Annotated in this window: 39 protein-coding genes and 1 pseudogene; 17 read left to right on the plus strand and 23 right to left on the minus strand. The window is 30.3% G+C overall.

What is annotated here, in order from left to right; translation table 4 throughout:
* The 8 genes from P690_RS04560 to hprK all read right to left on the minus strand — a co-directional run.
* Positions 1–1313, minus strand: a 1313-nt coding sequence (locus P690_RS04560) for a putative immunoglobulin-blocking virulence protein (protein WP_036459646.1), incomplete at its 3' end; no start/stop codon positions are given.
* 352 nt (positions 1314–1665) lie between these two features.
* Positions 1666–3774, minus strand: a complete 2109-nt coding sequence (locus P690_RS04465) for a putative immunoglobulin-blocking virulence protein (RefSeq protein ID WP_027122255.1) — start codon at positions 3772–3774, stop codon at positions 1666–1668.
* A gap of 151 nt (positions 3775–3925) precedes the next feature.
* Positions 3926–5287 carry an aldehyde dehydrogenase family protein gene (locus P690_RS0102845; RefSeq protein ID WP_036459649.1) on the minus strand — a complete coding sequence of 454 codons (1362 nt, stop codon included), beginning with the start codon at positions 5285–5287 and terminating at the stop codon, positions 3926–3928.
* Between the two features lie 157 nt (positions 5288–5444).
* A complete protein-coding gene (locus P690_RS0102850) occupies positions 5445–6788 on the minus strand; it encodes an HD domain-containing protein (RefSeq protein WP_027122257.1) in 1344 nt (447 codons plus the stop codon).
* The gene (gene gltX / locus P690_RS0102855) at positions 6778–8274 is read right to left on the minus strand and encodes a glutamate--tRNA ligase (protein ID WP_027122258.1); all 1497 of its coding nucleotides are present in this window, start codon (positions 8272–8274) and stop codon (positions 6778–6780) included. The genes P690_RS0102850 and gltX overlap by 11 nt, the downstream gene beginning before the upstream one ends.
* A 22-nt stretch (positions 8275–8296) precedes the next feature.
* Entirely contained in the window at positions 8297–9157 is an 861-nt protein-coding gene (locus tag P690_RS0102860) for a bifunctional methylenetetrahydrofolate dehydrogenase/methenyltetrahydrofolate cyclohydrolase (RefSeq protein ID WP_027122259.1), read from the minus strand.
* A gap of 1 nt (position 9158) precedes the next feature.
* Positions 9159–10268 (minus strand): prolipoprotein diacylglyceryl transferase, encoded by a 1110-nt coding sequence (lgt, locus tag P690_RS0102865; protein ID WP_027122260.1) that lies wholly within the window; start codon positions 10266–10268, stop codon positions 9159–9161.
* Positions 10269–10275: 7 nt separating this feature from the next.
* A complete protein-coding gene (gene hprK / locus P690_RS0102870; RefSeq protein ID WP_027122261.1) occupies positions 10276–11208 on the minus strand; it encodes an HPr(Ser) kinase/phosphatase in 933 nt (310 codons plus the stop codon).
* A gap of 301 nt (positions 11209–11509) precedes the next feature.
* Between hprK and P690_RS0102875 the strand changes: the two genes are divergently transcribed.
* Both P690_RS0102875 and P690_RS0102880 read left to right on the plus strand, forming a co-directional pair.
* The gene (locus P690_RS0102875; RefSeq protein ID WP_027122262.1) at positions 11510–13432 is read left to right on the plus strand and encodes a 3'-5' exonuclease; all 1923 of its coding nucleotides are present in this window, start codon (positions 11510–11512) and stop codon (positions 13430–13432) included.
* 224 nt (positions 13433–13656) lie between these two features.
* Positions 13657–14541, plus strand: coding sequence for a hypothetical protein (locus P690_RS0102880; RefSeq protein WP_036459652.1), 885 nt, complete (start codon positions 13657–13659; stop codon positions 14539–14541).
* Between the two features lie 8 nt (positions 14542–14549).
* Here P690_RS0102880 and P690_RS0102885 read toward each other — a convergent pair whose 3' ends face one another.
* From P690_RS0102885 to P690_RS0102925, 9 genes are all read right to left on the minus strand, one after another.
* Positions 14550–15347 (minus strand): TatD family hydrolase, encoded by a 798-nt coding sequence (locus P690_RS0102885; protein ID WP_027122264.1) that lies wholly within the window; start codon positions 15345–15347, stop codon positions 14550–14552.
* A 3-nt stretch (positions 15348–15350) separates the two neighbouring features.
* Complete coding sequence (gene mnmE / locus P690_RS04470; protein WP_027122265.1) at positions 15351–16697, minus strand: tRNA uridine-5-carboxymethylaminomethyl(34) synthesis GTPase MnmE; 1347 nt, start codon at positions 16695–16697, stop codon at positions 15351–15353.
* A 6-nt stretch (positions 16698–16703) separates the two neighbouring features.
* Entirely contained in the window at positions 16704–17486 is a 783-nt protein-coding gene (locus P690_RS04475) for a DNA polymerase III subunit delta' (RefSeq protein ID WP_027122266.1), read from the minus strand.
* Positions 17473–18105 (minus strand): dTMP kinase, encoded by a 633-nt coding sequence (gene tmk / locus P690_RS0102900; protein WP_027122267.1) that lies wholly within the window; start codon positions 18103–18105, stop codon positions 17473–17475. The genes P690_RS04475 and tmk overlap by 14 nt, the downstream gene beginning before the upstream one ends.
* Before the next feature lie 7 nt (positions 18106–18112).
* On the minus strand, positions 18113–19375 hold the full coding sequence (gene serS, locus P690_RS0102905) for a serine--tRNA ligase (protein ID WP_027122268.1): 1263 nt from the start codon (positions 19373–19375) through the stop codon (positions 18113–18115).
* 41 nt (positions 19376–19416) lie between these two features.
* Positions 19417–21978: a DNA topoisomerase (ATP-hydrolyzing) subunit A gene (gene gyrA, locus P690_RS0102910; RefSeq protein WP_027122269.1), complete on the minus strand. Its 2562-nt coding sequence runs from the start codon at positions 21976–21978 to the stop codon at positions 19417–19419.
* Between the two features lie 19 nt (positions 21979–21997).
* Positions 21998–23944 carry a DNA topoisomerase (ATP-hydrolyzing) subunit B gene (gene gyrB / locus P690_RS0102915; RefSeq protein WP_027122270.1) on the minus strand — a complete coding sequence of 649 codons (1947 nt, stop codon included), beginning with the start codon at positions 23942–23944 and terminating at the stop codon, positions 21998–22000.
* 195 nt (positions 23945–24139) lie between these two features.
* Positions 24140–25108 (minus strand): J domain-containing protein, encoded by a 969-nt coding sequence (locus P690_RS0102920; RefSeq protein ID WP_027122271.1) that lies wholly within the window; start codon positions 25106–25108, stop codon positions 24140–24142.
* 2 nt (positions 25109–25110) lie between these two features.
* A complete protein-coding gene (locus P690_RS0102925; RefSeq protein ID WP_027122272.1) occupies positions 25111–26286 on the minus strand; it encodes a DNA polymerase III subunit beta in 1176 nt (391 codons plus the stop codon).
* 2201 nt (positions 26287–28487) lie between these two features.
* Between P690_RS0102925 and P690_RS0102930 the strand changes: the two genes are divergently transcribed.
* The 12 genes from P690_RS0102930 to P690_RS04105 all read left to right on the plus strand — a co-directional run bounded on the left by P690_RS0102930 (position 28488) and on the right by P690_RS04105 (position 41089).
* Positions 28488–29276 carry a ParA family protein gene (locus P690_RS0102930; RefSeq protein WP_027122273.1) on the plus strand — a complete coding sequence of 263 codons (789 nt, stop codon included), beginning with the start codon at positions 28488–28490 and terminating at the stop codon, positions 29274–29276.
* Entirely contained in the window at positions 29266–29739 is a 474-nt protein-coding gene (locus tag P690_RS0102935) for a hypothetical protein (protein ID WP_027122274.1), read from the plus strand. The genes P690_RS0102930 and P690_RS0102935 overlap by 11 nt, the downstream gene beginning before the upstream one ends.
* Positions 29740–29754: 15 nt before the next feature.
* Complete coding sequence (locus tag P690_RS0102940) at positions 29755–31140, plus strand: DnaA ATPase domain-containing protein (RefSeq protein WP_027122275.1); 1386 nt, start codon at positions 29755–29757, stop codon at positions 31138–31140.
* A gap of 231 nt (positions 31141–31371) precedes the next feature.
* On the plus strand, positions 31372–32988 hold the full coding sequence (locus P690_RS04565; RefSeq protein WP_245576691.1) for an ABC transporter ATP-binding protein: 1617 nt from the start codon (positions 31372–31374) through the stop codon (positions 32986–32988).
* Between the two features lie 5 nt (positions 32989–32993).
* On the plus strand, positions 32994–34895 hold the full coding sequence (locus P690_RS0102950; protein WP_027122277.1) for an ABC transporter ATP-binding protein: 1902 nt from the start codon (positions 32994–32996) through the stop codon (positions 34893–34895).
* A 92-nt stretch (positions 34896–34987) separates the two neighbouring features.
* On the plus strand, positions 34988–35137 hold the full coding sequence (gene rpmH / locus P690_RS0102955; protein ID WP_027122278.1) for a 50S ribosomal protein L34: 150 nt from the start codon (positions 34988–34990) through the stop codon (positions 35135–35137).
* Between the two features lie 10 nt (positions 35138–35147).
* Positions 35148–35501 carry a ribonuclease P protein component gene (gene rnpA / locus P690_RS0102960; protein ID WP_027122279.1) on the plus strand — a complete coding sequence of 118 codons (354 nt, stop codon included), beginning with the start codon at positions 35148–35150 and terminating at the stop codon, positions 35499–35501.
* A complete protein-coding gene (gene yidC, locus P690_RS0102965) occupies positions 35501–36652 on the plus strand; it encodes a membrane protein insertase YidC (RefSeq protein WP_027122280.1) in 1152 nt (383 codons plus the stop codon). Before rnpA ends, yidC begins: the two co-directional genes overlap by 1 nt.
* Complete coding sequence (gene rsmA / locus P690_RS0102970) at positions 36652–37464, plus strand: 16S rRNA (adenine(1518)-N(6)/adenine(1519)-N(6))-dimethyltransferase RsmA (protein ID WP_027122281.1); 813 nt, start codon at positions 36652–36654, stop codon at positions 37462–37464. Before yidC ends, rsmA begins: the two co-directional genes overlap by 1 nt.
* On the plus strand, positions 37433–38158 hold the full coding sequence (locus tag P690_RS0102975) for a GHMP family kinase ATP-binding protein (protein WP_051420968.1): 726 nt from the start codon (positions 37433–37435) through the stop codon (positions 38156–38158). The genes rsmA and P690_RS0102975 overlap by 32 nt, the downstream gene beginning before the upstream one ends.
* An 18-nt stretch (positions 38159–38176) precedes the next feature.
* Complete coding sequence (gene argS / locus P690_RS0102980; RefSeq protein ID WP_027122283.1) at positions 38177–39826, plus strand: arginine--tRNA ligase; 1650 nt, start codon at positions 38177–38179, stop codon at positions 39824–39826.
* A 6-nt stretch (positions 39827–39832) separates the two neighbouring features.
* On the plus strand, positions 39833–41089 hold the full coding sequence (locus P690_RS04105) for an MnuA family membrane nuclease (RefSeq protein WP_245576692.1): 1257 nt from the start codon (positions 39833–39835) through the stop codon (positions 41087–41089).
* 71 nt (positions 41090–41160) lie between these two features.
* On the opposite strand, the gene P690_RS0102990 is transcribed toward P690_RS04105, so the two are convergent.
* The 5 genes and pseudogenes from P690_RS0102990 to P690_RS0103010 form a co-directional block, all read right to left on the minus strand.
* Positions 41161–41892: an MIP/aquaporin family protein gene (locus P690_RS0102990; protein ID WP_027122284.1), complete on the minus strand. Its 732-nt coding sequence runs from the start codon at positions 41890–41892 to the stop codon at positions 41161–41163.
* A pseudogene (gene glpK, locus P690_RS04110) lies at positions 41892–43416 on the minus strand (glycerol kinase GlpK). Before glpK ends, P690_RS0102990 begins: the two are co-directional and overlap by 1 nt.
* Positions 43417–43453: 37 nt before the next feature.
* Positions 43454–44644, minus strand: coding sequence for a type 2 glycerol-3-phosphate oxidase (glpO, locus tag P690_RS0103000; protein WP_027122285.1), 1191 nt, complete (start codon positions 44642–44644; stop codon positions 43454–43456).
* Positions 44645–44894: 250 nt separating this feature from the next.
* On the minus strand, positions 44895–47156 hold the full coding sequence (locus tag P690_RS0103005) for an MIP family Ig-specific serine endopeptidase (protein ID WP_027122286.1): 2262 nt from the start codon (positions 47154–47156) through the stop codon (positions 44895–44897).
* 529 nt (positions 47157–47685) lie between these two features.
* Positions 47686–48198: a ferritin-like domain-containing protein gene (locus P690_RS0103010; RefSeq protein ID WP_027122287.1), complete on the minus strand. Its 513-nt coding sequence runs from the start codon at positions 48196–48198 to the stop codon at positions 47686–47688.
* A 114-nt stretch (positions 48199–48312) separates the two neighbouring features.
* Here P690_RS0103010 and P690_RS0103015 point away from each other — a divergent pair, with 114 nt between their 5' ends.
* Positions 48313–49140 carry a GMP synthase gene (locus P690_RS0103015; protein ID WP_027122288.1) on the plus strand — a complete coding sequence of 276 codons (828 nt, stop codon included), beginning with the start codon at positions 48313–48315 and terminating at the stop codon, positions 49138–49140.
* On the opposite strand, the gene P690_RS0103020 is transcribed toward P690_RS0103015, so the two are convergent.
* Positions 49137–50837: a ribonuclease J gene (locus tag P690_RS0103020; protein WP_027122289.1), complete on the minus strand. Its 1701-nt coding sequence runs from the start codon at positions 50835–50837 to the stop codon at positions 49137–49139. The two genes, P690_RS0103015 and P690_RS0103020, sit on opposite strands and share 4 nt — an antisense overlap.
* 244 nt (positions 50838–51081) lie before the next feature.
* Here P690_RS0103020 and P690_RS0103025 point away from each other — a divergent pair, with 244 nt between their 5' ends.
* Positions 51082–55167 carry an ABC transporter permease gene (locus tag P690_RS0103025; protein ID WP_027122290.1) on the plus strand — a complete coding sequence of 1362 codons (4086 nt, stop codon included), beginning with the start codon at positions 51082–51084 and terminating at the stop codon, positions 55165–55167.
* Positions 55168–55176: 9 nt separating this feature from the next.
* Positions 55177–56670, plus strand: coding sequence for an ABC transporter ATP-binding protein (locus P690_RS0103030; protein ID WP_245576694.1), 1494 nt, complete (start codon positions 55177–55179; stop codon positions 56668–56670).
* The last annotated feature ends 1001 nt before the right edge of the window (positions 56671–57671 follow it).

A 57671-nucleotide genomic window follows, 5' to 3' on the forward strand; every position in this document is an offset into this window, starting at 1 on the left:
GTGTTAACTTGCCCTGTTGTATATAGATTTAATTCTCTTAAATGTCGGTCTTCTAAAGCTAACAGTGATGTTGTATCAGCACCTTCTAAGAATACAGTAAGAGTTTCAACGTTTGGTGGTAATGCCTTAATGATGTCATAAACATTTCTTGTTGTATGAGTCTTACCAACATTTTTAAGAGTCACACCAATTTGGCTAGTCTTATCATTTTGATAAACTTTATTAATAAAGTCAATGAATTTTTGGTAACCTGAAGTGTTATCAACATCCAAGATAAACATCTTCAGATCTTTCTTATCTTTGTAGTAAGCGTTAGTTTTGTCTTCAGGAGTGTAATTTAATACTTGGATACCATCGCTGCTGTTAATTCCATATTTGTCATTAGTGTATTCACTAGTTACATCAGATTTATTTCAACCTTTAAAGTTACCTTCAATAATATCATCTGGACTAGGGCTGTATCTTCAGTCTGGAGCACCTAAAACCTTGTAAGAGTTTACTTCTTTGTAGTAATTTAAAACAGGGTTTTGGTTTTCATCTTGATAACCAAAAGCAACATTAATAGTAAAGTCAGCATTAACGTAAATCTTTCAAGTACGATTAGCTTTTGATTCAGACATAATAATACCGCTGTTTAATCAGCTATCGATTGAATCAAGTAATCATTCAGCAGCAGTTTTACCATTAACTACATTTGTGAATAGTTGTTTTCAAATTCCATCAAAGAATTCAGAGTTACCATCATAACCAGATAATTTAACTAAAGTATCTCGAGCAGCTGTGTCGTTAGCTCCATTACCGCTGTTAATAGCATTAGCTATCATGTTGCGCGCGTTAGTTAATGAAGTAATAGTTTGGTTATATAACGCTTGCGCAGTATCATTACCAAGTGTTGGCTTACTTGGGTCGTTAGGTTGTTGAGGAGTATTTTGATCCAAATTATACTTCTCAGATGTGTACTGAACATACTTGATTTGTGTATCTGGAGCCAGTTCATCAAACGGAGAAGGTTGAGGTTTTGGTTCAGGTTTAGAATCAGGTTTCTTTTCAGGTGGGTTGATAATAATTGGTTTATTATCAGGTTTCTTAGGTTCTGTTGGTAAATTAAAATCACGATTCGAATTTTGTGAATCGTCAGTATCTTGTGACCCGTTATCTAATTTAACAACATTACTTCTTTGAATCAGATCTGATTGCGATTCTGATCCAGTAGTTGAATAAATTATCCCAAAAGTACTAGCTGCTCCAATAGAAATTGAAGATAAGCTAATTGATATTAATTTAATGATCTTTCTTTTTTTTGAACTTAACATTTTAAGTGGATGTTTTTAAAAAGTAAAAGCTCATTAAATAACTATAAATCTTCTGTATCTTGACAGAATATGAATCTATATATATTTAATTATATAATGATTTTATTAACGTGCTGTTTTAGCATAACAAAGAATGTTTGATAATAATCCTAAACTTTTATAAATTTATACGTTTATAAGAACAGAGACTTACATTATAAAACTGTGCTGATTAAATATCATTCATATAGTTAATAATTAAAACAACGAACATGTGATTTGACTTTTGCCCAAACCCCATGTCAGTTGTTTTTTTATTATTTTGAATCTTTAAATTAGCCTAAAATAAATTAATTATTCTTATTGATCAGTTTTATTTAAGCGGTAAACCAATTGGGTTTAGCTTAGGATCGATGTGGAAGATTTTAGGTTCGTATTTAGCTAACTTATCAGGTGTTACTAAAATCACTTGTGGTTTAGTTCTTCACCCTCTTGCTGCTGCGTTAATTGCATCTGCTACAGCGTGTGAAGAAGTAAATACTTTTTTAAATGCACCACCAGTTGTTGCATAACGAATGAATTGAGTTAATTCAATTACGCTTCCTTCTTGTAATTCATTCGCTTCACCTTTTAAGATTAATGATTCAGGTTGAAGAATTTCAGTTCCTTTACCAAAGTGGATATAACGATCAGGAGATGCAGACATATATCTTAATGCTTGGTTGAATTGAGCATGGTTAAACTCAGATAGGTTATATGTAACAAACATATTACCTTGCTCATCTGTATCAACTAAATCAGATGATAAAGTTATCTCTCTTAATTCAGCATCATGAACATCTAAGTTCTGTAATGTTCTAATGATTGGAGCGCTTGAAAAATCTCAAGCAACTGGCTTAGCACCATCACCTTGGAAGTTACCTTGGAAGATACGCTCACTTCTTCTTGCTCTAGCAATATCTAGACCTTCTTGAACACGTTTGTAATCATCATTACGGTCAAACTTTAATTTACCAATAATTGGAGTTGAAGCAACAGTAGTACCACGTGGGTAACCACCAACGTTGTAAGCTAATAATGATGGAATAAAGTTAATGTGTTTTAAAGCTAATGGGTTGATTGATCATAGACCACTGTTAACTTGTCCAGTTGTATAGATATTTAGTTCTCTTAGGTGTCTGTTTTCTAAAGCTAATAATGAAGTGGTGTCAGAGTTTTCAAAGAACACTGTTAAAGTTACCACGTTATTTGGTAATGCTTTAATGATGTCATAAACGTTTCTATTAGTGTGTGTTTTACCAACGTTTTCTAACACAACACCAATTTCAGGAGTTGTATCCTTAACCTTGTTTAAGAAGTTTATGAATTTATCGTATCCTTTTGTATTGTCAACATTTAACACGAAAACATTCATTTCTTTCTTATTAGCGTAATAAGGATCACTTGGATCTCCTGGTTTGTAATTTCTTACACGGATACCATCAGATCTGCTGATTCCGTACTTCTGATCTTGTACAAATTCATGAGTTAAGTCTGTCTTAACTCAACCAGCAAAATTACCGTTTAAGATATCTCTAGGATTATCAATAGCTCACTTATTAGGAGTGCCTAGCACACGGTAACGATAAACTTCTTTATGGTATCGAATTACAGGGTTAGCATCTTCACTAGTGTAACCAAAACTTACATTAAATGTAAGTTCACTATTCACATTAATTCTTCATGTTCTGTTTGACTTAGATTCAGACATGATAAAGCTATCTCTTGAATAGCTGTTTAATGATTCTAGGAATCAATCGATTTTTAATTTACCACGAGTAGATTCAGTAAATAGTTTTTGCCAAATAATATCAAAGAACGATTTATTACCACTGTAGCCTGATTCTCTGTAAACAGTATCGCGAGCTTCGGTATCATTAGCACCAGCAGCACCTAGGGCTTTAGCTCTTTCTAAGGCTTGTATAGTCTTAGTAATCGATGATTTTGTTTTTTCGTATAAAGCTTGTGCTTCTGCAGCATCTAAAACTACTTTGCTTGGATCATTAGGTTGTTTAGGGGCGTGCTGATCCAAACCGTAATCTTGCTTATCATAAGTTACGTATTGGATTTGTGTTGTGGCAGCAAAAACGTCGTTGGGATCAACGGGTCTTGGTTTAGGTTTAGGTTCTTCTGGTTTTTTCTCAGGTTTAGGCTCTTCTGGTTTTTTCTCAGGTTCAGGCTTTGGTTTGTCTATTACAACCGGAGCTTTAGTAACTGGTGTTTCTACTTCAGGTAAATTATTATCCCGGTTAGAATTATAAGCATCTTGGGCTTTACCACTACCATCTAAGGTAATCTTGTTTTGCCTCTGAACTAAACTGTCGTTATTGGTACCTGCATTTTGGCTATAAACAATCCCTAAAGTTGTTCCACCTGCTACGGTTAATGAACTCGCTGATAAGGTAACCAATTTAATGATCTTTCGTTTTTTAGAATTTAACATTTATCTAATCAAAAAGTAAAAGTCATTAAATAACTATAAATCGATTAATATATTTAATTATAAAGGAAAAGTTAGATTAATGCAAAGGGGTGCATTAACACTAGTGTTAAAAAATAATCTAACCATATAAAGATATGTCTTATTCAAAAGATTACTTAAAAATTTTTTTAATCAGCTTGAATTTTTGATCAGTATACGGACGATATCTTAAGCTGTTATCAATCTTTCCTTTGGTTAATATTGTCTTGGCATAACTAAAGGTTTTAAAACCAAAATAGCCATGATAATTACCCATTCCACTAGCACCAACTCCACCAAACGGTGTGTTACTGCTGGCTATATGAATAACAGTGTCGTTGATCGCTCCACCACCAAATTCTAAACTGTTAAACACTTGGTTGGTAATAGCTTTATTATTACTAAACATATACAAAGCTAATGCTTTATCTTTAGTTTTTAACTGTTGAATTAAATCATCAATATTTTCATACTTAATAATTGGAATAATCGGTCCAAATATCTCTTCTTTCATAATCGGATCTGTAAAACTAACATTACCAATTACTAGAGGATGAAAATAGTTTTTTTGATTAGCTTTTTGATAAACAATCTTTTCTTTTGGTGTCTTAGATATTAATCTTTCTAATCGCTTCATATGTTGTTCATTAATAATGTGCGTCATGTTATTCGCATTTAGATTTAATTCTTCTAACTGTTTAATTAGTTCGTTAACAAAAGAATTGTATATATCTTTGTGAACAACCAAATAATCTGGCGCAATACATGTTTGACCAGCGTTTAAGATCTTTCCAAATAGAAAACTTTTAACAGTTTTTTTTAGATTGATATCTTTATCAATAATACATGGCGATTTGCCACCTAATTCTAAAGTTACTGGGGTTAAATCTGATGAAGCTTTTTCCATAACTTTTTTAGCAACACCACCACTACCAGTAAAGAAAATGTGATCATATTTTAACGCCATCATTTCTTCAATAGAATGTTCATTATTATCGATAAAATAGATATATTTTTCATCAAAATGTTTGCTAAAAATTTTCAATAATAGATCACAAGTATTTGGAACAAAATCACTTAATTTAATAACTGATGTGTTACCTGCTGAAATTGCTGCTATCAACGGATTAAAAACTAATAATAATGGGTAATTTCATGGTGCAACAATCAACGTGTTTCCATACGGTTGGTACCGATATGAAACCTTGGCAAAAAACTGAAAAACACTTCTTGGCGCGTACTTGGGTTTCATTCATTTTTTAAGATTTTTTATCGCATATTTTAGTTCTTTTTTAATTAAAACCAGTTCGCTAATATATGTTTCATAAGCAGACTTATTAAAATCTTTTTTTAACACCTCACAAAAATCGTTTTCATAAAGATATACAATTTCTTTTAACTTCTTTAAGTTATTTAATCTAAAATGATAATCTTTGGTTATATTGCTATCAAAAAATGCTTTTTGACTTTTTAAAATATCTTTTAAAGGTTTCATAATACTGTGGTGTTTTTCTTGATTATATACGAATTAAGGCGGAATGTTGATTTGGCAAATATTAGCAAGTGTTTATTACCAAACATTTAACAAAAATAGGTACCTTTAGATAAAACTTGCTAATAGTTAAAAAAATAATTGATTGAATAACAATCAATTATTGCGTTAATTTATTGTATTGATTCTTGATTTGACTAAAGGCTTTTTGCTTCTTGGATGCTTTCTCATAATCAAAGATAATGAGATGGTTAAATGCTTCTGGATAGCTAATATCTAAAATCTTAGAGTAGTTAGTAATCGGATAAAACTTTTTAGAGTTTTGTTCGTAGATATTAATCCCTAATGAGTTAGAAGTTTTAGAATACAAAGTCTTGTCTTTGTAGCTATCCTTAACGACAAAGTATTGACTTTCATCAATAATCCCTTTTAGTTGATTATAGATCTCTTCCCTTCTTAATTGATCATCAAATGATCAAATAACAAACTTATTCTTAACAAAGTGATTGTTTAATAAGTTTTTTAGTATCGAATCTTTATTATTAATTCATTGTTGGTATAAGAAGGTATTGAAATAATCGTCTGTTAAATATTTAAATTTGTTTAAATCAACTTTGTTGATATCGTTATGAATTAACAGTGATTCAAAAACTTGTTGAATAATATCAAAGCCATAATAATCTAATCGGCCTTCTTTCATTAGATCCACCATTCGTTTAAATACTAAGGTGATGATTTGTTCTAATACAACGCTTTTGTGGTTATAATAAACGGACTTATACATATGGTAGCGCCCTATTAGTAAACTCTCAATTGTGGTAATTGCTTTTTTCTCATACCCAACTTGTTTAGACTTGGGATCATATACGATCCAACGATCTAATAGTTTAGAATCAATCGTTCCATAAGTAGCACCAGTAAAATAAGAATCGCGTTTTAAATAATCGATTCGATCTGCATCCAACTCAGATGAAATTAGTTGTTGCATCCAAAGCGGTTTTTTCTTAAGTGAAGGATTGTTCTTGTCGATTAATGCTGCAACATCCTCAGGATTAATGTTGTTTTCTTTTAGGATTGGATAAATTTCACCATGTTTATTCAAGATTTGTTTAGCCGTCATCACTTCGTGATGAAATCTTTGCTTATTATCATCAATACAATTGTTGATATAAAATTCAAAAGCGTGAGAATGCGGACCATGACCTAAGTCATGTAATAACCCAGCACAGATCAATGTTTGCTTATCATAATCATTTATTCGTTTAAACGTTGATTTAAGCATCATTTTTCTTAGCAGTTCATAAACACCAAGGCAATGCGAAAACCGGTTGTGTGATGCTCCTGGGAATAAATTGCTTGACAATCCAAGTTGCTGAATTCTTTTTAATCTTTTGAATTCAGTAGTATGAATTAATTGTTGCATCCAAGCTGTTTTATCTTTAAAAACAACTTCACTGTGAATAGGATCTTTTAAAAAATAAGCTCGATTAGTTTTATTTGGCATTACTTAAATAGTTAATCGCATCATCAAGATTTTTGATAATCGTTTGCTTTGAATACAAAGCAATCACTTTGTTTAATTCAGGACCATGTTTTCTATTAGATAAAACAACTCTTAATGGCATGTATAAATTCTTACCACCAAGAGGTTTTTCTAAAACTACATCTCCTAATTGAGTTTGGTGTCCTAGTCAATTGATGATCTGTTTAACATTATCATCATTAACAACTTCTAGTTCATTTATCTTTTCTTTAAATGAAATTAATAGTTGTTTATAATTTGGATTTGATTTTAAGAAATCCAAATCTGCTTGGTCAAGGTTAGATAAACCAACTTTGGGAACAAAACTTTCTTTAATAATCTCGTTAATTTGATAACCATATTGTAGTTGGTTCTTAAAGATTAAACAAATCTCATTAACCTTAGTTTTAATCTCATCATATTCATTAAGATCTACGTATGGCTTAATGAATGCTAAATACATAACATCATCCATATTTTTAATGTATTCAGATGATATTCAGTTTAATTTTTTAATATCAAAAAATGAAGGAGACGCACTTAGATTTTTAATCGTAAATGCTTTAATTAAACTAGGCAAATCTAAGATCTCGATATTATCAGGATGAGATCAACCTAATAAGGCAATGAAGTTAACAAGCGCTTCGGCTAAATAACCTTTTTTTCTAAATCCTTCAACAAATTGTTCTACGGCTAAATTACGTTTAGATAACTTCTTGCCGGTCTCATCAACAATGATTGATAAATGTCCATAAACAAATTCGTCTTTGAACCCTAATGCTTCTTTGATGGCTAACTGGTAAGGTGTGTTTGAAATATGTTCTTCACCTCTTAAGATATGAGATATCTTCATATCATGGTCATCGATCACAACTGCAAAATTATAAGTAGCAATCTGATTAGATTTAAGAATCACCGGATCGCTCATTGAACTAGTATTAAAGATTAAATTCCCGCGGATTAGATCGTTTCAAGAATACTCATAATTATCTTTTAGTTGTAACCTAATTGTAAAAGGAATCTTGGCTGCTAGATTTTTTTGAATCTCTTCTTCTGATAATCCCAAACACTTTCTAGAATAGATAGGCGGTTTGTATTGCTTTAATAAATCTTCGCGGTGTTTTTGTAGTTCTTCAGGACTACAAAAACAACGATAAGCTTTCTTTTCTTCTAAAAGTTTATAAGCATGTTTTTGATAAACTTCTAGTTTTTCAGACTGACGATAAGGCCCGCTTTGTGTAGGATTTCAAATTGATTCATCAGCAAAAATATTTAACCACTTTAAGTTATAAAGTTGGTTTTCAGCACCATCTTCAACGTTTCTTTCGATGTCGGTATCTTCAATTCTAACGATGAATTCCCCGTTATTGTGCTTAGCAAACAAGTAGTTAAATAAAGCTGTTCGTGCACCACCAATATGAAAATATCCTGTTGGTGATGGTGCGTATCTGGTTCTAATTTTAGACATATATCTCTATATATAATTTTAATTAAAAAAGCTGTTTATTAACCTTTTGAATTTCAGACAGGTTAATTAAATTTTTGATTAAAGAATAAATTGTTAGCGGACCTACTCCTCCTGGGGTGGGTGTACCGTATGAAGCAATAGTTTGAAGTTTTTGGTAATCAAAATCACCACAAACTACGTATTTATTTTGTTGTTCGTCAAAATATTTATCAATCCCGATGTCAATAAAGATTACACCTTGCTTGAACTCATAATTTGATAAGAACTTGGCCTTACCTACAGCTGAAATTACCAAATCTGCGTGCTTTGTTTTTTCATCTAACTCTTCACTGTTTTCTTTAGTAACAAGATCATAAGCAATCTTTTGCTCGTTTAAATAATTAATTATCGGTTGATTTGATGTAATCCCATTACCGATCAATAAGATCTTTTTATCTAAAAAACTAAGGTTGTATTCGTTAAATAGCTCTAAAACAGCATTAAGCACGCAAGGAATAACTTTTTGTTTTTGCACTTGATCAAATTGCTCATACAAAAAAGCATCCACATCCAAATGAATGGGGATCTTGCTAATAACTTTATTCACATCTAATGTTGCTTTGATTGGCAATTGTACTAACACCCCATTAGGTTTAGTCAACTCAATCTTTTCATGCATCTTAAAAATGAATAAGTTTGTTTCATCAACATCAGACAGATCGCAAACCTCTGTTTTAATGCCTAATGATTCGCAATAGTTAATCTTGTTGCGAACATAGATTTTTGAGGCATCTGATGGATCGCTAACTATGATTAATAATTTGATTTGGTCATTATTAATCTTTTTAGCTAGCTGCTCTTTAAGTTTTTGTGATAATTGTGTTCCGTCTAATTTAATAAACATATTAATCTTTTCTGATTAGTAAATCATAATCATCACTATAAAAGAACATCTCAGAAAATTTCTTGGTATATATAGCTTTAGAAGATTCTAGTTTTTTTCTAATATCTGATTTTTTTAGGTATTTGTATTTATTAATATAGTTTTTAAACAAACTGATAAAAAAGATCTTCATGTTGTTATATACAAAGAAGTAGTTCTTTTTGTTTCTAAATCGTGGAAATACTCATTGCGTTAAGATAAATCCGAAGATTCCACCAAATAAGAATAAAGCTGATGTAACAATTGAAGTAGCAAACTTAAATTGTCCGTCTCTTTGAGTTTCAATAATCAAACGAATGATACCGGTTGCTAAGAAGTACAGCATACATCTGCCACCAGTTTTTAGATCTTTAACAAAATCAAGTAAGAAAACAATAATTGCAAAAGCAATCACGTTGCAGAATGATTCAATTAAAAAGATCGGAACTCTAAATAATGTTACACCGTTTTCGGTAATAAACATATGTTCAAACACGCCAGGCATTAATACTTTTAAGAACCCTCATTGGTTTAGTGCTTGTTCTACAGTTAAGCCTTGTCCGAACACTTCATGGTTAAAAAAGTTACCTCATCGACCAATTGCTTGACCAATTAAAATAGTCGGAATGATTGCATCAGCATATATTCACATGCTTGCTTGTTTATAAAAGGTTTTAGTTACCAAATTATGATTTTCATAAACTAGGTAGTTTTTCTTCACGTAATATTTTGGTTTACGCAAGATAAAAAAGAAAAAGATTAATCCAGTCGTTAAAGTAAAGATTACCCCACCTTGGATCGCTAGACCTCCTTGGTGAATGGCAAAAAATGGTGTTTGCCCAATTTTTGAATCTCCAATAATAAACGATCAAGTTCTCGCCCCTAAAATAATTGATACAATTCCTATAAATACATAATAAAAATAAGGATTGTCATCAACTTTGTATTTATATTTAAGAGTTACTATACCAATTACGATCGCAATCAAAATCCCTAGTGCATATAAGATGCCATAATACCTTACATCAAATGATCCGATCATAAATGCAGTCCCAAAACTGTCGTTTACTGTATGAATACCTGGCGTGTACATATTAAAATTATTCGCTCCTATTCATGTGTTTATAATAACGTTCGACAAAATCATCTCCAGAGTTGTATAGTCAATCACGTTTTAATTTAAGGTCGATTACTGCGCTTTCAATCAGTTCACTACTTCTGCGACCAGAACTGATTGGCAAAATATAGTGAGGCACTTTAATATCTTCAATTACTTTATAACGGGTTTTTTGACCAATTCTTTCAAAGTTGTATGGTTGGTTACTTCTTATATTAATAAGTTCAACAACTACTGAAATGTGCGCAGATGATTTGATCTTTTCAATTCCATACATCTTAGTAACATTTAAAATCCCGATCCCTCGCACTTCAATAAAGTGTTTATTGATCTCAGTTGGTCGACCAATCAAGCGATCTCCGATTCTTGCAATTGAAATTGCGTCGTCGGCTACAAACAAGAAGTTTTTGCGAAGCATCTCCATTGCTACTTCAGATTTACCAATTCCAGATTCACCTGTAATCAGCACTCCTTCGCCATAAACTTCAATTAATACACCGTGGTGAATGGTGTATTTAGCTAATTGCTTAGAGATATAAAGACCGATCGAGATATTCAACTCGTTAGAGTACATATCAGTAGCAATAATAGGAACTTTGTAATCTACGTTACATTCAATTAAAAAACTTGGATCTAGAAAAGATTTGGTCAAAATTAAAACTGGGGGTTTTAACTCTAATATTCTTTTTATCTTTCGATTTCTTTCTTCTATTGATAAAGAAGTTAAGTAATTGTATTCGCGATTACCAAACACGACAGCGTTTTTGATTCGATCTGACTGAATTGAACCAAGTAATTCGAATGTCGCTCTTGATAACCCTGGTTTTTCGATTTCACGATCTAAGCTTTCTTCACCATCTAAAATTTTTAAGATGACTTCGAATTTATCGTATATATCTTTTACTGTAAAACTCAATTTTAAAACCTTTTATTACTAATTAATTATATTTTTAAAAGTTTATAAAAGAATAATTAAGATCAGGATAATAGCTGATATTCTTATCTCTTAGTTAGCTTATATATCGGTTTAATTTGTTTGGGTTATCGTTTATTTTTTGTAAAATTTTAATATAACATTCTCTTTGAGTTTTAATACTACTGCTATATATTTATAATATTGTAAGTCAATATGAGTTGTTAAAAAACTCAATTTCATCGCAAATTTTCGCAATGTCGTTGTTCTTATCAGCAAAACCATCATCAGGAGTAAACTTTAAATGGCTAAAAAGCGTTTTTCAAAGGACAACAAAGTTGAGTTAATTGATCTATGAGATTTTCTTATTATTAAATGATTGAGAAATGCTAAGAATCACTTATGAACAGGCAAACAACCAGAACCAGGTATATACTTTAAAATCACACCAGATAAGTTGCTAATGATTCATTATGATCAAACAACGACCAATTATGGGATGAATTTCACACCAAAACTTGAGCTTATAAGAGTTGCTTACCGCAATAAGGAGCTTGAGGAAAAGTTTTTTCAAAAGGCCAGAATGTCGTTAGAAGAAATGATAGCTGATACTAGAAGAGCAAACGAAATTCAGGCACTTCGTCAAGAACTTGATAAGCTAAATATTGGACAAAGTTTACTTGAACAAGTGGCGTTTTCAGATCAAGATATTAATGTTAAACAGATGTCTTTTGAAGACTATATTGTTAATGTTGATTACATAACTCCTTTTGAACATCTAAAAGATAAATATGTTGTTTTTGACGTAGAAACTAACGGATTACGGAAAGTTAATGATGATCTTTTATCAATATCTATCTACCACCCCTCAAACGGTAAATGTTATAACCGTTTCTTACCATTAGACTTACAACCATTGGTTTTAACCACATGAATTAACGGTATTAGGGATGAGGATTTGGCTGATCAAACTCATATAACTCAAGAAGAATTAGATAAATTGATCGAAACATTTGATCTAAAGAACAAAATCTTATTATCTTTTAGTGGTGGCAGGGGAACATTTGATTACGATTTCATAATCAATTATTGTAAACGCTACAACCTAACCGGATTTGAAAATCTTAAATTTGAAAGCATTAAGGCGAGTTTTCCTAACCCTGGATTTTTCTTTTCTGGTCAGATGAGTAAAGATAATCTTTGTCGTTTATTTAATATTGATAACGTTAAAGATATCCATACAAGTCTTAATGACTGCGTCTTGCAATGGAAATTATATGAAAAATTAAAGAACGGGAATTATTTCTTTATAAAAGAAAAACTATTCAAACTTTCAGATAAATACATCTTGCCAATAAGCTATCTAAATAAATATCCAACATTAGCAGAAGCAATTAATTTTCCAATCCCTAATATTGCAGCGACTCCTAAACTTGTTTTTGAATATTCTTTATCTAGTGAATTATTAAAATCTGCAAGAAAATTCGGTCAAAATATTGAAGGCATTACGATTGAAAACCGAATCAATGCAATGATCAATGCGCAAAAACAAGATAATTATGAATTTTTGGTTAAAAATAAAAGTCATCTTGAATATGTTGGTTCATTAACAAAAGCGGTTGAAGAGATTCCTGTTTTCGATGCAGGCGATGGAAGTTTAATTTCATTAGATCCTAGGTATAATGAACTTATCAAAGAAGTTAATGATTCGTCTTTAAAAATTACGCAAAACCTATATCCAATTATTGATTTTATTAAAGAACGAATCTTTAGAACAGGTAAGATTCTTAGTCAAGAATTATCAATTTCTCAAGATAATAAGGTTCTAGCTTTATGTGATCTGTCTGATGAAAACAGCGTTTTGGAAATTAAAACATTTGAGGTAAGTGAGAATGGCACCATCCCTGATTCATTAGCGAGACAGTTATATTACCAAGCTAAGGGAAGAAAAACTTATACCTTGTCCGTTGATATTAGTTCAAGAATAAATTTCAATAATGAAAAAATAATTGATTCAATAACTGTTAGGATATACCGAATCCTTATGGAAGGATCGAATTTAGATCAATTAAATTCTGAATTGGAGCCTTGAGAAAATGAAGTTACAAGACTTGTGCAAAAAGAACCACAGCTAAAGTCTGCACTACAGCCTGAGCCAGAACTTAAACAAGATACTAAAAACGAAACTGGGTTAGATACTAAATCTGAACTACAACAACAACTATAATCCCTACCAGTAAATAAATTGGTTAACAACCAAGTATCTGATTCAGCTTCTTTGCTAGATAAATTTAAAAACTTTTTTAAGAAATTATTTAAATAATTACAGTTCTAAAATTGTTTGAGACTAACCAATTATTTCAATTTTAGTAATTTATGACATGCCTGCTTTTTTGCTAAACATTGTAAAATTTAAGAATATATTAATACAATATTAAAATATATGTAATTATGTTTGCTTGCAGTTTTGATTTTAATGCGTGGAAAACATGAGAATATCAAAGAAAATATTCAGCATTTGATTTTCTTTTTAACTTCATTTGTTTAACGTTATTTGGAGTGTTCGCTAGTTTCCCATGAATTTTAAAAAAACCTGACGGGGCACCCAACATAGGATTAACATCACCGATCTTTTGGATTGGAATTATTACTTCAATTCTATTTGGCGCCATCGTTATTATTAATTATGTTTTTGCAATCATTAACCTAAATAAAATTAACAATGAGTACCTTAAGGTTAAAAGAATTAATATAAGAGAGAATTCTCGGATACGCGCATTGTTTAGAGCTATTCAATATGCTTGACCGATTTTCTTCATCTACATTAGTTTTAATAAGAAATTAAAAGAGGATTATCTTAACTTATTAATTTGGTCTGTGTTAAGAGCTGAACACGTGTTTATTATGCAGATCGAAGAAAAATACATGGTTAAGAATAACCCTAAAAAGAAATACCTAGAGATTAAGGCACAGAATATACGAACTTCAGATATTATTAATGATATTCGTAAAGAATTCAAGAGAATCGGTGTTGTTGCTGAAATTGATCAAGTAAGGTTTTACCGTTTACCAGGTAAGAGATCTAGAAATCATTTGGTTGTTTATAATCCCAATCAAGCTAAAGCTAAATCATTTCATAACCAGACAAGATATTTACCTGGTAGGGTTTACCAAAACAACATTAAACCAAAAAATAATGTGCCTTATCAGCAAAATAATAATATCCCACCCAATCCAAAAAATATGGGCGGAATTCCACCTTCTAGACAGGCACCTTTTCCCCCTAGTGACTTCTCTAAACCTAGAAACGTTTACCCTTTTAAAGAAAGAGAATAGAATATAACTTAATTAATCTTGGGTTTAAACAGATTAAAGGCATTGTCAAATGTGAGTTGTTGAATTTGTTCAACACTCACATTTTTTAGTTCAGCAATTTTGTCAACTGTGTATTTTAGATATAGAGAATTATTTTCTTTTCCTCTAAACGGGTGTGGAGTTAGATAAGGTGCATCAGTTTCAACAAGTAGCTGTTCGTTTTTTATGAGTGGAATGACTTCTTGCAATGCTTTAGCATTCTTAAATGTAACAACACCAGGGATTGAATAGTATCTAGTTATATTAGCAGGTAATTGTTCTAGTAATTTATATGTTTCAACATCTTGCGAAAAACAGTGAAAAATAATTGGAACTGAAATTTCTTTATTTTTCAAATATTCCACTATTTCTTTATGAGCATTTCTTATATGCAACATTAGTGGTTTATTATATTTATTAGCTAGATCTAAGTGCATATCTAGAAATTTGTATTGCACATCTTTGTATTTGTCTGTGTAATAAAAATCTAAACCGCATTCACCGATACCAACAATTTTGTTATTAGGAGCAGATAGTAGTTTTTCAAAAGCAGCTCTAACTTCTTCAAGATTATGATCTTGAACGTCATTAGGATGAACAGCAATACAAGCTGAGCAACAATTATATTCTCTAGTTATCTTATCAGCTAGCACACTATCTTCTAATGAAGTTCCTACTACGTTGATATAAATGTTTTCTTGATCAAATGCTTTTAATAATTCATCTGATTTAGGAAATAGTTGTCAACAGTTAACATGACAGTGAGTATCGTATAGCTTGTATTTCATGAGTTATTTACCTAAGCAAAAGTTTTTAAAAATTTCATCAATAAGGTTGTAATCTTCATATTCTGATAAAACTTTTAATAAAGAATTATTAGCTTCATTTAAATGTTGAATAACAATATCATGATATTGATTTTGATCATTTAATATTAAATTAATATTATGTAAAGCTGTTTGTAATAAGTTAATCTGTCATTCTTGTTGGAAAATGCTATCTTGTTTATTTTCGTCGTTAAAAATAGCTAAGCTTGTTTTTTCCAAATATTGAACTAATTCAGCAATATCATTATTTTTAGCGCTGATTTTAATCTTAATATTACCTGTATTTAATGTTGGATCAACTTCATCAACTTTATTACCAACTAAAACAAATTGTTTTTGCTTATCAATTAGATATTTATAAATATTGGTTTTGTCGTAGTTTTCATAATTATTTAGATCAATAAGATAGATAACTAAATCTGATTTATCAATCATTTTGAAGCTTTTGTTAATACCAATTTGCTCAATTTGATCACTACTCTTTCTTATCCCTGCTGTATCGATAAGATTAATTATTAATTCATCGTTTAGAATTATTTGACCTTCAACCGTGTCTCTTGTTGTTCCAGGGATATTAGTTACAATTGCTTTTTGTTCATTTAAAAAAGCATTTAACAACGAAGATTTACCAGCATTAGGTTCACCAACAATAGCTACTTTAATACCATCAGAAATTTGCTTCAATCTAAATGATTTATTAATAATTCTTTGCAGTTTTTGCCGTATATTTTTCAAATTTTTAAATTCGGTAACTAACTCGTTTTTTTCATCTTCGTATTCAGGATAATCGATCGCAATTTCTACCAAACCGATTAATCTAAAAATTTCTTGTTGAATACTTTTAATATCTTTAGAATACAAACCGCCTAAAGCATTAATACTTGCTGAATGGCTTAGATTATTCCTAGAGAATATCAAATCATGAATTGCTGTTGCTTGGTTAAGGTCGATCTTTTTATTAATATAGCTACGTTTAGAAAACTCTCCTCTTTGTGCTAAATGTGCGCCGTGTTTATTTAAGAGACCCATAATTTTATTAACTACAAATAGACCACCATGACAATTAATTTCAATTGAATTTTCACCAGTAAAGCTTTTAGGAGCAACAAACTTCATTAATAAAACATCGTCAATAACTTGATCGTTATCAATGATCTTTGCATGCTGAATTTTGTAACCTTCTTTAGTTATTTCTTTATTACAAATCTTGTTGATTACATCAAATGAATTAGGTCCAGATAATCTGATTACATGAATTGCACTATTATAAGGAGCTGTTGCTAAAGCATATATTGTTTCGTATTTTTTCATGATTAATTAATCAATGATACTTATTAAAATTGCGTTCTTAGAAACATTTAGATTTAAATTATCTAAAATTGGAATTAATTTACTTTTTTTCGCAAAATCACCGGTAAAAATAAGATAATTTAATATCAAACTAATTTCATAATAATCTAATTTTTCAAACAAATCTCTTATGTTCATTATATGATCAAATTTTTTGTTTGACACTTCTAGCAAATGAATTAGTTCTAACAATTTATAGATATCTTTTGTTTTTTCATATCTCAAAATATCATCATAACTATAAAACATAGTTTTTATGATATCTAATTCCTTAGGTTTATATTTATTTTTGAATTCTACTTTGTTTTCATAAACACCTGTAGAATATCTAACACACCTACTAACAATCGTGCTCAAAACTCCATAGGGTTTTCTAGTAGTCAAAATCCCGATCGTATTATCTTTAGGTTCTTCTAAAAATTTTAATAAGGAATTTAAAGATTCCTTGTTAGCTTTTTCAATTTGATGGATGATATAAATTTTAAGCCCTCTGCTTTCAAGAGCCGTATTATTAAACTTATTTTGAATATCAATAATATCTTGTTTTCTTATAACATTATTATGAGGATAAACATCAATTAAATCATAATAATCATTATTGATAATTTTCAAACATCAAACGCACTTTTTGCAAGGTTTTTTATCTTCTAGACAAACAATATTAATTAAATATTCTTCCAAATATTTCTTCAAATAACAACTCTTGTTTTCATACAAAAGAATAGGAATATATTTATTAGTTAAGTCCATGGTTTTTAACAAAAGAAGTAATAATTTTTACTACTTCATTATAAACAGTATCAAGATCTAATGAAGCGTTGATAATCTTAACTTTATTGTTATCTTTTAATGTTTCTAAATAAGCATTTCTAACATTATGAACGCGTTCTTTTGTATAAGCATCTAAATGATTCATGGTGCTACGTTCAGAAATTCTTTTAGCTGCTACTTCTGGATCAATGTCGAATAATATTGTTAAATCAGGTTCTAAATGATCAGTAACCAAATCATTGATCTTTTTAACCTTTTCATAACCTGCGTTTTTAACAATCCCTTGATAAATCCAAGAAGACACAACAAAACGATCGCAAATGACAATCTTGTTATCATTTAGAGCGGGTAAAATCTTCTTTTTTAAATGTTCGTTTCTAGAAGCAGAAAATAATAATGCTTCTGTTAATGGATCAGAGTTAGATAACTTCATGATCAGTTCTCGAATAGGTTCAGAAGCTTGACAGCCGCCGGGCTCACGTGAATAAATAATTGGTTGAGAATTAATCGTTAAATATTCATTCGCCATTCTTTTGATAAATGAACTTTTACCCGATCCATCAACTCCTTCTATAACAATAAATACCCCTTTTTTCATCTTTTTACTATCTTATAAACTCTTTATCAAAATATTTAAGTAATGCTTTTGGAATCTTAATTGATCCATCTTTTTGCTGGTAGTTTTCAACGATCGCAACAAATAAACGATCATGAGCTAATGCACTAGCATTAAGTGTGTGAACATAAAGATTCTTTTTAGAAATCACATCCTTAAATTTAATATTTGCTCTTCTTGCTTGAAAATCCCCACAATTTGAAATCGAAGAAATTTCACGGTATTTATTTTCAGACGGAATTCATACTTCTAGATCATAAGTTTTAGTTGCACTAAAACCCATATCACCAGTACATAAGATGATTCTACGGTATGGTAATTCTAATAGTTCAAGAATCTTTTCAGCGTCTCTTGCCATTTCTTCATGTTCTTGTTTAGAAGCGCTTGGGTGAACAATCTTAACTAGTTCAGTCTTATAGAATTGATGTTGACGAATTAAACCTTTAGTATCTTTTCCAGCACTACCAGCCTCAGATCTAAAACAAGCAGTTGATGCAGTGTAATATTTAGGTAAATCTGATTCTTTTAAGATCTCATTGCGGTGTAAGTTAACTAATTGAACTTCGGCTGTTGACGCTAAATAATAATTAGTTGCTTCTAGTTTGAAAACATCTTCAACAAATTTGGGAAACTGTCCAGAACCATAATAAGAATCGTTATTAACAATTACTGGTGGTAAATATTCTTCATACTTATCAGCATTTACATCTAGACAAAATTGCTGAATTGCACGCATTAATCTTGCGCCATCTTTTTTGTAAATTGAAAATCTTGACCCAGTAATCTTAGTGGCTGTATCAAGAGTGATCATATCAAGCTTAGTAGCTAATTCATAATGTGCTAAAGGTTTAAAATCAAAAACAGTAGGTTTTCTTGATTTAAACATCTCAACATTTTCGCTTTCATCTTTACCAATCGGAACATCTTCAGTCGGTAAGTTAGGAATACGTTGATAAATATAATCAAATTCTTCTTTAATTTCATTATATTTAGCTTCGTTCTTCTCTAATTCAGAACGAATTAATCCACCCTCTTGGATTAGCTTTTTTCTTTCAGCTTCTGATTGAGCACCAGCTGCTTTTTTTGCATTAATATTCTTTTGTTCGTTTAGTTTTTCAATCGTTTTAAGTGAAGTATTTAATTGTTTTTCTAAACGCAAAAATTCGTCGTATCAATCAAGATTAAATGATCGACTTTTAAGCTGTTCTCTAATCTCCTTTGAATTAGTTTTTAAGAGATTTTTGTCTAGCATAGTTGTTATTTACCTATTATTATTTCGCTTATTCAAATATTTTATTCTTCGTGGTTTGAATCATTAGATGATTGTTTATTAGTTTGATTATCATCTAATTCTGTTTGTTTATCTAATTCACCTGAAGTAGCTTGTTGAGTATCATCTTGTTCAACATCAAAAATTGCTACTGATTGTAAGTATTCCTTATCATTTAATGAAATTAGTTTCACACCTGAAGTATTACGTCCTTGTTCAGATACTTCAGCTAACGGCACGCGAACAATCTTACCAGTTGATGAAATCATTAGTAATTCTTCATTACCATTAACTAATTGAGTATTGATGATATTTCCAGTTTTTGGAGTAACCTTGATCGTAATCACCCCTTTAGAACCACGATTGGTCATACGGTATTCTTCACGATCTGTCATCTTACCAACACCTTTTTCACAAACTGCAAGTAATAATTTACCTTCGTTAGAAGATGATAATCCGATCACTTCATCTTTGGCATTCTTGAACTTAACACCAATCACACCTTGCGCAGCACGACCCATTGAACGAACTGCATCTTCTTTAAATCTAACTAGTAAACCAGATGAAACACCAATATAAATTTCTTCATCACCAGTAGTCTTAATCACCTTAAATAAACTGTCGTTTTCAGTTAACTTAATCGCAATTTTACCGTTACTTTGAATTCTAGAGAATTCAGATGCTTCAACACGTTTAACTAAACCTTTTTTCGTCGAGAAGAAGAAGTAACCGCTGTCATAATCATTAGTTGATAATAACGACATTAGTTTTTCATCTTTTTCAATGCTAATTAGATTAATTGCTGGAATCCCTTTAGAGATTCTTGAGCCTAATGGTACTTGGTGTGCACGGATTCGATACACCTTACCATAGTTGGTAAAGAATAATAAATCTGAGTGAGTTGAACAAACGATTAATGATTCTACATCATCATCTTCGTATGTGTTCATACCTTTAACCCCAACACCACCACGGTGTTGAACCTTATAAGCGCTAATTGGTATTCGCTTTAAGTAACCCTTAGATGATCTAGTAATTACTACAGTTTCAACTGGGATTAATTGTTCGTTGTCGATTGATGAGTTAAGACCATAACAAATCTTAGTTCTTCTTTCATCACCAAACTTGCGATCAATTTCATCAAGTTGATCTGAGATAATTTCAATTCTTCTTTCTTTGCTCTTAAGAATCTCTTCTAGATCTTTAATCAATTCTCGAAGTTTTTCTAATTCTTTTTGTAAGTTTTCGCGTTCAAGACCACTTAAACTTCTTAAACGCATATCAAGAATTGCTTTAGCTTGAAGTTCGCTAAGCTCATATTTAGACATCAAAGTATTCTTAGCCTCTTCATTATCTTTAGCATTCTTAATGATTTCAATAACATCATCAATGTTATTAGTTGCAATTACTAAACCTTCAACGATGTGAGCTGATGCTTGAGCTTTTTTTAGTTCAAAACTTGTTTTTCTCAACAAGATATCAAACTGGTGATCAATATAGATTTGTAATGCTTCTTTAATGTTAAGCACTTTTGGTTGATTGTTAACCAAAGCAAGCATTGCAACTGAGAAATTAGTTTGTAATTGAGTTGATTTGTAAAGTTGGTTTAATAAAACTTCAGGAATAACATCGCGTTTAGTTTCAATTACAATTCTAATTCCTTCACGGTTTGATTCGTCTCTTAAATCTGCAATTCCTTGAATCTGTTCAGTTTTAACTAACTCAGCAATCTTATTAATCAGATTTGCTTTATTAACCATATAAGGAATCTCAGTAATAACAATGTTGTTCTTGTTATTAGGTAATTCTTCGATTTCAGATTTAGCACGAACTGAAACTGAACCTCTACCGGTATTGAAGTATTCATCAATTCCAGCTTCTCCTAAGATTTCTGCAGCAGTTGGAAAATCAGGTCCCTTAATAAATTGTTTTAAATCTTCAATGCTAGCATCTTCATTAACTAGTAAATGTTTAATCCCACCAATTAATTCACTCAAGTTGTGCGGGGGAATATTGGTTGCCATACCTACAGCAATACCACTTGAACCGTTTGCTAATAAGTTAGGAAACAATGAAGGTAGAACAACTGGCTCTTTTTCTGAAGCATCATAGTTATCAGCAAAATCAACTGTATCCTTGTCGATATTACGTAGCATTTCAGCAGAGATCTTAGATAATCTTGCTTCTGTATAACGCATCGCCGCTGCACTATCACCATCAATCGAACCAAAATTACCATGCCCATCGATTAACATATATCTTAATGAGAATGGTTGTGCCATCCGCACCATAGTTTCATAGATTGCACTATCACCATGAGGGTGATATTTACCCATAACGTGACCAACGATCTGAGCTGACTTTCGGTATGGTTTATCATGAGTTAAACCTGAAGTGTAAGCACCGTATAAAACACGACGATGTACTGGTTTTAATCCGTCTCGTGAGTCTGGTAAAGCTCTTGAAACAATAACAGACATGGCATATTCCATGAATGAAGTTTCAAGTTCTTTAGTAATCGATGCTTCTTTAACTACTGTTTTACTTAACAGTTCTTTTATATTATTTTTATCGTTAGGATTCATTGTTTAACCTGATATTGTATTAGAAATCAATATTCTTAACTAATTTAGCGTTCTTCTCAATAAAGTCGCGGCGTGGTGAAACTTCATCACCCATTAATAGTGAGAATGTTTTATCAGCATTAGCAGCATCATTAATTGATACTTTTAATAAAGTTCTTTTTTCTGGATCCATGGTTGTTTCTCAAAGTTGAACATCATCCATTTCCCCTAGACCTTTATAACGTTGTAATTCATAACGCACATTAGGATTTTCATTTTTTCATTGTTCTAATTGTGCATCTGAATAAATATATTTGTTTTGTTTGTTATAGCTTACACGATACAATGGAGGTTGAGCGATGTACACATGTCCTTTCTCAATCAATGGGAACATGTGTCTGAAGAAAAATGTTAATAACAAGATGCGAATGTGAGCACCATCAACGTCAGCATCGGTCATGATGATGATCTTGTTGTAACGAATTTTTTCAAGTGAAAATTCTGGGTTTACACCAGCACCAATAGCAGTTATTAATGTTCTAATTTCTTCGTTTTTAAAAATCTTTTCATGGTTAGCTTTTTCAACATTTAAAACCTTACCACGAAGCGGTAAAATCGCTTGGTAAAAACGATCACGACCAGATTTAGCTGAACCACCCGCAGAGTCCCCTTCGACGATGTACAATTCAGATATTTCCATATCCTTTGTTGTACAGTCGGCTAACTTACCTGGTAATGAAGCTGATTCAAATGGAGATTTTCTAGCAGATTCTAAAGCTGCTTCAGAACGTTTTCTTGAAAACATTGCCGAAACTGCTTTTGCAGTAATCTTAGCAGCTTCTTCAGGATTTTCTAAGAAGAATCTTTCTAACAGTTCAGATACTACACTATTTGTAAATTCTCTTACTTCAGTATTACCTAAACGATCTTTGGTTTGACCTTGGTATTGAGGTTCTGAGTGCTTAATTGAGATAATCGCGGTTAAACCTTCGCTAAGATCTTCTTTACTGATCTTACCATCAGTTTCTTTAATAAATTTCTTTTCTAAAGCGTAGCGATTAATGATTTTGTAAAGTGCATTCTTAAACCCTTCTTCATGAGTACCACCTTGGTTGGTGTGAATGTTATTACAGAATGAATAAGTTGAGTTGTAATAACCGTTAGTGTATTGAAACGCAACTTCTAGTAACATAGTTACTTCCAAATTTCTCTTAGGTAAAGTAACCTTAGTTTTCTTTTCACCATAAATGATTTGAGGAATAATTGGTTCTTTCGAATCATTTAAGAACTCAACGTATTGTTTAATTCCACCTTCGTACAATCATTCTTGTTTAGTCTTCTTATCAGTTCTTTCATCAATAAAGATAAACTTTATACCCTTATTTAAGAAAGCTAATTGTTCTAAACGATCAGCAATTACAGTTTCGTCGTATTCAAATTGTTCCATAATGCTAAAGTCAGGAATAAATTGAATTCTTGTACCTTGCTTCTTATTATCAGAACCGATCACTTTTAATGATTCTAATGGAACACCACCATCTTTAAACTCAATGTAATGGATCTTGTTTTCACGGTTTACTCAAACCTTGAACATTGTACTTAAAGCATTTACAACTGAAGCACCTACCCCATGTAAACCACCAGACATAGAATAAGAATCGCTATCAAACTTACCACCAGCGTGTAAGATTGTTAAAACGGTTTCAACTGTAGATTTTTTTGTCTTTTCGTGAATATCAATCGGAATACCACGACCGTCATCTTCTACTTCAACTAAGTAGTTGTCTTTTAATGTAAGTTTAACAGTTGATCCATAACCTGCCATCATTTCGTCGACAGAGTTATCAACGATTTCTCAGATCATGTGGTGAAGACCTTTTTGGTCCGTAGAACCAATGTACATACCAGGTCTTTTTCGAACTGCTTCTAATCCTTCAAGGATCGTAATATTTTCCGAGCTATATTGGTCTTTTTTTGTGTCGCTCACTACTTGCTATCTCCTAGCTGAAACTTCAAATTATAGCCATAAAATAAAGATATTACTTTTAACGATACTATCCTCTTAAAAGTAATCTATCCATATTCTGTAATTTTATGCTAATTTTTATTACGTCAAAACTGTGTTTTTTAAGCCCATAAATGAGCCATACGTAACGTACGTATATTATACCATATAACAATCTTAATTATTGAACTGATAAGTCTTATAATTAAAGATTTTGGTATTAGGATTTTTGTTATTTTCACTAGGAACTAAAAACCATAAACTGTTCTTTTCATTGTTCAAAATACTAGAGAAAATTTTTAGGCGTTTTTCAATTCTTGGAACAACTTTGAAACGGACGATTAAATCACCTTGCCAACCTAAAGCTACATTACCTTTGCCAAAGAACTCAGAAACATCTCCTGTTTTGGTATTTTCAGGAATGATAAAAGCATAGTTTCTTAACTCTTCATGCCAAATTTCATAACTGCGATTTAAATTAATAACCTTAATTTTGATTGGAATGTTAATAATCTTTTGACTATCAATTTCTTCTTGAGTAACTTCAATGATTGCTTCAATGTTGAAATACTTTTTTAACAACAATCAAGAACTAAAGTCATAACGATGCTTAAGATATTCAATTAATTCATTTTCAGTAATATCATATCTGATTACATCTTGACGGTTAATTAATCGCTTAACCAAATTATTAGGCAAGCTAAAACTTGTATCTAATTCATAAAAAGCGCAAGAGATGTCAAAATCTAAAAACGCTCCTAAACCATCAATTGAAATCTTATCAAACTTCTGATAAAGATTGTATTCTTCGTAGTAATAATTAGATGGATTAAAGTCTCATTGTTGAGTTAAACTTACATTTTTCGTGAAATTTTCATGCCAGACTTCTGCACCAGAATACTCATATGTCAATCCATCAGCAGAGAATTCGAAAGTTTTAGAATTCTCATGTTGCAACATGAAATCATATTTTTGCCGTTGCTGCTCATCAGAAAGAATCGAATAAGCGTTATTGATTTGCACAAATTTATCATGTCCGTCCTTGTTAATGTCAGGATGATATTTTTTTGCTAAACGTTTATAAGAAGATTTAATTTCACTGATTGTTGCATTTGAATCAACTTCTAATAATTCGTATAACGTCATAATTAGTTTGTAGATGAAGGCGCTAAGACTTGCACAAACTTAAGTTTGAAATTATCGTTGTTCTTTTCGAATATCTTTAAGATACATCCAGAGATTGCAGATTGTAATAAAAGTTTAAACACTATATCTTTTGATTCAAACATTTTAATGTGTTCTTGCAAATAAAAAGGATTTAGATTTATATCTTTGCTTTCACCCTCAAATTCACTGATATCAAATTCAGAACTATAAGAAGCGATATCAAACGAATTAGTGCTAATCTTCAATGTGTTTTTTAAAATTTCAAAATTAGCATCAGCATTATTTTTTCCTTGATCTGATAAAGATAATACTCCTGTTAATGCATGAAGGTTGTTGCTAATTACATCTTTATCAACAACAAAACTGCTTACAACTTCGTTCGCATTTAAAATCTTTTTAAATTCAGGGAAGGTTTCGTTTTCAACTCTAAGATATAAAACAAACTTATTGTTTGTTAATACTACTTTATCACTTTTGCTATTTATTTTCAATAGCAATTGATCTTTATCCTTTAAGAAAGCAGCAACATATGAAAGCGACACTGCGTTAACGGAAAAGTTGAATTTAGTTTTAAGAGCATCTTCAGTATCACTTACCTCATAGTAACAGCTAGAAAGTTTAATAGCATCAGAACCCGTAATCCAAATATTCATATCATCTGGATCTTTCTGAAAATTAATTGCTGAACTAATAGAATTTTTTGTTGTTTGTACAGAAGTAGAGTGAGTAACTTTTTTAATACTTTTTGCAAATAAAAAGCTGTCTAAATCGATGACGCTGAAATTAGAGTCATCAATTTCTATTTCAGGGTATGAAACATCTTCTTCAAGATTTAGAGAGGTTTGCATCTTACCTGCTCTAACAATTAACTGATTGTCCAGTTTTGCTAATGTAAAGTTTTCTGAAACAATAGACTGAATGATTGTAATAAGCTTTCTAGCATTAACAATCACTTCACCTTCTTCTTCAACATCTATATCATCCTCAATTTTATAAACAGATGAAACTTGACCGTTGCTAGAATAAATCTTACAACCCTTACTATCGATTTTCATGTAAAGGTTTTTAAGTATCTGATCAAAATTATTGTCAGAAGAGAAGTTGCTTGAAAACTTTATAGCTTCTAAAAAAGAGCTTTTGTTAGTAAAAAATTTCATTTGATATATTTTAATTTTTAATTTTTATTATTTTCTATGCGAATTGCGAATAAGTTTGCGGAAAACTACTAAAAATTTTAATTGGTTAAGAAATACATTAAAATATTTATATTTTAATGTAAATATTATAACATTTTTTGTGAAAAACGTGTATTATATATAAGAGATTTTTTATTAAATTTAACTATATTACTATGTAATATAGTTATTATAGCAAAAGTAAAGTAACAGTTAAACGTTTTATAAAAAAAACTCCGAAATTTATTAAAAATGATTTGAAATTAATTGCTTAATAGGTGTTAAAAACAACAATGTGAGGAATTTAAAAACAAAACAAACTATAAAAATGCAAATCAAAAATTTAATTAAAATACATTAGATTGAGTAAAAAAAAGAACAATATTATTAAAATACTGTTCAATATAATATTTTTCTATATTAAAAAAATATTGTTAATTTTTCCGAAAGATTTTAAATTTTATTCATTTTAATATTCAGCAAAATCAATAAAAAAGAAAACCATAAATTTTATTAACAAATATATCAGAAAAAGCTTTATATACTCGAAATATTGGTAGCCAAATGATATTATAACAATATTAAAAAAATGTTAAATTTTAATATCGGCTATTTTTTTGTTTTTTTACCAACCGTCGACAAACGAAACAGATGAATATCAAAACAATATTAATGTTAGAATCCTTTAATTTAAAGCAATATGATTTTAATATTTTAAAAATATTACTAACAATTATTTTTAATAAAAGTTTCAACAATCCAACATAAAAAGAAAGTTCTTTAATAATATTGAAAAGCTTATTTAGGTAACAATATTATTTAAATATTATTAATTTAATTATAGATATTTAATTGATATTAAAACAATATTGTAACAGCACTAATAGAATATTAATATTTATTAAACAATCTATTCCCTAACAAAAAGATCATATGAAAATGATAAGTCTTATTTTCGTTAAATATGTATTGATATCATTTATTTCACAATAAATGAAAAAATGAATCCTAATAATAGGATATTAATATTAATTTAATATTATTAATTGTTTACATTGCATCCAATTAGGTATATGCTAACTACTGTCTATCAATAGTACGAGAGTTTAAACAAAATAACAATAATATTAAAAAATATTAACTGAATTTAAATCATTTATCGCAATATTATTAAAGCGTTAATAATTAAGTAATAATATTCACACGGTTTTTTAACACACAATATGAAAACAATATTATTACAATATTAAACACACTTATAGCATTTAACAAATGTCGCAAAATTAAATCTAATTTAAATTTAACTTCGCGACAATATTAAAAAAATATTAATCTAATTTGAATTGTAGTTTTTTATATAATAACCTAAACAAACAGTAACATAAAAATATTATTTAGATAGAAGCTTATTTTAAAATGTTATTTAAAAATATCATTATAATATTGTTACTTCACAGCTTAATAAAAGCTAATTGAATTATGTTGGATATTATTCAATAAAATTTATGTTATTTATAATATCATAATGATATTATGAAATTATTTAGCCTTTAGGAAACCTAACAGAAAATGTTAATACTAATGGAAACACAATAATATTTATTTAATATTTCTTATGTATTATATACACACAACAATATTTTAATAATATTGTAAATAAGAAAATTGGCTAGTTACAATTACAAAACGATATTTAATTAATATTGAAACGATATTACATTATTATTTAGCAAGCAGAATAATAAAATTTTTTTTAATAATATTGTTTTGATATTTTTTAATTGAACAGACCAATGCTTAATCGCTTTTAGAAGCACAAATGTATTATTCCGATAACTAGCCTGTCGTTAAACTGTATGGAATCCCTATTAAAAAGGAATAAGGCCCTTTAATTTTAATCAGAAAAACTTTTCTGCTTAAAATCACAAAATCACGATACGTTTTTTGATAAAAATAGTGATAGTTTTAATGATAAGATTTTTATCTCTTCATTTGAAAAAAGAAATTTTTACATATTAATTTAATATTTAAATAATATTATTAATATTACGGTTAAAATATTCTAACTTTTGGCAATTTTTGTTATTATTTATATTTGAAAATAATTGCATAAATTTTATTAATAAAATCATAATATTAATTTAATATCAATATTATATTGTTATAATATTTATAACGTAATTATGATCATTTCATTTATTAATAATAAAGGTGGTGTTTTGAAGACGACACTAGCCACCAACATATGTGGTGTGTTTTCTAAATTTTTTCCAAATTCAAGGTCTGTGATTGTGGATTTAGACGGGCAAGGAAATGTGTCTGCTACTTTCGGTCAACACCCAGAAAGACTAAAAAATACACTTATTGATATTTTTAGAGGCGAAAAAGATATTGATGATTGTGTTTTAAATGTATTTCCTTCTATAGATATTCTTCCTTCTAACCATGAACTAAGTTTTGTTGATATGGATGTAGCAAGAAAAGAATACAAGTTATCAGTTATAAAGAATCTAATTGAAAAGTTAGAAGAAACATATGATTTTGTATTCTTAGACACTCCTCCAGCAATGTCTACGATTGTTTCTGTATCTATGCATATATCAGACATGATTGTTATTCCATTTGAACCTGACCAATATTCAATACTTGGTTTATTAAGAGTTATCGATACAATTGAAACCTTTAGAGAAAGAAACGAAGATCTGAAAGTGCTTGTTGTACCGACTAAAGTTAATGCTAGAACAAGATTACATAATGATGTTTTAAGCATAGTAAAAACAAAACTAAATAAAAAAGATGTTCCTTTAAGTAAAAATATAGTCTCATTCACAACTAAATCTTCAGCTTCAGTTGGTTATGAAAAATTACCGATAGTTTTGATTAACCAGCGTTCAAAATATCAACAAGAATATATCGAAATTACCAAAGAAATCATTAATTTATTAAAAGAGAATAAACAAAATGGAAAATAAAAAAACAAAGAAAAAAGAACGAAGATTTACAGATCTTAGTGCCGATTTGGATGACGAAGTTGAAACAATCGATCCTGAATATGAAGATTCTAAAGAAATAAAAATCGAAAAAAACAAGAACAATCAAGTTGTTGATGAAAATGATCCATTCTTCTATTCTGAATCTTTTGAAGAAACAAGAGTGCAGCTTATTAAAGATAAAAAAGTTGAAAACAAAAAAGAAATAATTAAAGAAACACCGGTAAAAAAAGATGTTTCAGATACTAAACAAGAACAAGAAACGAAAGATGTTTACATTGACAGTAGTCTTGAAATAATAGGGCAAGAACCTTTAACTAAAGGAATGCACTTTTACACTAATTCAAGAGTTATTAGAAAAGTTAGAGAATGTGCTAAAAACAAAGGTTTAAGTATATCAAGATTAATAACGATGATTCTTGATAAGAGTATAAAAGAAGAATAAAATAGGTAATAATTCTTGAAAACAAAATTAAAAACATTTTTAGAAAAAATTTCTATTCATTTTAATGAAGCTAATTCTGAACTCTTGAATGCTTTCACGCATTCTATTGATTTTGTTTTTGAGGAAAATGATAACATTTATATATATTTCGAAAGTCCTTACTTTTTTAATGAGTTTAAAAATAAATTAAACCACATAATAAATGTTGAAAATGCCGTTGTTTTTAATGATTTTTTGTCAATAGAATGAAAAAAAGTTCACAAAGAAAATAAACGAATAAATTTATTAGATAAAAAAGAAGCTGATTCATTAAAAGAAAAACTAAACAATTTAAAAAAACAAGAAAAGTATAAAATTAATCCCTTATCAAGAGGTATAAAAGAAAAATACAACTTTAGTAATTATTTAGTTTTTGAATTTAACAGAGAAGCAGTTTATTTAGCTAAACAAATTGCCGAAAAGACGATAGATTCTAATTGAAACCCAATAATAATAGAAGGTAAACCTGGTTATGGGAAAAGTCACTTATTGCAAGCTATTGCAAACGAACGACAAAAGTTATTCCCTGAAGAAAAAATCTGCGTACTATCTTCAGATGACTTTGGATCTGAATTTCTCAAATCAGTCATAGCACCTGATCCAACTCACATTGAAAGCTTTAAGTCTAAATATAAGGATTATGATCTTTTAATGATAGATGATGTTCAGATCATTTCTAATCGTCCCAAAACTAACGAGACTTTTTTTACTATTTTTAATTCTTTGGTTGATCAGAAGAAAACAATCGTTATAACTTTAGACTGTAAGATTGAAGAAATCCAAGATAAATTAAATGCAAGAATGATTTCAAGATTCCAAAGAGGTATCAATGTAAGAATCAATCAACCTAACAAGAATGAAATCATTAAAATCTTTAAACAAAAATTCAAAGAGAATAATCTAGAAAAATACATGGATGATCATGTAATTGAGGAAATTTCTGATTTTGATGAAGGTGATATTCGCAAAATTGAAGGTTCTGTAGCTACCCTTGTTTTTATGAATCAAATATATGGGGCGACCAAAACCAAAGAACAGATTTTAAAAAGCTTTATTGAAAAAGTAACAAACAGAAAAAATTTAATCTTATCTAAAGATCCTAAATACGTATTTGAAAAGATTAAGTACCACTTTAATATAAGTGAAGAAGCACTAAAGTCTTCAAAAAGAAAAAAAGAAATTGTACAAGCCCGACATATCTGCATGTATATCTTAAAAAAGATTTACAACCAAAATTTGAGTCAAATTGGAAAGCTGTTAAAAAAAGATCATACAACAGTTAGACACGGCATCGACAAAGTGCAAGAAGATCTAGAAAACGATCCGAATCTAAAGAGTTTTATTGACATTTTTAGAAATTAAAATCCAAACAAAGTATTTTCAAAATAAAAACAAAATAAATTTATATTATTAGAATTTATATAGTTCTAAAAATAATTAATTACTTAATTAATTCATCTTAATAAGTGTAATTTCTAATTAGACTTTGAAAGTATGCTTAAAATTTTATTTTATAACACAACAAAATCCTTTAAAGTTCACATGTCGATTGTGTCAATTTTTCTATTAATAGAAAGTTTAACAACCGTATTGGTGCCATACTTTTTTTCGGATTTAATCAACTTCGGTATTATTGGGGGAGATAAAGGTGCATTAACCAAATACTCCTTAATTTTATTAGGTGTAGCATTTATTGGTTTTGTATTCGGATACCTTGGAGGACGTTCAATCACAATTGCCTCTGTAGAGTTTGCAAAACAATTACGTGTTAACATCTTTGAAAGATACCAAAGTTTCTCTGCTAAGAGCACAGACAAATTTGAAAAAGCAAGCGTTTTAACCAGAATGACAACTGACGTCAACTTTATTCAGCAAAGCATCCAATCTTTTAGGATGGCGATAAGGGGAGTGTCAATTTTCTTATTTGCACTAATATTAATGTTTATTACTAGTTGAAAACTGGGCGTAGCATCTGTAGCAATTATGCCAGTAATTATTGCTGGGATCTTACTTGTCTACCGTTTTGTTATCGGGAACTATAAAAAACTGTTTAAGCAATATGATCAATTAAACAATTTAGCAAAAGAATCAATTGCTGGAATGAGAGTTGTAAAATCTTACCACCAACAAGATAATGAGATTCAAAAGTTCAATCGTGTAGCAGGTTTTATTTATAAAAACTTTACAAACATTGAAAGAACAACTGCACTGATTACACCAATCTTATTATTCTGTATCTATGCGTTAGCAATTGCAATTGCTTGAATTGGTACTAAAGATATTGTTGAAGGTAAATTAGATATTGGTAGCTTGGCTTCCGTATTAGCTTATGCGTTCCAAATTTTAATTAACTTATTACTATTATCATTTGTTTATGTAACGATCATTACAGCTAAACCTTCTAAGGATCGTATTGTTGAAGTGTTGACTGAAAAGATTGATATTAAAGATAATAAAAACGCACTTCAATCTGTTGATGATTATGAAATAGAATACAAGGATGTTAGTTTCAAATATGTTGATAACAATCCTCACAACAATTTATCTAACATCAACATTAAGATTAAAAAAGGTCAAACAATTGGAATTATTGGACCTACTGGTTCAGGAAAAACTAGTATAGTTAATTTGCTTACAAGGTTATATGAATGTAATGAAGGACAGGTGTTGTTAAACAATGTCCGTGTGAACGATTATAGTCTTAAAGCATTAAGAGAAGCAATCGCAATTGTTCCCCAAAAGAGTATTCTTTATTCTGGAACAATAAAGGACAACATCTTAATGGGTCGCGATTACTCAGATGAAGAAGTGCAAAAAGCAATTGCTCAAGCACAAGCTGCTGAGTTTATTAACAAATTAGCTAACAAACTAGATTCAGTAGTTGAACAAAATGGATCTAACTTTTCTGGTGGTCAACGTCAAAGAATCTGTATTGCTAGAGCAATGATTCGCAAACCAAAGATTTTAATTTTTGACGATTCAACATCAGCTTTGGATACTAAAACTGATGCACTAATCCAATCAAGCTTTAATAATGACTTTAAAGAAGCAAGTAAAATCTTAATCTCACAAAGAATTTCGTCAATTAAGAATGCTGATCTAATTTACGTATTAAACAATGGTCAAATCGTTGCTAGTGGCAACCACGATTATTTAATTCAAAATTCTGAACTATACCGTGAGATTAACCAATCACAAACAGAGCAGTAATATTTATGAGTCATAAAAAAGAAATAAACAGTCTAAAGAAAAAATACTTTAAAGAGCTGATTGGTTTTATTTGAAAACACAACAAGTGACGATTATTAATTTCATTTTTCTTTACGATTATCTCATCAATCACTTTAGTGTTGGTCAGCAACTTCATTAAGAGTTTAGTTGACGATTATGTAACCCCATTGCTTAAAGAAAAAGCAGCTGGTCAAACCCTTGACTTTACAGGGTTAATCGAATATTTAGCAATCATCGGTTCGATATTTATCTTAGGGGTGATATCAAATATCATTGCTGGTCAGATTATGGCTAAGGCGACACATGCAACATTATTTAAATTAAGAAATAATATGTATGTTCACATGCAAGGATTACCAATTAAATATTTTGATACTACCAAGCATGGTGATATTATGAGTTATTACACCAACGACGTGGATACGGTGCGTAATTTAATTGTTCAAATTATTCCCCAATCGTTCCAAGCATTGGTGCAAATTGCAGTAATTTTAGGGTTCATGTTGCAGATTAGTGTTGTATTAACATTAATTACGATTGCAATGTTGTTCCCGATGATTATCTTATTTGGTTTCTTTGGTCAAAAAACTAGAGCTAACTTTATTGCTAACCAAGTTGAAATTGCTAATTTAAATGGTGTAATCCAAGAATATATTGAAAACCAAACTGTATCTAATTTATTTAATTATTCAGATACTGTTATTACCAAATTCAAATCAGCCAATCATAAACAAGCTGCAATTATGAGAAAAGCTAATGTGTTAGCTTCTATTGTATTCCCTGTGATGTACAACTACTCAAACGTAATGTATATTATTGTAGCGATAACAAGCGTTTTCTTATTTGATGCTTACCAAGGTAAAGCTTTATTAGGACAACAAATCACTTTAGGGGTAATTGTTTCGTTCGTTGCTTTAGTACGCGCTTTTGTTGGTCCGTTAGCAAATATTTCACAAAATGTTAACTTCTTTGCCAAATCTAAAGCAGGCGCTGAAAGAATTTATACGATGCTGCATCAACAACCTGAAGAAAACAATGGCAAGATTATTCTTGATTACATTGAAAAAGATGAAAATGGTAATTGAAAAGTTGCTGACAAATGAACTAAGCAAATGGGTTGGGTAATCAATGGTGAAATCAAACCATTCCAAGGTAAGGTTGAGTTCAAACACGTTAATTTCTCTTACGATGGCAAAAAGCAAGTTTTAAAAGATATTAATATTAGTGTAGAACCTGGTGAAAAGATCGCCTTAATTGGTAAAACTGGTTCAGGTAAAACAACGATAGCAAATTTGATTAACCGTTTTTACAACGTAACCGATGGCGAAATTTACTTTGATGATATTCCAATCTCATCAGTTGATGTAAATTCGATTCGTAAGACTGTGGGAATCGTTTTACAATCAACAGAACTATTCTCAGGTTCGATTCGCGATAATATCGCTTATGGTAACACCCAAGCCAAATTAGAAGATATTATTGAAGCGGCAAAATTAGCTAATGCTCATGATTTCATCATGACCTTACCTAACGAGTATGATACTTACATCACCAATAACGGTGAAGGTCTTTCTCAAGGACAAAAACAATTGTTAGCAATTGCTCGGGTAAGTTTAATGAACCCATCAATCATGGTGCTTGATGAAGCTACATCTAATATTGATAGTAGAACTGAAAGAGTGATTAAAGAATCAATGGATAAGTTGATGCAAAACCGAACAACGTTTGCAATTGCTCACAGATTATCAACAATTAAAAACTCTAATAAGATTTTAGTTATCCAAGAAGGTGAGATCGTTGAGCGTGGTAATCATGAACAACTAATGGCAAAAAAAGGTCTTTACGAATCATTCTATCATTCTTCTTTCAATGAAGAGATGAGTTAATAAAATTTATTTTTCGTTATATAATAGATAAGATAATTAAAAAATGTCAAGCTAGGCTTGGCGTTTTTGTTAATGTATATTTTTAAATAGCTATGAAAAGAACATACCAACCTAATAAAAGAAAACGAGCTAAGACCCACGGTTTTAGAGCAAGAATGGCAACTGCTTCAGGAAGAGCTGTATTAGCAGCTAGAAAAAGAAAAGGCAGACACGTTTTAACAGTTTCAGACGAAGCTAGATAGTTTTTAGTAAATGAAAAGAGAAAATAGTTTAAAAAAGATAACTAATTTTCTAGAGATAGTTAAAACTAAAAACAAATATTATTCAAGTAATTACGTAATTTATGCTCAAAAAAACAGAGATAACAAAATTAAAATTGGAATCTCTGTGCCTAAAAAACTTTTTGCTAAAGCAGTAATTCGTAATAAGATCAAACGTCAAGTGCGTAGTTTCTTTAACGATTTTACCGATTGAAGTAAAAGTTTAAACGTATTAATTAAGATTAATAATGCCAACTATTTAACCAATAGTTATTTAGCGAATAAGAAAGAACTTTTTGATTCCTACAAAAAGGTAATACAAAAGTTTAAAAGAAATTTAATTTAATGAATAAAATACATTCTGAGATTTCGACCCAGTCGTTTAACCCGTTCTGGAGCGCAGCTACACTAAAAGAAAGATCTAGAATCGATCCAAATCTAAAAAAAGCTTTATCCTACTTTTGAAAGTTTTTTAAGATTTGTGTGTTTTTATTTCTAACTATAATCGGGCTATGGGGTTGTACCCAAAGTTACTCTGAACCATGAACTGTATCTAACCCAAGAATTGGTGTTGGTTTAGAAATTGGTTATAACTATGGTGTTACAGGTGATTATCGTTACGATCTAATAACGAGCAACTCAGGTCCTTACTTTAGTTTTGCTGATTATCAATTATCTTACGGACCATTTTTAGCTTGATTTGTATGACCTGCTAGCCAGATCATCTTACCAATTCTTTATTACACCAGAGTTCCTTTAAACCAAGGTGTTGACTATGGTTTAAACACAATTTTAGCGATCTTAATCTTATTATTTATTATTAGATTAATTACGATTGGGATCACATTAAATTCTACTCTTAACACCGAAAGGATGGGTGAAGTTCAAGGTAAGATTGCCGAAATTAATGCTAAATATAAGAATGCTAACGATACGCAATCTAAGAAGATGAAACAGATCGAAATGATGCATCTTTACAAGAAACACAAGATTAAACCAGCTGCATTATTCGTTCAAGCGTTCGTAACGATTCCGATCTTCTTGATCGTGTTTAAGATGGTGTCTTTAACACGACCAATTAAAGCAACAGTTTTATTTAGTATTTGGGACTTATCAGTTACTCCAGGAACTGAAATTCTATCAGACATCTCACGTAATTGGGTATACATCTTCTTCGTATTATTAGTAGTACCAATGCAAATTATTTCACAATGATTGCCACAATACTGAGCTACAAAACGTAACCGTAATGCGAAAACCACATCACAAAAAGGTTTAGAGCAACTAAAGAAAACTAGAAGAATTCAATGAATTCTGATCGTAATCTTCGCTTTATTCCCAGTGATTACTCCTTCGGCTGTGGGTCTATATTGGTTCTTAAACTCAATATTTACAATCTTGCAATCTTATATAACTCACGTGTTCATTGTTAAGCGGAGACAAAGAACAAGAACAATCTCTAAACTAGATCAGATTCTTAACCGTGAACTTGATTAATGATTAATAAGATTAATAAGTTTTTTAAAAATAATGAATTTTCGCCTTCTAAACAAAGAGGGCAAAATTTTTTAATAGATCAAAATATTATCAATAAAATTGTTCAATCAGTAGTTGATATTAACCCTTCAAAGGTCTTAGAGATTGGTCCTGGAATGGGTGCGATTAGTGAACAATTAGTTAAAAAATATCTTGATAATTATCGCGCCATTGAGTTAGATAAAAAACTATTTCATTATCTTAATGATGGAATCTTATCTCAACGCGTTTTGCACAACGATGCACTAGAGATCGATTGAGAATCCATCTTTGATCATTTAGGCGATAATCCTACCATGGTGGGTAATTTACCTTATAATATCTCATCTAAGTTGATCAAGAAGTTCATTTTGTCAAATTATAGGCGAGCTATAATCATGGTGCAAAAAGAGATGGGGTTAAGGTTGTTAGCCAAGATTAATTCTAAAGACTATTCGGCTTTTAGTGCTCTTTGCCAATATTCTTTAAATGTTAGCAAAATTATTGAGATTAATGAAACCGCTTTTATTCCCCAACCAAAAGTAAAATCAACTTTATTACTTTTAGAAAAAAAAGATATAGCTTTTAATGAGGGATACGAAAAGTTTTTAAAATTGATTTTCTTACAAAGAAGAAAAACAATTTTAAACAATCTTAAAAATAATTATGACCCAAAATTAGTGTTACAAAGCTTAAACACACTAAATTTTAAAGAAACAACCAGAGCTCAAGAGCTATCACCTCAGCATCTATTTAGCTTATATGAATCATTATCGAAGCTATGCCAAAGTTAATTTTTACTTAAAAATTAAGGAATATTCTCAAGAAGTTAAGAAGCATAAACTCGAATCTAAACTTATTCTTGTTAAAGATTTATATGACGATCTTTATTTAGAACGTTCTGATCACACTCGGGTTGATTATTTAGATATAAATAATAACCACCTTAGTTTTAGTGATGATATTTTAATTAGGACAAAGAGGTATTTAGAAAATAAGTTAAACCAAACTTTTGATTTCAAAGCCAAAGTTATTAAAAAGATTCCCACGCTTTCAGGCTTAGGTTCGGCTCCAAGTAATGCGGGTGTTTTAATTAATTGAATTTATCAAGAGTTTGGAATTATTAGCCAAATAAGTCTTTATGATATTGCTACAGAATTAGGTAGTGATATTCCGTTTTTCTTATCATCGTATGATTGCGCGATTATTAGCAACTTTGGTGATGTAGTTCAACAATCATCATTGGAAGGTTATCAGATAGATAAGATTATTTTTAACAAACAAAAACCTAGCACAAAAAAGATTTTTGAATTATTAGATTATTCCCAAATCAAACGCGAGAATCTTAACGATTTAGAAGAACCGTTTTTTAGTTTATTTCCCGAATTGTTACCAACATTTAATCAACTAAAAAATAAAAACAATATTGTTTTACTAGCGGGAGCTGGTAGTTCTTTCGTCATTTTTAGAAAGCTAAATAAAATATAATAGAAACAATAAACAAATATGGTTTTTAAAAAAATTAAAGCAGAAATAGACCAAGCATTAGCACAATTAAAATTGCCGACTAACGTTGATTATTTAATCCAACAATCTAAGAATATTCAGTTTGGTGATTTTAGCACCAATATTGCGATGGTGTTATCAAAAGTTGAGAATAAGAATCCTGAAGAAATTGCTAATCAAATTATTGCTAAACTTAAGCACAACGAATTTGAAAAAATTACTTTTTCAAAACCGGGATTTATTAACTTTTTTTTAAGTAATAATGATAAATTAGCAATTCTTAAAAGGTTGCACGAAACTAATTATTCAGTTGAGAAATTACCTAAAGAAAAACAAGAATCAATTAACATTGAATTTGTTTCAGCTAACCCAACAGGTTTTTTACACTTGGGTCATGTAAGAAACGCTTACACTGGTGATGTTTTAGGTAATATTTTAAAAGCAGTAGGTCATAAAGTAACCAAAGAATATTGGATTAACGATTTGGGTACTCAAGTATCTTTATTTGCTTTATCATCAACAATTAGATATCTACAAAAATTAGGTATTACTAAATACGAATTACCTCAGGATTCATATCATGGTAAAGAACCAATTTTTGTAGCCGAAGATATGGTTAAAGATTTTGGTAATAAATACCAAGATATTAAGATTGAAGATAACAAGATTGCTGATGAAAAAATTGCTAATGAACTAATCGAATATTGTACTAATAAAATGTTGCATTTTATTAGACAAGATCTAGCTTTAATCGGTGTTGAAATGAATGTTTGAACTAGCGAAAAAGTCGTTTATAATTCAAACACTTTACAAACTTTATTAAAAAACCAACTAAAAGATCATATTTATGAAAAAGATGGTGCTGTTTGATTAAAAACCACCGATGGTGGTGATGATAAAGACCGTGTTATTTTTAAAGAAAACAAACAACCTACCTATTTTGGAACTGATATAGCTAATCACTACCTAAAACATAAACGAGGATTTGATCGTTTAATTAATGTTTGAGGAGCTGATCACTTTGGTCACGTTTTAAGAACAACTTATGCAGCAGAACTAACTGGTATTAAAAAAGGTCATTTCATAGTTGTGCTAATTGAAATGGTTAAACTGCTAAAAGAAAACAAAGAGATTAAATTTTCTAAACGTCTAGGGAATGCAATCAGTATTCCAGACATGTTAGAGTTTTTATCTAAAGATTCTTCTAGATGGTTTATGCTTAACCAATCTTGAACTAGCGGGATCAACATCGATGTAGATTTGACCAATAAAAAAGATAGCTCTAATCCAGTTTATTATGTTCAATATGCCCACGCAAGAATTCATAAACTGTTATCAAAATCTGAACAGATCGATCTAACTAAAGTTGATTTATCATTATTAAAATCTGATGTTGAAAGAACAATGATTAATCATTTAGCTAGTTTTGAACATTATGTACATAATGTTGCTTCAACTTATGAAGTTAATAAATTGTTGAATTTTGTTTATACTTTGACCAAAAGTTTTCACAGCTGATATAACTCTCATGAAATTTTAAACCAAAAAGAAGATATCAAAAACACTAGATTGTTATTAGCTAAATCAATTAAAAACTTAATTAACTATCTACTTAAATTATTTGGCATTGAAGCTGTCGAACAGATGTAATTTTTTATGAGAAACAGAAACAGAAACAGTTATCGAGATAATAATTACAACAAAAGTAATAAACGGAAGGAATTTACTAAAAAAAGATGAATTTTATGGATTCTATTGCTTTTAGTTGCTGCACTTGGCTTTAGCGCTTATTTCTTAATTGATAAATTTTTACCTTCAAAAAAAGCAGAAGGATCTACTGGTAGATTTGATGGTTCTTCCCAACCGGCAAATCCCAATCTTGATAATCCACCACAGAGTGGTGAATACAAAAAAGTTGGCGATTTAAGACTAATGAGTTGAAACGTTCTAAACTTTGGTCAGCGTTATCAAACAACAAGTAACAAGTTTATGAACATTGTTAGAACGATTCAAATATCTAATGCTGATATCGTAGGTTTAAGTGAAATCAATTACGATGACACAACAATCGTAAATAGATTGCAAAACGCCTTAGGTTCTTCTTGAAGTTATACTTTCAGTGGAACTAACTTTAATGAAAATTACCCAAGATCTAGAGAATCAGTTTTAATTTTATACAAGAACAAAGTTGTTGAACCAGTATCATATAGCGCAATAAATCCTGATAATATTTATACAAGACCCCTATGATACACCAAGTTTAGAACACTATATTATGGATATAGTTTCATAACCTTTTTTGGACACTTCGATGCACCGGGTGCAAATACCAATAATGGTGAAACTCAAGCAGATGGTTACAGCCAACAAGGTTCTCAAGAAATTAAAGAATCTAAAGCAATCGCAACTGTATTTAAGGATCTAAAACAACAATACCCAGATGTTGATATCATCGGTGCAGCAGATACAAACATCAAAGAAGCTAACAATAGTGTTTTCACTTCTAATGAATATTCATTAAACTATATTGATTTTAACGATAATAAAACTTATTATCGTACAACATTGAGTGAAAAAAATGGTTATGCTAACTCTTATGATAAATGATTTGTTTATGATGCTAATCAACACAACATTTTAAAAGAAAGTGATATCCCTTATAAGATTGATATCATAAATGCATTTAAAAATAAGATTTGAGACAGAAACAAAAGCTTAGCAGCTTGATTAGCTTCTCCTAATGGAACTAGATATCCCAATCCTACTGATTTTCAATTAATTAAAGATGTATCGGATCACGCACCAATCATTTTAGATATTAATTTTAAACCAGATACAAGCAAAGCTGATCCAGCACCAGAACAACAAGATCCAAGTTCTGAACCCGCAACTAAACCAGAAACCAACAATTAACAACAAAAAATAATATTAGGCATCAACCTAATATTATTTTTTTTTGCTTGCGTATGTAATTTTGATTACAATTATTTGTTAATTAACAATGACAGTCCACCCATGATTAGAGCTGCACCGATTGGAGCAAATAATGGAATTAAACTGTATTTGAAATCAGCAGAGATTACGTTTTTTAATTTCTTACCAAACATTTTAGCAGTCATGAAGTAAACAAGTCTAGGACCAAAATCACGAACTGGGTTAATTGCATATCCAGTAACTGAACCTAAACTTATACCGATTGCCATAACAAAGAACACAACTGTTAGTTTGTGATAATCACCAGCCATTACTCCACCTAATAAAAGAGCTGTTCCTAGCACTTCATAAGAGATATTTTGAAATCAAGCCTTACGGTGAGAAGGGCCTGTACATGAAGCACCTTTTAATAATTCAGCATCGTTTTCAATAATATGTTTTCAGTTAATTACATTAAGGATTGTTTGACCCAACATTGCTCCCAACATTTGCATGCCGATCATTCCAAATAATAAACCGATGTTAGCGCCTTTTTGGTTAATCATAAAATAAACTGTAACTGCAGGGTTTAAGTGCGCATGCCCTTTTAGAACTTGGATGCTGATTGCCACAGCACAGAATACGGCAAAACCTCAAGCTAAAGCAATTAAAACTCAGTTAGGGTTTGTTAATTTAGCGTACATGTTTTTAAATTTCACGCTAGCAACAACTCCGTTACCAAGAATGATTAAAACCATTGTACCAATTAATTCACCCAAAAGAATATTAGCGGTTGTACTCATTATTTTTCATCCACTTCTTTCATTCAATTAAATGTTCTTTTTACAGCAACGTTTCAACCATGAACTAGTTTTTCAACTTTGGCTTTTTCTAGTTTAGGAGTAAATTCGCGGTCAACTTTTGACATAGTTTCAAGATCTTTTAGATCTTTTCAATAACCAACAGCTAAACCAGCTAAGAATGTTGCACCCAATGCAGTTGATTCAATATTTTTAGGTCTTACAACGCTAACACCTGAGATTGATGATTGGAATTGCATTAAGTATTCAGATTTTGTTGCACCACCGTCAACTTTAACAACCTCAATTTTCTTACCAACATCTGAAGACATTGCTTTAATTAGATCATTAGTTTGGAAAGCAATTGATTCTAAAGTTGCTTTAATAATATGTTCTTTTTTGGTTCCTCTTTCAAGTCCAAAAATAGCTCCACGAGAATAAGAGTCTCAGTAAGGTGCACCTAATCCAGTAAAAGAAGGCACCAAATAAATTTGGTGAGTATCTTGTTTAGTTGCTAAATTAGCATAAAAATCAGATTCTGCTGCATCATAAAGCAATCTTAATCCATCACGTACTCATTGAATAGCAGCACCCGCGATGAACACTGAACTTCTAATGCATAAATTGGTTTTTTCTTACCTAGTTGTCAAGCAACGGTTGTTAATAGTTTATTCTTAGATAAAATCGGTTTTTCACCAATGTTCATTAATGTGAAACAACCTGTTCCATAAGTGTTTTTAACCATACCAGGTTTTAGACACAATTGCCCAAATAAAGCAGCTTGTTGGTCACCTGCTACACCAGTAATAGGAACTTTAGCTTTAGCTCTTTGAGATCATAAACTTGGTTCAACATAACAATAAATTTCAGAAGAAGATTTAACCTCAGGTAAGATTGAACGAGGAACTTCGAATAGATCTAGTAGTTCTTGATCTCAATCCAATGTGTGAATGTTAAACAATAAAGTTCTTGATGCGTTTGTTAGATCTGTAGCATGCATTTTACCACCAGTTAATTTTCAAATTAACCATGAGTCGATTGTTCCAGCTAATAGCTTGCTAGCTTTAAGTGTTTTTTGAGCTAAAGGAACATTTTTTAAGATTCTATGAATCTTAGTACCTGAGAAATAAGGATTAATAATTAAACCAGTTTTTTCTCTAACTTTATCTACATGTTTGGTTAATGTTTCGCAGTAATCACTAGTTCTGCGGTCTTGCCATACAATTGCGTTATAAACTGGTAGACCAGTTTCTTTGTTCCATAAAACAACTGTTTCACGTTGGTTAGTAATACCAACAGCTTCTACATTATCAGATTTAATTTCAGCTTTGTTTTTAACTGATTGCATTGTAGAAAGTTGGGTATTTCAAATTTCTAATGGATCATGTTCAACTCAACCGCTTTGTGGAAAGTATTGAGTAAATTCGTTTTGAGCACACTTACGATCTTAGCTTGTTTATCAAAAACGATTGAACGACAAGATGTTGTTCCTTCATCTAATGTAATAATGCATTTTTTCTTTTCCATGTCTTATTTCGCAAAAATTAATTAAGTATTAGTATTATTAAAAAATATCAATTTTGTAATCAGGTTTAAAGTTTTCTCTTGGTGTTAATTTCAGGTTAAGTAGTTCAGCAACTTCAGAAGCAATAGCAGGAGCTGATGATAAAGCAGGCGATTGCATACCAGCAGCTAAAATGAAGTTAGGGTTATTTTTACTCTTTCTTATAACAAAATCGTTTGTAGCAACATCAATTGGTCTTGATCCTGCTAAAGTTTTAATTGTTCTTTCAATTTTTAATGAAGGAATAATATCTTTACCAATCTTACCAATTAGATCTCATTTTTCCTTCGTTACTAGTGCAACATCTTCTGTTGGTACACCTTCTTGAGCGGTTGGTCCAACTAGGTAGTGCTCGTCTAAAGTTGGAGCAATAATTACACCCTTACCGTGAATTGTAGGCACCTTAAATAATACTGAATGAATTAAGTTCTTGTCGTAGTTGTCTAAAATGCGGTACTCACCACGGCGAGTAGTTTGTTTAAAATCATCAAAACCAAATTTGTTAGCTATTTTATCAGCATAGTGACCAGCTGCATTAATTACTTTTCTAGCATAAATTTTGTATTTGTTGTTAATTGTTAAAGCAAATCTACCGTCTTCGTATTTGATATTAGTTACTTCAGAGTTAACTCTTAATCTAGTGTCGTTTTGTTTAGCAGCGCCTAGCAAAGCTTTGGTAGCTTCAACTGGATGGATTGCTATTGAAGAGGTACATAATAAAGCGCCTTTAACAGCTGGGTTAACGTTGGGTTCTCTTTTAAGAACTTCTGCAGCTGATAAAACTTTCAAGTCTTTTTTATTTAATTTATTAGTTAATCCTCTTTCGTACAACATGTGAACATGTTCCATTTCTTCATCGTTGAAAGCAAGAACTAATGAATCAATTGCAACTCTTGGGAATTCTAAGTGTTTAAATCATTCTCTTCACTTTAAATTACCTCGAAGATTTAATTTAGCTTCAATCTTGTGTGGTTCAGGGTCAAATCCACCATGAATTAATCCAGAATTACCTAATGATGTTTCATCTGCAACCTTAGGGTTTTTTTCTAAAACAACAACTTCTAAGTTGTATTGAGATAGCTCATAAGCTATCGAGCCACCAATGATACCAGCACCAATAATAGCCACATCGAAACGAGTTTTTAATATACTCATATTTCTTATTTTTTTATGTTGTTTATATCGATATAAATTATTATAATTCGCTATATTTTCAAAACATTAGATACCAAAATTACGCAGTTTTATTATTGTTAACCAAATTTTGCACACCTGATAAAAAATATTTTTAAAATTTGAATTTTTAGGGTTTTTTTTAAGACGTTTTTTAATTTATAAATAACGAATCAAGATTAAAAATAAATAAAAAAAAACATCTTCTTTAGCAAAAAAGATGTTTAATATTTGTTCTATGAAATAATTCAATATTTGAAAAATATTATTAGTATCCTTGAGGGAATATAGCTGTAATTTTATTACTTGTAGTTGTTCCGCTTCCACTAGATGATGGTCAAGTAAATCCGTTAGGATAGAACAGTTCTAAGTTACTTCTATATGATCTAGTTTGGTGAGGGAAACCGGTTTTATCAATCAGGTTATAAGCGTAGTTAATGACTTTTGGATCGCCAGGATTTGGAATATTTGCTGCCTGTACTAAAGATGCAAATCCACCAATATGTGAAATGTCACCAAAGTTTGCCCTTGATGATACACTATCATAAATACCAATAATTTGACCAAATTCGTTGTAAACTACCGAACCAGAAGCGCCGAAGTATAAAGAAGAGAATTTAGAAAAGTAGTTAAATCCATATCGATCAATAAATGGACGGTTTCAAAGCTTTGTATAGATTTGAATATTATTAAAATCGGATCAAGTTCTAGAAGTTGCTGATGCAGTAAAGTTAGAATATGATGGAACATTAAAGAGATCTTTGTTAGCTAATCTAGATGAAGCAGGAACTCTAAAGTTGCTAGAATTATCAGATTCTATCTGATCATTATATCGTTCAGAAGGATTATTCTTCATCCAGAAAGTGAATCCTGCACTATCACTGTTTTTTGGATAACCAGCAATATAGACGTATTTTGCATTATCTACACCATATTGAGATGAAGGTTTACAACTAGCTAATCCTAAATGTTTAGACATGTAATCTAAAGTAGGGAAGAAATTACCTTTAGCGGGATTGTAATTAGGTAAATTTGGTGTGCTTTTAATTCTAGTTACATAAGAATCAACAGCTTGAGTTGATTTATTAATTCAACTAGTAAGTATGTTGTCTGCCTTAGACAAATCAACGTCTAATTCAAGAATACCAAAATCAGTATAGAATGAAATCTTACCATCGTATTGAGTTAATTTAATTAACCTTTGCTTAGTTTCTTCATCATATCTAAAGCCATTAGGATCATTAGAATTATTGATAGAATTTAACGTATTTTGCTTTCATTCATTCCACTTTTTATCAATTTGTGGTTTATATTGATTTAAAGCTTTATCATCTAAATAATCAACAGCTGCAAAAATAAGTTTTGGATTACTAAACGCATTAGTATTGTTAATTTGACTACCGCTCCTATCACCAGAATTTTGATTATTGTTTGCGTAATATATCATATTACCAACACTTGAAAGTAATTGTTGGTTTGTTTGGTTGTTTGCTTGAGCAGTAAATGGTGGAGTCTTACTAGACTTACCTATAGCAAAACTACTTGGTTTAGCCCCTGTAGGATCTGAATAAGACAACATATCATCCATCTCTTTGGTGTTGCTGTTCCCGTAATTACCAATTACGTGTAGATTAGTAGCAATAAACAATTTAAGCTGTTTATTATTGTCTGGATTTTTAGCATAATCTAATACTCATCCAGTACCCTGATCTACAATCGGAGTGGTCGTTCCGTTATTTTCTGTGAAAACACCAGGTCTGATAGAGAAAGTTCTATCATATATTTCTTTATAAATAGTTTCGCTGCTTACTTCTGTATATTTTTGACTTACATAATCAGGGTAACTATTTTGTTTTTGTATAAATGCTTTATCAACAGAAGGGAACCCGGGAAAACCATTAGGAAAGTTGGGTGGTGGTGGAGCCCCGCCATCAGATTCTCCAGCATTATTTACACTGGCAATGTTACCAGATGAACTTAAAGTCCTTGTGCTGCTTGATGATGAAGGTGGGTTGTTATCTTCTGGTGGACAATCATTAGGGTCGTGTTCAGTACTGTTTGGATCGTTAGGACTACCTGGGTTTGTAGTTCCTGAACCGTTTGAATTATTCATTGTTTGATCAGTGCCGTTAGTCATCATACCACTAACTGTGATATCTAAGTTTTTAACATCATCAAGTTTACTGGTTAGTGACACATCAACTTTAAATGCTAATGTACCTACATGATCGTTGGGAACAAAGTTTTTAGGCTCAAAATTAAATTTATCAAATTCTTTTTTATCAATTTGAGTGTTTAAGCTAAAAACAAAATAATTAAAGAAATTATTTGCATTTATCTTACTGGGTAAGATTTTTGTTTTGTCTTGGTTTTGATTAAATTGAACGGCAATATCGTTTGCAGTTAAATTTTTAAATACCTCTTCTGCACTCTTTGAAGCTGGAGTTTGTACCTTTTGACATGAAGCTGCCATAAAGCTCACAGCGCTTAATCCACATAATAACTTAAATCAGGCACTTTTTCTTAACATCGTTTTTATATATACCTATGATTTAAATAGATTAATTATAAAACAACAATCGTAATAACCAACAAATAATTTTCAGAATAATAAAAACATGATTAACAGATTTATGATTAATGTGATTTTGTATTAAAAACAAAAACTAAAAAAAATAAGGAAAAAAAAATAATAAATTTTTTTCAAGAGGTTATTTTGCTTAAAAGATCACCTAGATAAAACCTTTTGTTAAAATTTTGGCCTTAAGACGTTTCTGTAAAACTAAAATTAGGTATTTTAATTCTGATTTAACCTTGTTAGAATTTTACCAATCAGATTAGCTACCAACACTAATTTGATAAAAGGGCAATAAAAATATAACAAAGTTGGTAAACACGCAAGTGTTACTAAATCACTAATCAAGTCGTTAGCTTGATATCTCGAGTTTAACCCAAGATTAATTTATCTAACAATAATCTTTTTGTTAATTTCAAAATTAAGAAAAAAGCGAAAACACCTGTTCTAGATGTTTTCGCTTTTTATATTTACTCTGATAACCCTATTTTTGTGCTTTAGCTATATTTTCTAAATGTTCTTTTTTAATCTGATTAATCTTTTCATCAATTATTAATAGATCTTCTGACATCTTGAATGCGTTGATTAGATCAGCACATTTTTTCTTTTGGTATAGTTGGTTTTCAATAAAGAAAGCCACAAAATTGTAAGTCGCAAAGTCTTTATTAATTAAAGCTACTTCAGCAATCTCATCAAAAGCTATCGCCACAGCTTTTTGGTGTTCAGATACTGCTTCTATAATTGCTAGAGGTTCGCTTGAGTCAACCAACTTAGGTGTAATCAACTCATTAGTTCTTATTCACTGTTCGTTGATTCTTAAGTATTTTTCAATCTTTTGAGCGTGTTCTAATTTTTCTTTAGCTCAATCATACAACAAGGCGCTAAAATGATCCATGCCGTATTCATCAATCCGCGCAGAGTATTCAAACATCAACGTCGCAGAGCCCATTTCAGTATTATATTGGTTATTTAACAATTTTCGAACATTACTATTCATTTGTTTACCCTAGAATAACAATAATCATATTAATATATTATAAATTATCATTTATAAATGATGAAATAAATAAAAATTATTCATATTAAAATTATAGAGTATTAGCCTTTACAAATGCAAGCAAGAAAACTACAAGATTTTTTAATTAGCACAATCACCTTATTAAGGGACACGATTAAGAATAAGAAAGCGATCATCCCGTTAAATGGTGGTGTGTTTTCTTTTGTATTAGCTAAGATTACTAAGATCGCCATCAATAAGAATTTAATTTGCATCTATATTGATAATGGAATGATGCGACATAATGAGGTGGCAAACAAGATAAACTTTTTTAGAGAAAAGCTTGATCTTGAAGTTTGACATATAGATGCTAAAGAATTGTTTTTAAACAATTTAAAAGATCACACAACTTATGCGGATAAGAAAAAGGTAATTGATGACACCTTTTTAGAAGTAGTGATGCAAACGATCATTGATATTGGTGAAAAGATCGACTTTGCATTACTAGGGACTTGTTTTGACGATCCTAACCAAGGTATGAACATTTCTATGGCACTGGCTAATGATGTTTATATCTTTGAGCCACTAAAACAACTAACTTTACAACAAGTAGTACGGCTTGGTGAGTTGTTAAGTATTGATCGGGATTTTTTAAAAGATGAAAATTTACCATTATCTGGTTTTGGGTTAATGGTTGAAGACGAAGTGCGTGAAGAAAAAATCTTGGTACTTAAAAAAGTTTATTACTTAATTAACACCCTTTTAGGTCAAGGGTCGCAAACCAAGTTTGAAATCGCTCTGCGTGAGGATTATAAGGACAGTAACGCTTTTAATCTTTATATCGAATTTAGCCAACCGATTTCAGAACAATTAGTTAAAAAAATAAAAGACCAAACTAATGGTCTTTTAACTAATGTGAAGAAGATCTTTATAAAAGTTTAAATCTCTCTTATTTGTGAAACTACCAACGGGTTGCGGTGTTTGTTTCTTCAGATGTAGAAACGGCAACTTTCGTGGATGATTTTCTTTAATTCGTTTTGCGAATAATTTTTGTTTTTAGCTAAATATTCATTAGCATTAGTTTTAATTTCATAGGCAATCTTGGTCATTAAACCATGACTTTCTTTTAGATAAAAACAACCACTAGATTTTAGTTTAGGCAAGGTTTTAATCTGTTTTGTTGCTTTATCAATTACCACAGTAATTGCAAAAATTCCCTCTTCAGATAACACCTGTCTGGTATTCATAATTCTTTTTACGTTAGGCGAAACTGATTTTCCTTCAATAAACAATGGTTCAGCATCAATTGTTTTATTCGTGTAGTATAGTTCGTGATCAATTAGATATACGATTTGACCATTTTTGTGAAGCGCAACGTTCTCTGGATCAAAACCGCATTTTTTTGCAATTCTTTTTAATGAAGCGAACATCTTATATTCACCATGAATTGGGAATAAATATTTAGGTCTTAGCAAACTTAGCATCAATTGAATCTCTTGCATCGTTGCGTGACCTGATGCGTGTAACTTTAAAGAAGGAGAGTTTTCATAAATTGAGATTCCCTCTTCTTTAGATAGCTCGTTAAGTAAACGTTCAACCGCAGCATAATTACCCGGAATCGGGTTAGATGACATAATAATTGAATCAGTTTTTTTAAGTTGAATCCAAGGATGACGACCGCTAGCCAACATATTTAGTGCTGCTAATTCTTCACCTTGAGAACCTGTACAAAAGATCATGATCTCATTATCTGGATGTTGTTCTACATATCTAGATTCAACAATATCATTATCTTTGAGATTGATATAACCAACATCTCTTGAGATTGATACGTTATTATCCATCGATTTACCTAACAAGCAAATCTTACGGCCGTGCTGAATTGCGATCTCAATCACTTCACTAATTCTGGTAACGTTTGAAGCAAATGTCGATAAAATCACACGTCCATTAGCATTTTTAATAATATTACGAATATTATCGTAGATTTCTTTTTCAGAACTCGAGAATCCTGGTACTTCAGCGTTGGTTGTTTCAGTCATAAACACATCAATTCCACGTCTGCTAATCTCTACCACTTTGTGAATATCTAACTCTTCATTACCAGCATTAAAATCAAATCGGTAATCACCACTTTCAACAACATTTCCATTAGGTGTTTGAACACAAACACCAAAAGCATCTGGAATCGAGTGACAAACGCGATAAAAATCAATCTTAAAATGTTCAGTACTAAACTGAGATTGATCATTATAAGCAACAATCTTATACTTATTTAGATTGTGATGTTCATGCAGTTTCTTCTCAATTAATTTACTCGCCATTAGTGGCGCGTAAATTACGGGAACGCTTACTTCTTTTAGTAAATAAGGAATTCCGCCAATGTGGTCTTCATGACCATGGGTAATTACAAGCGCTTTAATCTTATGTTGGTTAGCCTTAGCATAAGCAAAATTGGGAACAATCCCATCAATTCCTAATAGTTCAACTGAAGAAAACTTGATACCGCAATCGACAATAATTAATTCATCGTCGTATTCGATACCATACATGTTTTTTCCTACTTCTTCTAACCCACCAAAAGCAAAAATTTTGGTGGGTTTTTTATTAGGATTAATATCTTTAAAATCCTTAATCATTTTTGTATCTTGTTTATATGTAAAGTTTTTAGTATTTGATAAATACTATATGTTTTTCTATCTAAAATAGAATTATCATAATTATATAACGATTATTTAGCATTTCAATTTATCGATTAAATAATCCTGATAAATAGGTAAATTAATAAGATTATAATCTTAAGTAAAAGACGTACTAGGTTAAAAAATACTCATTTGGTATAATAACAACTATACTTTTAGTATTTATAGTATTTAAATATAAGTGTTTAATTTAATTAAGAGTGTTATCCGGTCGTTTAAGAAGGCCAAGGTTGCTTTAGTAAGCTTAACGTTTCTAATCTTCTTGTCTTCTTTAACTTATTCTTTGCTTGATAACACGAATAAGAATTTAGAAAGCTCGTACGCTTATGTTAATCAAAAGGGTAATGCGGCTGATTTAGTAATTAATGAAAAATATGACTTTGGGACATTACAATTTGACTCAGATCCGTCAGTTGTGGTGCCAAATCCAAAATCAACTAATACCAACAAAGTTCATATTTTCTTATCACCAGAATCAATCACACCATATTTAAATAATATTATTAGCAACGACAGCGCTAATATTTATGCGAATTTGATAAGTTATGAGATAAATTTAAATCCAAATTTGTCAAACCAACAAAGAATTAATATCGTTCAAAATGAAATTTTAACTGCGTCAAACCGGTTAAAAAATCAGTTACAATCAGACCCTAATGCGCGAATTGACAAGATCTTAAATGAAGAAAAGATTCAGTTCGAAAGGTACGAATCATTAGATGTTAGTGAGGGTGACTTACAAAAAAAGATCGTTCGAAATAATACTGATTACAAAGTTGATAAATTAGTTTTATATGACGGTCAAAATATTAGCAACGCAGGAAATAATTATCAACAAGTTGTAGATGAGTTCCTTAAGCTTAAATCCGAATTTAACAAACTTAGACCTGATGAAGTGCCAGGTTTTCTCAAGGATAATCAAAGTCTTAAATCAATCTTAAGTCTTGTTTTAACTGGTATTAATGAAAACACGGTTGACCAGAATCTATCTAAGTTTGTTATAGCGGCTAAAAAAGTCATTAATAACACTCCTTTAGATAATAATGATCTTTTAAGAATTGAAGAGTTCATTGATACAGAAACCAATCCGATTAATAACAATTGAAGCGTTAATTTTCAATGGAAATATCAGATTGTTCCATTAAGTATAAGATTAATTAACCCCACCAGTTATTTTGTTATAGTTTCAGCAAGTAACTGGAAATATGATCAAGAAAAAGAAAAGAAAGCAACCTTTGAAGATCAAAAAACGATCGACGAATTATTATCGCTTAATGGCGATGCTTTTTTAGAAAAGTTTAATGCGATTGATGATCGTTATAAGATTCAAATTGATCAGACCAAATACCTTATTCTAGGAGTGGGAATCACCCCAGAGTTTGTTTATCCGATCTATAGTTTTACGAACTTTATCCCCAATCCAGTAAACCAAAGAATCTATTACGTAAATGATTATGGTTATTCACGTTTACGTGAAGCTTTTAGTACCAACCCAATTGAAACCAACATTGTGGGAAGGTTTGAAAACCGGAATTTAAGTCAAGCCCAACAAAAAGCAGTTCTAAATAAAATTAATCAGTGAGCCGCAGTAAACATGTCGTGGCCGCCAAACTTAAAAGCTGCTTATTTTGCCGATGATATTGCGAATATTTTAAATTTAACAGCAGCTCGAACGACATTTATTCCATCGTTATTAAACACGATTAAAAACACTTCGTTGATGTTAACTGCTATCATTATTTCTTTAGCACTAATGGTAGGGATTTTAATTGTTAAAAACTATATTGAGAAAAACCGGCAAACGTTAGGAATATTGTTGGCTAACGGATTTAATAAAACTAAGATTAACCTATCAATGGCAATCTTTAGTTTTATTCCCTCGCTGATTGGTGGGATGTTTGGGTACATTTTAGGTTTCATCTTACAAAAAGTTGCTATTAATGCGTTTAGCAGTTTCTGATTCATACCCGTCGAATTGAGGCAATTTAGTGCTACTGCTTTACTCACATCTTTCTTCTTACCCGTGTTAATCTTTGGGGTAACAAGTTTTTTAGTATCCGTATATTTAATGCGGAAAAACGTTGTTGATTCGCTAAAAAACGATAGTGAATACAAAGTCAGTAAGATTTCGGTTTATATTAAAAAACCGATAGCAATGCTATCGGTAATGGATCGATTTAGAATCTCAATTGCTTTCAACTCAATGTGAAAGCTATTCTTACTATGTGTATTATCAGCCGCCACGATGATTGTATTAATCTTTTCTTTATCAACACTGAACGTTTATGATAAAGCTAAAAAAGACACTTTTGGGGCGAACAACTATAAATATTATGTTGATCTAGCTACACCAACTCAACAATCGGGGTTGATTATGTACCAAGAGTTTAAAGATCTTGGCAAAACTGATCCAATTTTACCTGGATGAGAACAACATAAAAACTATTTCTTATCAAACTCAAGAACAGACCCGAACCAAGCAGGTTGAAACAATGTCCACATTGTCGGATTAAACGATATTATAGACCAAAATTCTAAGATTACTTACCTTAAAAATTATGTTCAATCAAAGATTGGTTTAGATTATTTAATTGGTCTAGGAGTGTTGAGTGCTAACCCGTGAAGTTTATCAAGTTCATTGATGCCTTCAAACCAAGCAGCGGCTTCAGAAAAATCGTATGAGATCTTTCTTAGAACGATTGCTCAACACGTGTATCCAGATCTAAAAACTCCTGCTAATAACAACCCGAATTATTACATTAAGATTGTATTTAACCCCCAATTAAACCGTAATGAATACAAGATTAATGAAGACCAAGCACTAAGTGGTGGGGTATTAAAACCTGAATTTATTCGTTTCTTAATTCAACAATTTGAAAACATTTCAAATAATACCTACGGTTTAGTAGATTACAAGATTACGTATAATGTAATCGGCTTAGGTGCAAAAACAATAGGGAATTTAGAAACTAAACAATCACCTAAATATGCTTATACAAGAATTGATGCAGTAACTAATAACGATAAGAAATTCCAAATCAGGGGAATAAAGAATTGAATTAAAACTACGAAGTTAGATGAGGTGGATCGTAACAATTATTTAGGTCCAATTTTGTATAACAAAAACAACGTAGTTCTTAATGAAGAATTGTTTAAAAAAACCGATTATAATCCGATTATTATAAATGAATTCGTTGCTAAAGATAATGATTGAAAAATTGGAGATACGATCGATTTTACAATCCAAAACAGGGTTGATCGAATTTCGGATAAATTAAATATTATTAATCACGATGATTATGTAAAAAATCAAAAAGTTAAATTTAGGGTAATTGATATCTCAAGTTCGGCTAGAGATAACGAGATCTATACATCTTATGATTTGGCAAATAAACTTTTAGGGTTTAGTGATTTCGAAATTAAAAACCAATTACCGTTTAATGGTTACTTCTCTGATGATTTAGATGCTTTTGAACGTTCAACTCCGTTGTTTTCAGAATCTGGTTTATTTCCTTCAACATCTAACTTTTCAGAAGATAATAAGCAACTACAAAAGATTATTCGCAACAGTATTCTTAACTATTATTCATCTTTAGACCCAGTAATGTCTTATGATCAATTATCAACCACTAAGCAAGCATATGTTGATGATTACAAGGCGTTGCTAGTTGCTCTTGGTGAAGTTAAAAATCTTGATAATCCTAATTTTCATACTTGAACATTATTAAAACCAACTGATCAAGATATTGCTCAATACATCAAAAAGTTAGTAACAGTGTATGGTTCATTGCCATATAACACGATGATTAACTACTTGTATAACAGTAGTTCAAACCAAACCATATTTGAGAACATTTCAAAAACATCATTAACGATTCAAAACGTGATTATTGCAATGATTGTTCCAATTGTTACGTTAATTGTTATTTTGATTTCAAATATGTTGATTGATGAACTAAAAAAGATTGCTATCAGAATGAAAGCACTTGGTTTTTCTGATCGAGCTATCATTCTTTCATTCTTATCAATTTATATCCCCGTTTTCATTTTTGGGTTATTAGTTGGAGGACCAATCTCGTTAATCTTAGTTAACATTTATAATTTAATCATTTTAAAATCAGCTTCAATCGCACTATTTACCACAATTAGTATTATCCACATATTAGGTGCGCTAGCTGGGGTGATGGGGATATTTTCAATCTCGTTCTTTACGAATTGATACACTTTAAGAAAGATGAAGATTGCTCAAGAGATTAAAAATTATTAATGAATTATTATGTCGAATTTTCAGTTCACTAAACAGATTGAAGAGGCTAAAATTGCTATTGAACTAGATTATATTAGTCTTGACTGGGATCAACCAACAGTCTTTTTTGTCGATAATTTCGGAGATTTTAATAATATCTATAACTCTTATATCGGTAATGTAATTTATTACATGCGACAAAAGACTGAAGCAGTTTGTTCATTAAGACCCAACTTTAGAATACAAGTTAATAGTTTTTGTAACAACTTACTTTCATTAAAGCAAGCTTTAGATAACAACTATGGTAAGATGTTTTGTTATGACAATTACCAAACTAAGCAAAAACAATATTTAGTTAGAAAATTCATTGATTACGTTAATGATTTAAGCAATCAATTAATTTATCAGATTAACGATTATATTTTTGAATTAAAACAAAAGAAACGATCAGTTGAAAGAAAACAGTATGTAAGAACGTCACAGGAGTATGAAGCCTTGCTTAATCAAGAATCTGCAGTGATGATTGATTATTTCAAAAAGCTAGAACAACACGTTTCTGACGATGCTTATTTAGGTAATGGTTGATTGAAAAAAACAAAGATTTCAATCAAACAAAGAGAAGAAAAAATTAAAGACTTTTTTAAGTTGTTACACCTTAAGAATTTTGCTAAGGTTAAGTTAGCAAATATTTATAAAAAAATCGATAAATTTAAACAAAATCAAGAAACAGCTTTTTGAAATTTAGAAGTAAGTAAAGTTGAGATTTTAAACAAACCACATAAGGTGCGACAAGCTAACCCGATACGTCCTGATTTTGTTATTGATCTAAAGAATGTTTCAAAATATTATTCAAATGGAGTAAAAACTACCAAGGTATTAAAAAACGTAAACTTGCAAGTTCCTTGAGGAGAGTTTGTTGTTATTCTAGGTCCGTCTGGTAGTGGTAAAACAACTTTATTAAACATTATTTCGGGCATGGACCGCGCCAGCAGTGGAACTACTTTTGTTGCGAATAAGAATTTAATTGGATTTTCAGATACCCAATTAACTAAATTTAGACAAGAAAACATCGGTTATATCTTCCAACAATATGGATTGTTACCTAACTTAAACGTTAAGGAAAATATTGAAATTGGTGCATTTTTACAAAGGGATGCTTCTAAACGTAAAGATATTGATGAGTTGCTAAAAAGTATCGGAATGTATGAACAACGAAATAAGTTGCCTACTGAACTTTCAGGTGGTCAGCAACAAAGAGTGTCAATTGCTAGAGCTATTGCTAAAAACCCGACAATCATTTTTGGGGACGAACCTACCGGTGCTTTAGATGAAGAGATGACTCAGGTTGTTTTAGAAGAATTTGTGGAAATTAACAAGAAAAACAAAACAACTTTAATTATTGTTACTCACAACCCATTGATAGCAGATATTGCAACAATGGTAATTAGAGTAGGTGATGGTACAATTAAGTCAGTTACTAGAAACGAAAACCCTAAATCAGTTAGAGAAATAAATTGAGGTTAGTAGGTTATACATAAATAAAGTTTGGTATATAGTTAACAAACCTTTTATTAACTTTTTTTATTTTTTACGTTTTTTCTTAATTTTTTACATAGCTTAAATAGGAAAACATAAGAAAATGAAGGTTAAATTAAATCTTGTATAAAGTCATTCATTAATTCAAAAGAAAAGTTGATATAAATTTACTAAAAATAAGGTAAAGAGAATCAAAATATTATAAGAAAAAATGAAATAACTAGAAAAATTTATTGATGATGTTGTTAAATAAACAGATATAGAAAACGCTAAAGAATCATTAATCTTACCATTCGTCATCAAGAGATTGCTTTAAGTATTGGTTAACCACGAGTATAAGAAATAACTAAAACTTTTGTGAGAAATTCTGATAATAAAAAGGCTTGTGATAAGGATTTATATAAATGAAATGTCAAGCAACAAATATCATATTTTCTGTAGAAATTGAGATTGCTCAACAAAAACCAGGACTGGAATCTTACAAAAATGCAAAAGAATTACCGATAAAATTAGTGTTTGATTTCTTTCGTTAGTTTCGTTCTTTATGTTAGCGGAAGCAAAACTTTTATCAATAAGATTTCATAATTAATGATAGTAAATAAATAAAATTCGTTTAATAACAATATTAACGAGCTGACTAGATTTAATTTTCTCATTAATAAGAAACATTAATAATCGTTTAATTTCTTATGTGAGTCGATTATATACTAGGCATAGGGTTCTCAAAATGTCGTATTAATGCTCATAAAATTTCATTTATAAATTTTGAATAAAAATTACGAGATCTCGCAAGTTAATAGACCAATATTTAAATAAAAAAATTTAAAATAGTAATACATAAATAAATAACAAAAATATATTGAGTTTAGGGCTGTTTAGCGATCATTAAAAGGTATGGTAATCTTTCATAAAATGTCCGTACTTTTAGAAAAAATGAATTTGAATTATAGTTTTGTCGAATAAATAGTTTAAGGTTATTAACATTATGA

It is taken from the genome of Mycoplasma imitans ATCC 51306 (genome assembly GCF_000518305.1).
GTDB classification, from domain to species: domain Bacteria; phylum Bacillota_I; class Bacilli_A; order Mycoplasmatales; family Mycoplasmoidaceae; genus Mycoplasmoides; species Mycoplasmoides imitans.